Annotated in this window: 55 protein-coding genes, 3 rRNA genes and 1 pseudogene (2 of these 59 only partly in view); 19 read left to right on the top strand and 40 right to left on the bottom strand. The window is 66.4% G+C overall.

The annotated features are described in order from the left end of the window. The 10 genes from ACTWPB_RS06000 to ACTWPB_RS05955 all read right to left on the bottom strand — a co-directional run. Positions 1-133 carry the 5' portion of a hypothetical protein gene (locus tag ACTWPB_RS06000; protein ID WP_446224698.1) on the bottom strand. 509 nt of this gene lie to the left of the window's left edge, so the window shows 133 of its 642 coding nt (coding positions 1-133); it begins with the start codon at positions 131-133; its stop codon lies beyond the left edge, outside the window. Between the two features lie 125 nt (positions 134-258). Beyond that, the gene (locus ACTWPB_RS05995; RefSeq protein WP_446224697.1) at positions 259-1,218 is read right to left on the bottom strand and encodes an MlaD family protein; all 960 of its coding nucleotides are present in this window, start codon (positions 1,216-1,218) and stop codon (positions 259-261) included. Then, positions 1,215-2,270: an MlaD family protein gene (locus ACTWPB_RS05990; protein WP_446224696.1), complete on the bottom strand. Its 1,056-nt coding sequence runs from the start codon at positions 2,268-2,270 to the stop codon at positions 1,215-1,217. The genes ACTWPB_RS05995 and ACTWPB_RS05990 overlap by 4 nt, the downstream gene beginning before the upstream one ends. Beyond that, entirely contained in the window at positions 2,267-3,364 is a 1,098-nt protein-coding gene (locus tag ACTWPB_RS05985) for an MlaD family protein (RefSeq protein ID WP_446224695.1), read from the bottom strand. Before ACTWPB_RS05985 ends, ACTWPB_RS05990 begins: the two co-directional genes overlap by 4 nt. Beyond that, positions 3,364-4,380 (bottom strand): MlaD family protein, encoded by a 1,017-nt coding sequence (locus ACTWPB_RS05980; protein WP_446224694.1) that lies wholly within the window; start codon positions 4,378-4,380, stop codon positions 3,364-3,366. The genes ACTWPB_RS05985 and ACTWPB_RS05980 overlap by 1 nt, the downstream gene beginning before the upstream one ends. After that, on the bottom strand, positions 4,368-5,372 hold the full coding sequence (locus ACTWPB_RS05975) for an MlaD family protein (protein WP_446224693.1): 1,005 nt from the start codon (positions 5,370-5,372) through the stop codon (positions 4,368-4,370). The genes ACTWPB_RS05980 and ACTWPB_RS05975 overlap by 13 nt, the downstream gene beginning before the upstream one ends. Continuing rightward, positions 5,369-6,403 carry an MlaD family protein gene (locus tag ACTWPB_RS05970; RefSeq protein WP_446224692.1) on the bottom strand — a complete coding sequence of 345 codons (1,035 nt, stop codon included), beginning with the start codon at positions 6,401-6,403 and terminating at the stop codon, positions 5,369-5,371. The genes ACTWPB_RS05975 and ACTWPB_RS05970 overlap by 4 nt, the downstream gene beginning before the upstream one ends. Positions 6,404-6,407: 4 nt before the next feature. After that, positions 6,408-7,274, bottom strand: a complete 867-nt coding sequence (locus ACTWPB_RS05965) for an MlaE family ABC transporter permease (RefSeq protein ID WP_446224691.1) — start codon at positions 7,272-7,274, stop codon at positions 6,408-6,410. Then, entirely contained in the window at positions 7,274-8,119 is an 846-nt protein-coding gene (locus ACTWPB_RS05960; RefSeq protein WP_446224690.1) for an MlaE family ABC transporter permease, read from the bottom strand. The genes ACTWPB_RS05965 and ACTWPB_RS05960 overlap by 1 nt, the downstream gene beginning before the upstream one ends. A gap of 197 nt (positions 8,120-8,316) precedes the next feature. Further along, a complete protein-coding gene (locus ACTWPB_RS05955; RefSeq protein ID WP_446224689.1) occupies positions 8,317-9,402 on the bottom strand; it encodes a calcium:proton antiporter in 1,086 nt (361 codons plus the stop codon). A 104-nt stretch (positions 9,403-9,506) separates the two neighbouring features. On the opposite strand from ACTWPB_RS05955, the gene ACTWPB_RS05950 reads away from it, so the two are divergent. The 4 genes from ACTWPB_RS05950 (at position 9,507) to ACTWPB_RS05935 (ending at position 12,107) form a co-directional block, all read left to right on the top strand. Continuing rightward, the gene (locus ACTWPB_RS05950) at positions 9,507-10,157 is read left to right on the top strand and encodes a PhoU domain-containing protein (protein WP_446224688.1); all 651 of its coding nucleotides are present in this window, start codon (positions 9,507-9,509) and stop codon (positions 10,155-10,157) included. A gap of 198 nt (positions 10,158-10,355) precedes the next feature. Beyond that, positions 10,356-11,141 (top strand): HNH endonuclease family protein, encoded by a 786-nt coding sequence (locus ACTWPB_RS05945; RefSeq protein ID WP_446224687.1) that lies wholly within the window; start codon positions 10,356-10,358, stop codon positions 11,139-11,141. Positions 11,142-11,176: 35 nt separating this feature from the next. Beyond that, positions 11,177-11,401, top strand: a complete 225-nt coding sequence (locus ACTWPB_RS05940; protein ID WP_266296076.1) for a hypothetical protein — start codon at positions 11,177-11,179, stop codon at positions 11,399-11,401. Between the two features lie 25 nt (positions 11,402-11,426). Next, positions 11,427-12,107 (top strand): phosphatase PAP2 family protein, encoded by a 681-nt coding sequence (locus ACTWPB_RS05935; protein ID WP_446224686.1) that lies wholly within the window; start codon positions 11,427-11,429, stop codon positions 12,105-12,107. Between the two features lie 36 nt (positions 12,108-12,143). On the opposite strand, the gene ACTWPB_RS05930 is transcribed toward ACTWPB_RS05935, so the two are convergent. The 4 genes and pseudogenes from ACTWPB_RS05930 to ACTWPB_RS05915 form a co-directional block, all read right to left on the bottom strand. Then, positions 12,144-13,355 (bottom strand): FAD-dependent oxidoreductase, encoded by a 1,212-nt coding sequence (locus ACTWPB_RS05930; protein ID WP_446224685.1) that lies wholly within the window; start codon positions 13,353-13,355, stop codon positions 12,144-12,146. A gap of 142 nt (positions 13,356-13,497) precedes the next feature. Next, positions 13,498-14,133, bottom strand: a complete 636-nt coding sequence (locus tag ACTWPB_RS05925; RefSeq protein WP_446224684.1) for a PadR family transcriptional regulator — start codon at positions 14,131-14,133, stop codon at positions 13,498-13,500. Between the two features lie 117 nt (positions 14,134-14,250). Beyond that, positions 14,251-14,687 (bottom strand): annotated as a pseudogene (locus ACTWPB_RS05920) (MFS transporter); the annotation flags it as partial. Positions 14,688-14,751: 64 nt separating this feature from the next. Next, positions 14,752-14,886: a hypothetical protein gene (locus ACTWPB_RS05915; protein WP_446224683.1), complete on the bottom strand. Its 135-nt coding sequence runs from the start codon at positions 14,884-14,886 to the stop codon at positions 14,752-14,754. Between the two features lie 200 nt (positions 14,887-15,086). Here ACTWPB_RS05915 and ACTWPB_RS05910 point away from each other — a divergent pair, with 200 nt between their 5' ends. Next, positions 15,087-15,962 (top strand): oxidoreductase, encoded by an 876-nt coding sequence (locus ACTWPB_RS05910; RefSeq protein ID WP_446224682.1) that lies wholly within the window; start codon positions 15,087-15,089, stop codon positions 15,960-15,962. Between the two features lie 6 nt (positions 15,963-15,968). Here the strand turns inward: ACTWPB_RS05910 and ACTWPB_RS05905 are convergent, their stop codons facing one another. Beyond that, a complete protein-coding gene (locus tag ACTWPB_RS05905; protein WP_446224681.1) occupies positions 15,969-16,901 on the bottom strand; it encodes an NADP-dependent oxidoreductase in 933 nt (310 codons plus the stop codon). 121 nt (positions 16,902-17,022) lie between these two features. On the opposite strand from ACTWPB_RS05905, the gene ACTWPB_RS05900 reads away from it, so the two are divergent. The 3 genes from ACTWPB_RS05900 (at position 17,023) to ACTWPB_RS05890 (ending at position 19,074) form a co-directional block, all read left to right on the top strand. Then, positions 17,023-17,988: a GlxA family transcriptional regulator gene (locus ACTWPB_RS05900; RefSeq protein ID WP_446224680.1), complete on the top strand. Its 966-nt coding sequence runs from the start codon at positions 17,023-17,025 to the stop codon at positions 17,986-17,988. A gap of 274 nt (positions 17,989-18,262) precedes the next feature. Next, entirely contained in the window at positions 18,263-18,691 is a 429-nt protein-coding gene (locus ACTWPB_RS05895; protein ID WP_446224679.1) for a transcriptional regulator, read from the top strand. Then, a complete protein-coding gene (locus tag ACTWPB_RS05890) occupies positions 18,688-19,074 on the top strand; it encodes a DUF3817 domain-containing protein (RefSeq protein WP_446224678.1) in 387 nt (128 codons plus the stop codon). The genes ACTWPB_RS05895 and ACTWPB_RS05890 overlap by 4 nt, the downstream gene beginning before the upstream one ends. 153 nt (positions 19,075-19,227) lie before the next feature. Here the strand turns inward: ACTWPB_RS05890 and rdgB are convergent, their stop codons facing one another. From rdgB to clpS, 10 genes are all read right to left on the bottom strand, one after another. Continuing rightward, positions 19,228-19,833, bottom strand: coding sequence for an RdgB/HAM1 family non-canonical purine NTP pyrophosphatase (rdgB, locus tag ACTWPB_RS05885; protein ID WP_446224677.1), 606 nt, complete (start codon positions 19,831-19,833; stop codon positions 19,228-19,230). A gap of 2 nt (positions 19,834-19,835) precedes the next feature. Next, positions 19,836-20,600, bottom strand: coding sequence for a ribonuclease PH (gene rph, locus ACTWPB_RS05880; protein WP_378638916.1), 765 nt, complete (start codon positions 20,598-20,600; stop codon positions 19,836-19,838). A 278-nt stretch (positions 20,601-20,878) separates the two neighbouring features. Further along, a complete protein-coding gene (locus tag ACTWPB_RS05875) occupies positions 20,879-21,643 on the bottom strand; it encodes a cyclic nucleotide-degrading phosphodiesterase (protein ID WP_446224676.1) in 765 nt (254 codons plus the stop codon). Between the two features lie 69 nt (positions 21,644-21,712). After that, entirely contained in the window at positions 21,713-22,399 is a 687-nt protein-coding gene (locus tag ACTWPB_RS05870; RefSeq protein WP_446224675.1) for a rhomboid family intramembrane serine protease, read from the bottom strand. Positions 22,400-22,470: 71 nt separating this feature from the next. Next, complete coding sequence (locus ACTWPB_RS05865; protein WP_446224674.1) at positions 22,471-23,433, bottom strand: PLP-dependent cysteine synthase family protein; 963 nt, start codon at positions 23,431-23,433, stop codon at positions 22,471-22,473. Between the two features lie 4 nt (positions 23,434-23,437). Further along, on the bottom strand, positions 23,438-23,713 hold the full coding sequence (locus ACTWPB_RS05860) for a MoaD/ThiS family protein (RefSeq protein ID WP_101464168.1): 276 nt from the start codon (positions 23,711-23,713) through the stop codon (positions 23,438-23,440). A gap of 39 nt (positions 23,714-23,752) precedes the next feature. Further along, on the bottom strand, positions 23,753-24,166 hold the full coding sequence (locus ACTWPB_RS05855) for a Mov34/MPN/PAD-1 family protein (protein ID WP_446226246.1): 414 nt from the start codon (positions 24,164-24,166) through the stop codon (positions 23,753-23,755). A gap of 169 nt (positions 24,167-24,335) precedes the next feature. Then, entirely contained in the window at positions 24,336-25,394 is a 1,059-nt protein-coding gene (locus ACTWPB_RS05850) for a P1 family peptidase (protein WP_446224673.1), read from the bottom strand. Between the two features lie 71 nt (positions 25,395-25,465). Continuing rightward, entirely contained in the window at positions 25,466-26,035 is a 570-nt protein-coding gene (gene aosR / locus ACTWPB_RS05845) for an oxidative stress transcriptional regulator AosR (RefSeq protein WP_446224672.1), read from the bottom strand. Between the two features lie 21 nt (positions 26,036-26,056). After that, complete coding sequence (gene clpS, locus ACTWPB_RS05840) at positions 26,057-26,404, bottom strand: ATP-dependent Clp protease adapter ClpS (RefSeq protein WP_378921633.1); 348 nt, start codon at positions 26,402-26,404, stop codon at positions 26,057-26,059. A 61-nt stretch (positions 26,405-26,465) separates the two neighbouring features. Here clpS and ACTWPB_RS05835 point away from each other — a divergent pair, with 61 nt between their 5' ends. The 6 genes from ACTWPB_RS05835 to ACTWPB_RS05810 all read left to right on the top strand — a co-directional run bounded on the left by ACTWPB_RS05835 (position 26,466) and on the right by ACTWPB_RS05810 (position 33,730). Then, the gene (locus tag ACTWPB_RS05835; RefSeq protein ID WP_446224671.1) at positions 26,466-27,779 is read left to right on the top strand and encodes a nicotinate phosphoribosyltransferase; all 1,314 of its coding nucleotides are present in this window, start codon (positions 26,466-26,468) and stop codon (positions 27,777-27,779) included. 140 nt (positions 27,780-27,919) lie between these two features. After that, on the top strand, positions 27,920-28,474 hold the full coding sequence (locus ACTWPB_RS05830; protein WP_446224670.1) for an isochorismatase family protein: 555 nt from the start codon (positions 27,920-27,922) through the stop codon (positions 28,472-28,474). Positions 28,475-28,485: 11 nt separating this feature from the next. Continuing rightward, positions 28,486-29,022 carry a DMP19 family protein gene (locus ACTWPB_RS05825; RefSeq protein WP_446224669.1) on the top strand — a complete coding sequence of 179 codons (537 nt, stop codon included), beginning with the start codon at positions 28,486-28,488 and terminating at the stop codon, positions 29,020-29,022. Positions 29,023-29,344: 322 nt separating this feature from the next. Next, a complete protein-coding gene (locus ACTWPB_RS05820) occupies positions 29,345-31,390 on the top strand; it encodes an ATP-dependent DNA helicase (RefSeq protein ID WP_446224668.1) in 2,046 nt (681 codons plus the stop codon). 95 nt (positions 31,391-31,485) lie between these two features. Continuing rightward, positions 31,486-32,190, top strand: a complete 705-nt coding sequence (locus ACTWPB_RS05815) for a hypothetical protein (RefSeq protein WP_446224667.1) — start codon at positions 31,486-31,488, stop codon at positions 32,188-32,190. 244 nt (positions 32,191-32,434) lie between these two features. Further along, on the top strand, positions 32,435-33,730 hold the full coding sequence (locus tag ACTWPB_RS05810; RefSeq protein WP_446224666.1) for a glycosyltransferase 87 family protein: 1,296 nt from the start codon (positions 32,435-32,437) through the stop codon (positions 33,728-33,730). A 1-nt stretch (position 33,731) separates the two neighbouring features. Here the strand turns inward: ACTWPB_RS05810 and ACTWPB_RS05805 are convergent, their stop codons facing one another. The 6 genes from ACTWPB_RS05805 to ACTWPB_RS05780 all read right to left on the bottom strand — a co-directional run bounded on the left by ACTWPB_RS05805 (position 33,732) and on the right by ACTWPB_RS05780 (position 40,438). Next, positions 33,732-34,541 carry a hypothetical protein gene (locus ACTWPB_RS05805; protein WP_446224665.1) on the bottom strand — a complete coding sequence of 270 codons (810 nt, stop codon included), beginning with the start codon at positions 34,539-34,541 and terminating at the stop codon, positions 33,732-33,734. A 206-nt stretch (positions 34,542-34,747) separates the two neighbouring features. Then, the gene (locus tag ACTWPB_RS05800) at positions 34,748-35,296 is read right to left on the bottom strand and encodes a DoxX family protein (RefSeq protein ID WP_446224664.1); all 549 of its coding nucleotides are present in this window, start codon (positions 35,294-35,296) and stop codon (positions 34,748-34,750) included. Positions 35,297-35,484: 188 nt separating this feature from the next. Further along, positions 35,485-35,898 carry a hypothetical protein gene (locus tag ACTWPB_RS05795; protein ID WP_446224663.1) on the bottom strand — a complete coding sequence of 138 codons (414 nt, stop codon included), beginning with the start codon at positions 35,896-35,898 and terminating at the stop codon, positions 35,485-35,487. Between the two features lie 68 nt (positions 35,899-35,966). Continuing rightward, entirely contained in the window at positions 35,967-37,328 is a 1,362-nt protein-coding gene (locus ACTWPB_RS05790) for an NCS2 family permease (RefSeq protein ID WP_446224662.1), read from the bottom strand. Between the two features lie 83 nt (positions 37,329-37,411). Beyond that, positions 37,412-39,982 (bottom strand): alpha-glucan family phosphorylase, encoded by a 2,571-nt coding sequence (gene glgP / locus ACTWPB_RS05785; protein WP_446224661.1) that lies wholly within the window; start codon positions 39,980-39,982, stop codon positions 37,412-37,414. Between the two features lie 36 nt (positions 39,983-40,018). After that, positions 40,019-40,438, bottom strand: a complete 420-nt coding sequence (locus tag ACTWPB_RS05780) for a VOC family protein (protein ID WP_446224660.1) — start codon at positions 40,436-40,438, stop codon at positions 40,019-40,021. A gap of 79 nt (positions 40,439-40,517) precedes the next feature. Between ACTWPB_RS05780 and ACTWPB_RS05775 the strand changes: the two genes are divergently transcribed. The 3 genes from ACTWPB_RS05775 to glgB all read left to right on the top strand — a co-directional run bounded on the left by ACTWPB_RS05775 (position 40,518) and on the right by glgB (position 45,447). Further along, positions 40,518-41,135, top strand: coding sequence for a TetR/AcrR family transcriptional regulator (locus ACTWPB_RS05775; protein ID WP_446224659.1), 618 nt, complete (start codon positions 40,518-40,520; stop codon positions 41,133-41,135). 131 nt (positions 41,136-41,266) lie between these two features. Beyond that, on the top strand, positions 41,267-43,267 hold the full coding sequence (locus tag ACTWPB_RS05770) for a maltotransferase domain-containing protein (RefSeq protein WP_446224658.1): 2,001 nt from the start codon (positions 41,267-41,269) through the stop codon (positions 43,265-43,267). Further along, the gene (glgB, locus tag ACTWPB_RS05765) at positions 43,264-45,447 is read left to right on the top strand and encodes a 1,4-alpha-glucan branching protein GlgB (RefSeq protein ID WP_446224657.1); all 2,184 of its coding nucleotides are present in this window, start codon (positions 43,264-43,266) and stop codon (positions 45,445-45,447) included. Before ACTWPB_RS05770 ends, glgB begins: the two co-directional genes overlap by 4 nt. On the opposite strand, the gene ACTWPB_RS05760 is transcribed toward glgB, so the two are convergent. The 4 genes from ACTWPB_RS05760 to ACTWPB_RS05745 form a co-directional block, all read right to left on the bottom strand. Continuing rightward, entirely contained in the window at positions 45,444-45,836 is a 393-nt protein-coding gene (locus ACTWPB_RS05760) for a nitroreductase/quinone reductase family protein (protein ID WP_446224656.1), read from the bottom strand. The genes glgB and ACTWPB_RS05760 overlap by 4 nt on opposite strands. 77 nt (positions 45,837-45,913) lie before the next feature. Next, the gene (locus ACTWPB_RS05755; RefSeq protein ID WP_446226245.1) at positions 45,914-46,780 is read right to left on the bottom strand and encodes a tetratricopeptide repeat protein; all 867 of its coding nucleotides are present in this window, start codon (positions 46,778-46,780) and stop codon (positions 45,914-45,916) included. 61 nt (positions 46,781-46,841) lie between these two features. Beyond that, positions 46,842-47,219: a DUF3817 domain-containing protein gene (locus ACTWPB_RS05750; RefSeq protein ID WP_446224655.1), complete on the bottom strand. Its 378-nt coding sequence runs from the start codon at positions 47,217-47,219 to the stop codon at positions 46,842-46,844. A gap of 97 nt (positions 47,220-47,316) precedes the next feature. After that, positions 47,317-48,501 (bottom strand): acetyl-CoA C-acetyltransferase, encoded by a 1,185-nt coding sequence (locus ACTWPB_RS05745; RefSeq protein WP_446224654.1) that lies wholly within the window; start codon positions 48,499-48,501, stop codon positions 47,317-47,319. A gap of 196 nt (positions 48,502-48,697) precedes the next feature. Here ACTWPB_RS05745 and mce point away from each other — a divergent pair, with 196 nt between their 5' ends. Together mce and ACTWPB_RS05735 are read left to right on the top strand one after the other, a co-directional pair. Then, a complete protein-coding gene (mce, locus tag ACTWPB_RS05740) occupies positions 48,698-49,159 on the top strand; it encodes a methylmalonyl-CoA epimerase (RefSeq protein ID WP_446224653.1) in 462 nt (153 codons plus the stop codon). Between the two features lie 86 nt (positions 49,160-49,245). Beyond that, on the top strand, positions 49,246-50,244 hold the full coding sequence (locus ACTWPB_RS05735; protein ID WP_378921594.1) for a hypothetical protein: 999 nt from the start codon (positions 49,246-49,248) through the stop codon (positions 50,242-50,244). Between the two features lie 102 nt (positions 50,245-50,346). On the opposite strand, the gene ACTWPB_RS05730 is transcribed toward ACTWPB_RS05735, so the two are convergent. The 5 genes from ACTWPB_RS05730 to ACTWPB_RS05710 form a co-directional block, all read right to left on the bottom strand. Then, a complete protein-coding gene (locus ACTWPB_RS05730) occupies positions 50,347-50,637 on the bottom strand; it encodes an ATP/GTP-binding protein (protein ID WP_446224652.1) in 291 nt (96 codons plus the stop codon). 11 nt (positions 50,638-50,648) lie between these two features. Next, positions 50,649-51,392, bottom strand: coding sequence for an endonuclease NucS (gene nucS / locus ACTWPB_RS05725; protein WP_446224651.1), 744 nt, complete (start codon positions 51,390-51,392; stop codon positions 50,649-50,651). Between the two features lie 204 nt (positions 51,393-51,596). Then, a 5S ribosomal RNA gene (gene rrf, locus ACTWPB_RS05720) occupies positions 51,597-51,713 on the bottom strand. 123 nt (positions 51,714-51,836) lie between these two features. Next, positions 51,837-54,968: ribosomal RNA gene (locus tag ACTWPB_RS05715) — 23S ribosomal RNA — on the bottom strand. Positions 54,969-55,301: 333 nt separating this feature from the next. Then, a 16S ribosomal RNA gene (locus ACTWPB_RS05710) occupies positions 55,302-56,782 on the bottom strand (it continues 36 nt past the right edge of the window). The 16S, 23S and 5S rRNA genes sit together here, the layout of an rRNA operon.

Here is a 56,782-nt window from a genome sequence, read left to right as displayed (position 1 = left end):
CACCCTGGTCGGCGCGCAGCACCAAACCGAGCGCGACCACCAGCGCGAGTATCGCGGCGAGTACCGCCGCGATCGCGATCATCCGAGTACTGCTGCCGGTCCGTGTTTCGGGACCCTCGCTGCTCTCTGCCATCGCACCGCCTCCGCGGACCAGGTCCCCCGTCCAGCAGGCTACCGCACGGTTGCTCGCAGGCCACCCGGCTCGGACGAAAAACCACTGGCCAGGGCAGATACCTATATACGATGGTTGCCAGATATTTACTTGATCGCGACCCGTACCTTCACCGCGTCGGCGTCGGTGTTGTGCAGAGCCTGCGCGATCAGCGCGCTCAGATCGAGCTGTGGCGCGGTGGCGGTGACCGATTCGGTGAGCGGGCGCAGTCCGGGCAGCAGTTCGGAGAGCTCGGGGCCGAGCTCGGCGAGCTTGGCGGTGAGCTCGGCGAGAAACGGCACGAGTCCGCCGTCGCGCAGGTATCTCTCCGGATCACCGTCTGCCAAGGCGACCCGAGCTACCGATGCGATGAACTTGTCGAGCACCTCGCTCAGGCGCACGAAGCCGGGCGAGGCCGCCGTGGTGGCCGGTCCGGCCCAGTCGATGTCACCGGAGACGTACTCGAAATTGTTCTGCAGCTCGGCGATCTGGGGCGCACGGCTCATGATGGCGGCGGCGAGTAGGTCGCCCGCCCTGGCAAGTTCCGGGACGACGTTCTCGGTGCCCGACATGGATCGACCGAGGGTGTCGACCAGCGAGCCGACCACCGCCGGATCGAGCTGGTCGACGGTCTTGGTGACCAATCGCGCCACCTCGGGAATCGACATCGGGGTCCGCACGTTCTCCCCGCGCAGGCGCTGACCGTCGGTCAGATAGGGGCCGTCGGCGCTGCGCGGCACGAACTGCACATACGGCTCGCCGAGCGAGGACAGATGTTCGATCGTGACGACACTGCTCATCGGCACTTTGTTCGCCGCGCCGAACCGGAAACCGACCTGCACGCCTCCGGTGGCCGAGGTGTCGACGGAAGTCACCTTGCCGATCTCGATGCCGGTCAGCAGGATCGGTGAACCCACGCTGAGCCCGCCGGAGTTCTGCACCTCGATCGAGGCGGCGGTGTAGTCGGCGAAGGGATCGACTCGCACCACACCGAAGGTCAGATAGCTCGCGCCGAGCACGGTGATGGCGGCGATGCCGCCGAGCGAGGCCAGCGTACTGATTTTCATCGGACCGCTCCGATCATGCGCAGCGCGGTGACGATCTGCTCGAGCTGGTCATCTCCCGACGCCTGCACGCCGGTGACATTCACCTTCGGGCCGCGCTCAGCGAACGGGATGATCTTGTCGCGCAGCAGCGCGGTCAACATGGCCATGTTGGTCGGCGAACGCAGGTCGGCCGAGCTGCCGACCAGCAGTGGCAGGAAGGCGGTGACGGCCGCGTCGCCCGAGTTCACCAGCGGGGCGAGCCAGGTCAGCGAACTACCGACCGGGCCGAGCGCGCTGAAGATCACCATCGTCTTGGCGATCGAATCCTGGGTGCCGGTCAACGCCTGCACCGCCTCCGGGGACAGGATGTTGGTCAGCTCTTTCGGAAGCTTGAGCATGACTTCGGCATTGCTGTTGATGCCGTTGATCAGCAGGTCGATCTGGTCCTGGTTCGCGGCCAGGTCGGCGGCGTTCGCGCCCATGACCGCCGCGATCCGAGCGGTCTCCTCAGTATCTTGTGGCATCACCGAGTTCACCCGCGAGACCATCTCCTGCAGCTGGCCTATCGCACCGCCCTGCACGAACAGCGCCATCGTGGCCATCGTGTCTTCCAGCTGAACCGGCGGCTTCGTCCGTTCGATCGGGATCGTGCCGCCGTCGCGCAGCAACGACCCGAAGCCGTCCTTCGGGGTGGTCAGCGAAATGTGGATGTCGCCGAGGATGGTGTCCTGGCGCAATTCAGCGATGGTCTGCGTCGGCAGCCGCACCGAATCGGAGATCTCCGCGTCGACGATCACGTACCCGCCGCGACCGGCAGGCGCGTCGGCGGGCTGAACCACCCGCACCGCGTCGACGATGCCGATCTCGGCGCCGTTGGCGATCACCTTCGACTTCGCGGGCAGATTCAGCGCGCTGCTGAGCTCGATCTGCACGCGGTAGGTCGGACCGGCGACACCCACACCGGGCACCGGCACATCGGCCGGGTCGAAACCGCAACCGCTCACTGCGAGGCCGGCGGCGATCAGCAACGCGATCGCGCTGCGCCGCATCGTCTTTCGTCGCTGCGCGTTCATCGGGCACCTGCCATTCCCAGCACGACCTGGACAAGATTCATATCGTTCAATCCCTGCGCCGGGTCGAGGCAGGATTCGGGGGTCAGTGCGTTCAGCGCGGCGCATACCTGGTCGGCTTCGCCGCTGGGCAGCGCTACCTTCGGCGGCGCGTAAGTGATCGCGGTACCGCCGGCCGGATCTGTCGCGCTGCGCAACGCCGTGGCCAGCGCGGGCGTCTTCAGCACGATCTCGCGCAGCGATCCGACGTTGGCGCGCAACAGCTTCACCAGGGGCACCGCGTTGTCGAGCGCACCGATCAACGGGTCGCCGAGGATCGTGGTGAAGTCGTTGAGCATCGGCAGCAACTCGCCGAGACCATCGAACAGCAAGGCCGCGGGACCGAGCAGATCCTCGTTGGCTTGGTCCAGCAGCGGCGCCAAACGGACCAGCATCGTCTGCAGGTCGCCCCAGTTCGCGGCGACCCGAGTCGATACCGAGGCGAACGCATCGAAAAGACCGACGAGGTGACCGATGTCGGCGTCGGGCTTGTTCATCGCCGAGCCGAGCTGGTGGATCAGCTCATTGATCCGCGGGCCGGAACCGGTGGTCGCACGGTCCAGTGCGGACAGACCGTCGGCGAGCGCACCGGGCTGGCCTGCCGTGGTTCCCGACAGTTCATCGGACAGGCTCGCCAGCGCGGTCAACGTCTCGGTGATGCTCTTGGGCGTCAGCGTTTTGGTGATGCAGGCATCGCCGAAGGGCCGAGTTTCCTTGCCGCTGGAAAGGATCGCCAGATTGCGGTCGGCGGCCACCGAATACGCGACAGTGGTGGCCGAGGCGTCGGCGTAGACCGGATAGTCGGCGTCGACGTCGAATTCGACGCGCACCTGGGCACCCTCGTTGCGAATCGCGGTCACCTCGCCGACGTCGATGCCACGCATCGTGACGTGGTTGCCGGGGTAGAGGCCGATCGCGTCCGGCATCATCGCGCAGTAGGACTCGGTCTTCTTCAGTGGATCGAAGGCGAAGACATAGCCACCGGCGACCAGCGCCGCGAGCACCGCGACACCCGCGATCGACATGAACGCCTGAGATCCGAGCAATCGTTTCAGCATCAGCACGCCTTCCCCGGCAGCGGCACACACACCCGCACCGCGGACTGGTCGACTACGACCCCGGCCTCGGGCGTCACCAGCTGGGACAATCTGGTCTGCAGGTCGTGCACGGTCCCGATGATGGGCTCGAGGGCACCGCTGAGTTCTTGCATCCGCGGCAGCGCGTCGGCCAGTGCCTGCGCCTGTGGCTTCAGGGTGGATTCCCAGCTGGGGGCGAGTCCCGCCAGCCGGTTGACCACGGCCAACAGCAGCCGGATGGCCTCGGCCAGTTCGGCTTTCTTGCTCAGCAGCAGGTCTTCGAGCACGTTGACGTTGTCCATCAGCCTGCCCAGATCGGACTTGGCGCCGTCGTAGGCGGAGATGTACTCATCGACGATCGCGATCGACTTCGACACTTGGTCACGCTGGCGATCGAACAGATCGACATACTTACCGACCACGTCGAGTGTGGTCCGCAGACTGTCCGGCGATGACTCGATCGCACTATTCGCGGCGGCCAGATTCTTGCGGACGGTGTCGCCGTCGACTTCGGCCAACGGTTTCGTCGCGTCCTGGAAAGTCTCGATCAGACTGTAGGGCAGCCGAATCCGATCGGCCGGGATCGCTTTCTCGCCCAGCGGCGCCGAACCGGCCGGGAACAGCGCGACATAGTTGCCGCCGACCACCGTGAGCATGCGGATGTCGAGCGAGGTCTTGTCACCGACGAACACGTCGGATTTCACCGTGAACTCCATGATCACCTTGTCGGGCTTCAGCGCGAGCGAGGTGACGCTACCGACGGAGATGCCGGCCAGACGCACGTCGTCGCCCTCGCGCACCGACTGGGCCTCACTCAGTTCGGCGGTGTAGGTGTGCTTGCCGAGGGGCACCACATAGACGATGCCCGCCGTGACGATGAACAGCACGACCAGGGTCACACCGATGATGCCCAAGCGCAGTTCGCGGGCTCGGGTGGTGGCCTCGTCCATGATCGGTCGATCACCGGCGAAGAGCCGGGGCAGCTTCAGCCGTTGCATATCGTCACCTTCTGTCCGGCGATCAGCATCTGCAGCGGCTGAGGTACCTCGGCGGTGCCGTTGCTGCAGTGCGGCGTGAAGTCGGCGAAACCGCGCGACAGCGACGCGTCCGCGGTGGCCAGCAGGCCGGGCAGGCGCCCGAACACCGCGACCGCGTCCTGCGGATTCGGGAACAGGCCGCGGATCATCGCGTCGATATCGGGGTTACCGCCCTCGGCCAAACCCAGTGAGGCGAGTAACCGGTCCAGCGGCGCGAGCACCGACGGCGCGGTCATCGCGAACTCGGCGATCCCGGCGATATTGCGATGCATCGACTCGTAGACGTCGGTGAGCCTGGCCAGCAGCGGCAGCAGGTTGCCTACGGTGCCGCCGTGCCGCTCGGCCATCAGCGAGATATTGCTGATCAGCGTGCTGATCACCTGCTGGCGGTCCTCGGCGTATCCGGCCAGCTCGTCGATTGCCGCCAGGGCGGGCCCGAGACCGCTGCCGTCGCCCTCGATGACGGCGAGCATGCTCGCGGTGAACTGGTTGATCGCCTCCGGCGACAGTGTCGCCAGGACCGGCTTCAACCCGCTGAACAGGCTGGTCACATCGAACGACGGGACCGTCATGTCGGCGCCGATACGCTCGTCGGGGGTCAGCCTGGTGCCCGGGTTCGGCGCTTGCTGCAGATCGATGTAGCGCTGACCGGTGAGGTTCTGGTAGCGGATGGCGAGCTTGCTGTTGTCGTAGATCGGGGTGTCGGTCTTCACCGTGAGGTGGACCTTCGCCTTGTCACCTTCGAGGCTGATCTTCTCGATCTTGCCCACCTGTACACCGAACATGCGCACGTCGTTGCCGACCTTGAGGCCGTTGGCATCGGTGAACAGCGCGTCGTGCGCCTCGGTATCACCGGATACCGGCCGCTTGATCAGGGTGAACACGAGCCCGAGCACGGCGATCATCACCAGCGCGAACACGCTCAGTCGCAGCGCGACACCGCGAATCTTCATCGCACACCGGCCTTTCCGAACAGCGGAACCGCGAGGGCGGGGACGCCACTGAGCTCGACCTCGAAGTTGAGCACCGGACCGTCGGGGCCGTCGGGCATCGCACCGCGCAGGTTGGCGAGCAGGGCACGGAGCTCGGCACCGCTGCGCTGCGGGTTGGGCGACATCTGCGCCAGCGCGTACAGCATCGGCGCGAGCATGTCGGTGGTCTCGGCGAAGTGCCCGCCCGCGGTCGTCAGGGTGGTGGTGAGGGCGGGCAGGAGGCTCCCGCCGAGCACGCCGACGCCGATGTCGTAACGGTCCTTGTCGACCTGGGTGATCCGGATGTCGCGCAGGATATCGATCGTCTCCATGGTGGCGCCGGCGAAGTTGCCGCCACCCTCGAAGGCCGGACCGAGCTTGCCTGCCAGGACCGAGGGAGCCACGTCCTGGTTGTCCGCGATGGTCTTGGCGAGGGTGATCATCGCCTGGACCAGCGGGGTGAACGCCTTGAAGTCGGCGGCCAGCTGGGAAATGACGGTCGCCATCTGCGGGCTGGTCACGGTCATGCCAACCTGGGACATGCTGCGCAGGATCGCGCTCATCGTCGCGTCATAGACCCGGCCGGAGTTCGCGCCGGTCAGATCGAGCACCGAGTCGGCGCGCAGCGGGGCACCGCCGGAACCGCGGCGCAATTCCAGTTCGGCGATACCGAACAGGTTGGTCGGGGCGTAGTCGATGGCGAGGCTGTCGTCGATGCCGTACAGGCGACGCTCGTCGAGTACCAGCGCGATCTGCTGGGTGCCGCGTTCGCCGGGCGTCACCTCCGTGACCTCGCCGACGGTGACACCGTCGACACGCACCTGGCTGCCGGCACTGATGCCGTCACCTAGGTGTTCGGTGTGCAACGCGATACGCAGACCCTCTTCGCCACGCAGATTCGTATAGGTGACATAGGCGAGCGCGACCACCGCGATCACGGCCAAGATGACCGCACCGGTCAGGCGCGAGGTGCGCCGATCGGCCGCGACGCCGGGCATTCCGTAGTTAGGCACTAGCTCACCCCGTAAAACTGATCGCCGAGTTGAAGCCCCAGAGCATGATCGACAGCACCATGTCGATGGCGATGATGGCCACCGAGCTGGCGCGCACCGCGCGCCCCGAGGCGATGCCGACGCCCTCGGGGCCGCCGGTGGCGAAGAACCCGAAGTAGGCGTGCACCAGGATCACCACCGTGCCGAACACGGCCACCTTGATCACCGCGGCGATCATGTCGAAGCCCGTGATGAACTGGAAGAAGTAGTGGTCGTAGACGCCGGACGACTGCCCGTAAACCATCGTGAGCAGTCCGCGGCAGGCACCGTAGGCCAGGATCAGCGCGATCAGGAAGGTCGGCACGATGGCAATGGCGCCGGCGATCACGCGGGTGGTCACCACGAAGGGCACCGAGCGCAGACCCAGCGCCTCGATCGCGTCGATCTCCTCGGAGATCCGCATCGCGCCGATCTCGGCGGTGATCCGGCAACCGGCCTGGGCGGCGAAGCCGATGGCCGCGGCGATCGGGGCCAGCTCACGGGTGGTGGCGTAGGCCGAGATCACGCCGGTCACCGGGCCCATGCCGAGCATATCGAGCGAGGCGAACGATTCGACGCCGACGGAGGCGCCCATCACCAAGCCGAGCACGATCATCATCGGCACGGTGCCACCGCCGACGATGATCGACCCGCGACCCCAGGTCATGTCGGTGACCGCGCGCAGGGTTTCGTCGCGGTAGCGGCGCAGGGTCAGCGGCATCGACGAGAACACCTGCCACACGAACACCGCGACGAAGCCGAGCGATTCACCGGCGGCGCTGATCCGCTTGCCGATGCGGGCGGGCTTGCGCAGCCAGTGCAGCGAGGTGGGGATATACGAAGAGGCAGCCATCACGCCAGCTTCGTCGGTAGGAACATGGCGCTGATCTGGCTGGACAGTAGGTTCACGATCGCGATCGAGACCACCGAGAGCACCACCGCCGCGTTCACCGCGTCGGCGACACCGCGCGGTCCGCCCTTGGCCTCGAGTCCGCGCTGGCAGGAGATGATCACGACCAGGAAGCCGAAGATCAGCGCCTTGAGCAGCGACACCCACACGTCGGCGGTGGTCGCGAACGAGCCGAAGGTCGACCAGTAGCTGCCCGGCGTCACACCCTGACCACCGACGGCGACCGCGTAACCGGCCAGCACGCCGACGAAGATGATCAGCACGTTGAGCATCGGGGCCACGATCAGCATCGCGACCATGCGCGGGATGACGAGCCGGTGCACCGGGTTGATGCCCATGGTGTTGAGCGCGTCGATCTCCTCGCGGATGGTGCGCGCGCCGAGGTCGGCCGCGATGGCCGCCGCCCCCGCGCCACCGAGCAGGAAGCCGGTGGCGATGGGCGCGCCCTGCTTGATCACCCCGAGGCCGCCGGTGGCGCCGAGCATGGAGTCGGCGCCGAGGCTGTGGATCAGGTTGCCGACCTGGACCGAGACGATCACGCCGAACGGGATAGCCATCAGGACCGCGGGAATGGCGGTGACCGTGATCAGGCGCCAGGCCTGCACGAGGGTCTCCCGCCACTGGAACTGCCTGCGGGCGATGTCGGAGAACGAGCCGCCGACCGATTGCTGTGCGAGATCGACCGCACGCCCGAAGGTCCGCAGCGACGACACGACGGTGTCGGTGAAGTTCTTGCGGACGATCTGGGTAGCGGAATCCGGCTTCGCGGAGTGCAGATCGGTAGGCATCAGGGATGCCTCCGGGCCGCTCGTGAAGCACGGGGCTTGGTGATTTTCATACCGCACTCTCTGGCTTCGGCGTTGTGCCAACTCCAGCAAGCTAACCGGTACTCTGCGTCACAACAAAATTTCGAGTGGGTGACCCTCGTCTCTTTTCCGCGGTTTCCATGACATGTCCACGCATCGTGTGATGCGCAACACCCCAGCTACGGACTTGCGGCGAGGAACACAAATGCCGCGAACAACGCCAGGTGAACGCCACTATGCAGCAGGGTCGCGCGGCCGGGAACGATCGTCAGCGTGCCGACCACGACGGTCAGTGCGAGCAACACCATCTGGGTGGCGCCGAGACCGAGCACCAGCGGCCCACTGAGCCAGATGGTCGCGATCGCGATCACCGGAATGGTCAGGCCGATACTGGCCATCGCCGAACCGAGCGCCAGGTTCAGCCCGATCTGCACCTGATTGCGGCGCGCCGAGTTCACCGCCGCGATGGTCTCGGGCAGCAGCACCAGCATCGCGATCACCACACCCACCGCCGACGGCGGCAATCCGGCCGAGGCAATCGCCGACTCGAGCGCGGGCGAGACCACCTTGGCCAGGCCGACCACGCAGACCAGAGCCAGCACCAGCATGCCGAGACTGATCAGCGCGGCCCGGGTGGACGGTGCGTGGCTGTCGCTGTCGTCGACCGCGCCACCGTCCTCCACCGGGAGGAAATCGTCGGGGTGACGCACCGTCTGCACCATCACGAACAGCCCGTAGAGCGCCAGCGAGGCGACCGCGGCGAAGGCGAGCTGCGCGGGCGAGAACTCCGGGCCCGGCGCGCTGGTGGTGAACGTCGGCAGCACCAGACTCAACGTGGCAAGGGTCGCGACGGTGGCCAGGGCGGCACCGGTGCCTTCCGCGTTGAACACCGCGACCCGCCTGCGCAGCGCACCGACCAGCAGGACCAATCCGAAGATGCCGTTGCAGGTGATCATCACCGCGGCGAACACGGTGTCGCGGGCCAGCGACGCCGCCTTGTCGCCGCCGGAGATCATCATCGTGACGATCAGCGCCACCTCGATCACGGTCACCGCGACCGCGAGCACCAGCGAACCGTAGGGTTCGCCGACCCGGTGCGCCACGACCTCGGCGTGATAGACCGCCGCCAGCACCGCGCCGACCAGTGCGACACTCACCAGCGCGAGGATCAATCCCGGTACCGAACGACCCCAGCCGAGGACGAGTACGAGCGCGGCGAGGATGGGCACGTACATGTTCCATTTAGTCGTCAACGCGGCAATCATGACCCCCATCCTTCCAGCTACGACCGGGCACACCTGGATCCCTCGACGCATGGATCTCGGCGATGGATTCACTCACACCCACTCGATGGGGAACAATTCAGCGCGTGCGGACCCAGTTCACCCTCGAGCTCGTCGCTTTGGCCAACGATCTCACCCTGATGTCGCGCGTCGCCCATGACGCGACCGAGCGGGTCACCGCTGCGCTGGCCGGCGCCGACCTCGCCGCAACCTACGAGGTATTCGCGCTCGACGAGCAGCTACAGCTCATGTTCGCCGCCTGCGAATCCCGCACCATGGCACTGCTCGCGTTGCAGGCGCCGGTCGCGCGCGATCTGCGTCATGTGGTGACCGCGATTCAGGTCGCCGGTGAGCTGTCGCGGATCGGCCGGCGCACCGAAACCGCTGGGCAGTACGTATATCGGGCGCATCCGGGTGTGGTCGCGCCCGCATCGGTGATCACCGAACTCGTGTCGATGGGCACGCTCGCGGCCGACTGCGTCGCCCGGGTGAGCGCGTCGGTGGCCAGCGGCCGGTTCGCCGCCGATGACGGTAGCGACAACGAGGCGATGGAGACGCTGTGCAAGCAATTGCGCACCGCGCTCACCGAGGCCGACGTGAGCACCGAGGCCGCGATCGATATGGCGTTGCTCGGCAGTCAGTTTCAGCGTTGCGTCGACCATGCCGCCCGCATCGCACGGCTGATCCGGTTCCTGGACACCGGGATTCCGCCGGAATCGGGATCGCTGCCCGACTGATCGATTGTGATGTCTGTCACCATGACGTTTTCCCGCCCGAGCCACCGGTCACCTCCGTCGATAGATGAACGCTATTGAGCCGCAACCGGTTCGCGCCGCGGAGTGCGGAACCTCATAGCGGACAATCACTGACGACACCCGGTGCGGCCGTTAGGTTGTGCCGGTTCATTTTCGACGAAGCATCTGGGTGGTACGGGCATGAAGTGGTCTTCGATCAGCGGTTCTCCCCTGGGTCGGGCCCTGCTCGCCCTCGCCGCGGCGATGTGTCTGGCCGTGGTGGTCACCGTCGCGAACTCGTTGCTGGACACAGTGAGTCCGACCGCGCCGGGCCCTGGTCCAGCGGGCGCGGCGACCGTGTCGGGCAAGGAGATCGGTGATCTGGTCGCCACCCTCGTCGTCGCGAAGGAAGGCCCGATGACGGGTTACACGCGCGAGAAGTTCCCGCACTGGGACACCAACAAGCCCGAGCACGGCTTCACCGGCGACCTCGCCAAGTACGCGAAATGCACCAGCCGCGAGGTGATGATGCTGCGCGACGCCACCGGCAAGGTCAGCCTCGACGCCAAGACCTGCGATCTGCTGGTGGAGTCCGGCGGCGGCTGGCAGGACCACTACGGCTTCATCGACAAGAAGACCGGCGAACTCGGGCCCTACAAGTTCATCACCGATCCGTCCAAGGTCGACGCCGAACACATTGTCGCCCTTGCCGAAGCGTGGCGATCCGGTGCCGCCGACCGCGACGAGGACACCCGCCGCCGCATCGCCAACGACTCGATGAACCTGGTCGCCGCCGACCCGTCGGCCAACCGATCCAAGGGTGATCAGGATCCCGCGAACTACTTGCCGCCCGGCAACTTCCGGTGCGCCTATGTCGAGCGCTACGTCAAGGTGAAGGTAAAATACGCCTTGACCGTTGATACCGCCGAGCACACCGCGTTGCGCACCGCAGTCGATGACTGCCTCCGCCGAGGAGAGTTCACATAAGCGAGCCCATCGAGATCACCGCCGAGAGCGCCATCATGACCGAAGAGGAAGGGACGGTGTCCGGCGAGCTCGATGTCATGCTCGACGATGCGGGCAAGGGCCTCGTCCGCTATCGCGGCACCGATACCTGGTACACGATCGGCAACATCGACTGCGAACCTCCCCGCACCTGGGACTGCGTCGCCGACCTGGTGAAGGCGATCAAGAAGGACGCGGGCACCCGCGACGTCGCCGGAAACACGGTCGTCTTCGAAGCCTGAGGCTCGAGCTGGCAATCTGGTAGCTATGCCGACTGCCTATCGACAGCCTCCGCCCCCTGACGTCGCCTGGACCTCGCTGTGCCGCCGGACGCCGATCGTGGCAGCTCTGATCGCGACCGCGGCGGTGCTGATCACCGCCCTCACCTGGCAGGTCACCAGCGGCGTCAGCCCGATGGATATCGCCGTGCTCGACTGGATGATCGCGCACCGCGGCGAAGCGCTCACCGACATCGCCACGGTGATCACCGACCTGGGCGACACGCTGTCGATGACGATTCTGGCGGTACTCGCCGTCGGCTGGTTCGTGCTGCGGCGCGATCTGCCGGTGGCCACCCTGGTCGCGATCACGTCGCTGGGGGCGGGTGTGCTGGTGTGGGTGATCAAACGTCTCGTCGGGCGCCATCGGCCGCCGGAGACCTCGCGGCTGGTGTTCGAGCCCAGCCTGTCGTATCCGTCGGGGCACACGCTGGGCTCCACGGTGGTCGTCGGCATCGTGGCGATCGTTCTGGTTCCCCAGATCACCAAGCACTGGCTCCGGTCGGCCGCGAACGTGCTCGCGGCCGCCTTCCCCCTCGCCGTCGGGTGCTCGCGCGTCTACCTCGGCGTGCACTGGACCACCGATGTGCTCGCGGGCTGGATCATCGGGCTGGTGTGGCTCGTCCTGTGTGTCACCGCCTTCACCCGCGGGTGGCGGGCACCGGAGTAGCCCTCGGTCGCCGGCCTCGACCGAGGGCCGCGCGGGTCAGCTCGCGGTAATGGCCGATTCCGCCTGCACGGGCGCGTTCCAATCGATGCGGTAACGCCGTTCGGCGCCCATGGTCTTCTCCGGGTTCATCACCGTTTTGACCATGAGCGGCATCATCGCGTTCATCATCTTGCGGGCGAACGGGCCAGGGGTCTTGCTGTGGTTGATCTTGGCCGCGCGAGCCGCGATGCCTTCCACGCGGGCCCGGCGCAACTGCTCGTAAGCCGCGAAAGCCTCGGTGGGCGAGGCGATATCGCGCAGGCATCGCGCCAGCTGCACGGCGCTCTCGATCGCCAGTGACGCACCCTGTCCCGAGCTGTTCGACGGCGCGTGCACCGAGTCACCCACCAGCACCATACGGTCGCGATACCAGTGCGGCACCGGCGGCATGATGTGCAGGGCGCCGGTGATCTCGAGATTCTGTGCCGTGGTGCGGCGGGCGAATTCGGCGCCGGGTGAGTCGGGGGCGTAGGTCTTGCGCAGTACCTGCAGCCAGTGCTGCGCGGGCACGGCGCGCGCCTCGGTGAGCGAAAGGTATTGCTTGCTGGGCAGATTCGCACCCCACGCCACGCGACCGTCGGCCAGCTTCCAGTACAGGTAGTAGGCCTTGGCGCCGAAGGCGAACACCATGGTGTCGTCGGGCAGGTCCAGGTCGGATTCGACCAGGGCACCGAAGCCCAGCATGCCGGTGTAGTCGGGTCCCGGCGCGGCCGGGTCGATCAAACTTCGTACGGTGGAACGGATTCCGTCGGCTCCGACGAGAACGTCGGCGGTCGCGGTGGAGCCGTCGGCGAAGTGCGCGGTGACCCCGTCGGGGTGTTCGTCGACCCTCGTCAGCCGCTTGTCGTAGCTGAACGGCACGCCCGCGGCGACCGCGTGATCGTGCAGGGCGCGGTGCAATTCGCCGCGATCGAGGGCCTGGAGCGGCGGCTGGTCGGCCAGCACCGGCAGGACGTGTTCGCGACCGTTGACGCGCAGTCGCATCTGCGCGACCGGTTGGGCGATCTCGCGCACCGCGTCGCCTGCGCCGATTATGTCGAGCGCCGCGACGCCGTTGGGCGCCAGCGCGAGCCCGGAGCCGATGCCCTCGGACGGACCGGAATAGGCCTCGTAGACGTGGGCGTCGAGGCCTGCCATACGCAGGGCGGTGGCGGCGACGGGTCCGGCGATGCCGCCGCCGATGATCAATGCGGAACGGGTGGTGGACATGGGTGATCTCCAGATCTGTGTCAGCGCCACCCAGCTATCCTGTGGTTGCCAACCTCGTGGCCGGGTGCGCCTGGTTTCGGGACGGTTTCTCGGGCTCGGTGGGGTGTTGCCGCACACCACCGGGTCCGGAGTCTTGGCGGGGCTAGTCGTTCCCCCTCTCGCCGAGTTCGGGAATCCGCTCGGCGGGCATGCCGTCGACATGCCACTGCCGCCAGCGCTCGAGGCCCTCGAAGGTGCCCGCGACGAGTTCGTCGCGCAGGGACCGCGCCCAGTTCGCCTCGGCTTCCAGCATCGCCAGGCCGAATTCGGATTCGACCAGGAACAGGCGGGGCAGCGTCAGTTCGGCCAGCTCGGCCCTGGTGGTCGCGATGGTCTGCGCCAATGCCGCGATCCGTGTGCCGAGCAGGACCACCACCTCGTCCGGTGGCAGCACCGCCAGAATCGACAGGCCCGCGGTGAACCGGTGATGTTCGGGCTCGGGTGCGGCGAGCAGTTCGCGGGTCCAGTCCGCCATCTCGGCGCGGCCCGCGTCGGTGATCCGGTAGATCACCCGCTCGGGGCGCGCACCGTCGCGTTCGCTGCCGATCACCTCGAGGAAGCCAGCTTTCGCCATGTTCTGCACGACGGTGTAGAGCGAGCCCCACTTGATGTCCATGTCGCGGTCTTTGCCGTGGGCGCGCAGGGTGGCGGCGATCTCGTAGCGGTGCATCGGACGCTGCACGATCACCGAGAGCACGGCGAGCGCCAGCAGGTTGTTCACTGCGCGCTTCGTAGCCATCACTGCCTCCTTACTCGTCTACGAATATACGTCTACGAGTATTCGCCGGACAAGGTTTGTCCAGCGGAGTGGACAGCCGAATTCAGACCTTCGATACCTCGCCGCTATCAGCGCCCACCAGCGCCAGCTGGCGTGGTCGGTGAACAGCCCGCCGAGGGTGGGCCCGACGACGGTGGTCACGCCGAACACCGCGCCGAGCGCACCCTGATATTTGCCGCGTTCACGCAGCGGAATGGTGTCGGCGATCAGGGCCATCGAGGTGACCATCAACCCGCCCGCGCCGACGCCCTGGATCCCGCCCGCCACGATCAGCATGACCATGCCGCCCGCGACGCCGGCCAGTGCCGAGCCCGCGATGAAGATGATGCCGCTGATCTGGAACAGCAGCGTGCGACCGAACAGGTCACCGAGTTTGCCGCGAGCACGGTCGCGACGGCCTCGGCGAGCAGATAAGCGGTCACCACCCAGGCCATGTGCCCGGCACTGCCGAGGTCGGCGACGATGGAGGGCAGTGCCGCCGACACGATGGTCTGGTCGAGTGCGGCCATGAGCATGCCGAGCACGACTGTCGCGAAGACGATGTTGATCTTTGCCTTGGCGGCAATCGCCACCGATCGCTCAGCGCACGGCGTAGCTTCCCAGGCCCGGTTCGAGCGCGTCGAAGGCGATTCTGGCATCGCGGGTCAGCGCGGCGGCGATCTCGGCGGCGGATTCACCGTCGAGCGTGCGGCGCGTGATCTCGTCGAACAGCACCCGCCCGACACCGGCGAGTTGGGCCGCGGCGACGCTCGGGGTGATATCGCCCGGGTCGGCGCCTGTCTCCGTAGCGAGCGGGCGCGCCAGATCGAGGCGAAAGCCATAGCTACACTGCGCAAACCCGCCTGCGCCCGTACGCTGACCGGATTGCTGGGCTGACCCTTCCCCCCGATCTTACTCCGGAGTAAGATCGGCGCATGGCATGGAAACCAACTGACATCGCGGACCAGTCCGGGCGCACGTTCGTGATCACCGGGGCCAACGGCGGCCTCGGTGCCGAAACCACCAAGGTGCTGGCAGGCAAGGGCGCCACCGTGATCATGGCCTGCCGCAATGCGAGCAAGGCGCAGCCGATCGCCGATGCCATCCCCGGCGACGTGCGGGTGGCCGCGCTCGATCTGGCCGATCTGGCTTCCGTGCGCGAATTCGCCGCCCAACAGGGCGAATTCGATGTGCTGATCAATAACGCGGGCCTGATGAACGTCCCGTTCTCGCGCACCGCCGACGGGTTCGAAACCCAGTTCGGCGTCAACCACCTCGGCCATTTCGCACTCACGGGACTGCTGCTCGACCGGGTCCGCGACCGGGTGGTGTCGATCGCCAGCATCGCGCACAAGCAGACACCGAAGCTGTGGATCGACGACCTCAACTACGAGAACCGCCGCTACCAGCGCAATCTCGCCTACGCCCAGGCCAAGCTCGCCAATCTGATGTTCGGCCGTGAACTGCAGCGCAGGCTCACCGAGGCCGGGTCGGCGAAGAAGTCCTATGCCGTGCACCCCGGAGTCTCGGCGACGGATCTGTTCGCCCGCACCGAGACCCCGCTGGATCTGGTCAGCAAACCGTTCATCAAGCTCATCGGCCACGCGCCCGCCAAGGCCGCGCACTCCACACTGTTCGCGGCCACCGAACCCGATGCCGATCCCACCACCTATTGGGGTCCGAACCGGTTGATGCAGTCCCAAGGGCCGGTCGAGGCATGCCCGTCGAGCAAGATCTCGCGCGATCCGGAACTGCTGCGCAGGCTGTGGGAGGAATCCGAGCGGATGACCGGGATCAGCTACAAGTTCTGATAATTCTCACGCCACGACCGCGAGCACGATCTTGCCGCGGGTGCGCTGATTGTCGCTGATCTCGTGGGCTTTGCTCACGAGATCCAACGGCAGGACCGTCGCCACGTGGGGTCGCAGCGCACCTGTTTCGACCAGGTCCGCGATGGCCCGCATACCCGCACCGTCGGGTTCGACGATCATGAACCCGGCACGCAGGCCCAGCGGGTGGGCCACCTGCACCAAGGCGGCTTCCGCCGGGGAGGCCAGCGAGACGACGATGCCGCCGGGGCGCAAGGTGCGCAGCGAGCGCGGGCCGTACTCGCCGCCGATGGTGTCGATGACGATGTCGACATCTTGGGCCGCGTCGACGAAATCTGTTGTGGTGTAGTCGATCACCTCGTCCGCGCCGAGATCACGGACGAAGTCGTGATTGTCGGCGCGCGCCGTGGCGATGACATACGCGCCGCGCGCTGTGGCAATCTGCACCGCGACGTGGCCGACCCCGCCCGCGCCGGCGTGGATCAGCACGCGCTGCCCTGGCTGTACGTCGGCGGTGTCGACGAGTGCCTGCCATGCGGTGAGCGCGACGAGCGACAGCGCGGCGGCTTCAGTGTGGGTGAGGTTCACCGGCTTGTGCGCGAGGTGGCGGGTCGGCGAAGTGACGTACTCGGCGTAGGTGCCCGCGGGGTGCGGCAGGCGCGGCATGCCGAACACCTCGTCACCGGGGGCGAACAGCGTCACACCGAGGCCGACCGCCTCGACCACGCCGGACACGTCCCAGCCCAGCGGGATGATCTCCCCGGCCAATCCACCGCTGGTGCGGTGCCAAGAATCGGTCGGGTTCACCCCGGCCGCGTGTACACGGATCAACACTTCCGAAGGGCCGGGGGTGGGCTTGTCCGCCTCGATCACCCGCAGTACCTCCGGTCCGCCGAAGGTGTCCTGAGCGATTGCCCGCATAGCTTGTCTCCCTGTGTATCTCAGGCCGATTCGGAGCGATCCGACCGCATGGAGACCACGATGCCGCGTCGGCGATCCGACGACGAGTGGCAAGAAAGCCAAGATGTGCAAGGATCTTGCCATGCATCGCGTGGTGGTTCTGGCCGTAGACGGGGTGTATCCGTTCGAACTCGGCATTCCCGCCAGAATCTTCGGCACCGCGGCCGCGCCCGATGGCGCGCCGCTCTACGAAATCCGCACGTGCAGCTTCGACGGTGCACCGGTGCAGACCAACGCCGACTACCTGATCTCGGTGTCCGGTGACAGCAGCGCGCTCGACGAGGCCGACACCGTGGTAATTCCCCCGTTCTCCGGCTGCGACGGCGCCGAAACAGACTGGATGCCACCGCAATTGCCGGATGCACTGGCCAGGCTGCGACCCGGGGCCCGCATCGTCAGCTTCTGCACGGCGGCCTTCGCCCTAGCCAACCTCGGCCTCCTCGATGACCGGCAGGCAACCACCCACTGGGCACAGGCCGACCGTTTCCGCGCGCTGTTTCCGCAGGTGCGCATGGATGCCGACGTGCTGTTCGTCGATGACGACCGCATCCTCACGGCGGCGGGCAGTGCCGCGGGCATCGACCTGTGCCTGCACCTGGTGCGGCGCGATCACGGCAGCGCCGTCGCCAACCGGGTCGCCCGCTTGTGTATCGTGCCGCCGTGGCGCGACGGCGGGCAGGCCCAGTTCATCGCTCGCCCGATCCCGGAAACGACCGCCGAGAGCACCGCCGAGACTCGCGCATGGGCGACGACCCACCTGGACCGTCCGCTCCCGCTCACCGAACTCGCCGCCCACGCCCGCATGAGTGTGCGGACCTTCTGCCGCCGCTTCCGCGAGGAAACCGGGCTGTCACCCGGCCGGTGGTTGATCCGCCAGCGCATCGATCATGCTCGTCACCTGCTCGAGGTCACCGAGCTGCCGATCGACCGCGTCGCCGCCGAAGCGGGCCTCGGCACCGCCGCCTCCCTGCGCCAGCACTTCGCCACCACCATCGGCGTCTCCCCCACTGCCTACCGACAGACCTTCCGTACGAGGGCATCGCACTAACTGCTCGACCGAACGCCGCCGCCATCGGACCACCCGACGCATCGGCACCGGAGCCACAGGTCACACGGCCGCGTCGACCCCCGGCGTACCTGTTCGCTCGACGCCGACCCGTAGTGCTCAGACATCGAGGCCTCGAATCGTGGCGAGCATTGCCAGGGACAGCACCGGCCGGAAGGCCGACAGTGGCGACCAGGCTGTGACGCCCGCCGCTGGCACTTGCCCCGGCGGCGACCGGGTCCTACGTGCCGTGTAGTAGGCGGGTACCGTGGAGCGCGTGTCCGTTCCACCTCCTCGCCCGGCGTACAACCGTCCGGCCCTGATCGCGCTGGTCTGTGTCGTCGCGCTCGGCTGTCTGGCGCTGGCCTGGTGGCAGTGGGAGCGGTTCGAATCGGCGTCGGGGACCGGCCAGAATCTCGGCTACGCACTGCAGTGGCCGCTGTTCGCCGCGTTCGCGGTGTTCGCCTACGTCCGGTTCGTGCGCCTGGAACGCGAGGCCGACGACCCCGCGCCGCCGCGTACGGGCAACGCCGAGGCGCCGCGCGAGATCCCCGCGGGCATTCTGCCGGAACGGCCCAAAGCCGCCGTGTCCGACGACCCGGAAACGGCCGCCTACAACCAGTACCTGGCGCAACTGCACGCCAGCGACATCGATGCGCAGGTCCGCACCGCCGGCTTGCACTCCCCCGAGAGGAATGCCGGGTGACCGACAACAACACCACCGCACCGTCGCTGGACAAAGACACCGCGGGCAGCGCCCCGACCGCGGGCAGCGCCCCCACCGCCAAGATCGCCTCCGCCCTGCAGCGCTACCGCGTGCTCGCCTGGGTCACCGGCCTGTGGCTGCTGCTGCTCACCATCGAGATGATCGCCAAGTACGGCTTCGGCGCCGACACCCCCAGCTGGATCGCGGTCGTGCACGGCTGGGTGTACTTCGCCTATCTGCTGGTCACCGCCGACCTCGCCGTCAAGGTCCGCTGGCCTATCGGGCGCACCGTCGGCACCCTCATCGCAGGCACCATCCCCCTGCTGTCGTTCTTCGTCGAGCACCGCAACGCGAAAGACGTCAAGCAGCAATACAGCCTCTGACCTCAACGAAAAGCGCCGCCGCCCCGGGTAATCCGACAGCGGCGGCGCTGTCGTTGTACGGCCATCTCCCTGGACGGGTGATCACCAGGCCTTCACGTAAGCAACGCCCGAGAGGGATTCTGCGCCAGCGCCTGTTGATCTTGGTTCGAGACTTCAGGCCAGGGCGGCCAGGGCGGGGATGAGCTGGGTGAGGGCGCGGCCTCGGTGCGAGATCGCGTCCTTGTCGGCGGGGGTGAGTTCGGCGGCACTGCCGGTGCCGCCTTCGGGGAGGAACAGCGGGTCGTAGCCGAAACCACCGTCGCCGTTGGGTTCGCGGGCGATCGTGCCCGGCCATTCGCCACGCACCACCGTGGTGGTGCCGTCGGGCAGGACCAGCGCGCAGGTGGAGACGAAGCGGGCGCCGCGGCGGTCGTCGGGGACGTCGCCGAGCTGGGCGAGCAGCAGGGTGTTGTTGGCGGCATCGTCGCCGTGGCCGCCTGCCCAACGGGCCGACAGCACCCCGGGCATCCCGTTCAGCGCGTCCACTTCGATGCCGGAATCGTCTGCCACGCACGGCAATCCGGTCGCGACGGCACCGTCACGTGCCTTCGCGATCGCGTTCTCCTCGAAGGTGGCGCCGGTTTCGGGTGCCTCCTCGTAGGGCGGCACCTCGTTCAGGCTCACCAATTCGACTCCGGCAACACCGGCTTCATCGAGAATTCGGCGAAGCTCCTTCAGCTTCTTGGCATTTCGGCTGGCGACCAGCACACGCGCGGCCACGACTACTTCTTCGCGGACGGCTCGGGCAGGGTGCCCGGGTACGGCAGCGCCAGCGCCGCTTTCTGGATCGCGAACAGCTGCTCGGCGCCGGCGAAGGCCGAGTCCAGCATCTTGTCCAGGGTCGACCGCGGGAAGGTCGCGCCCTCGCCGGTGCCCTGGATCTCGACCAGAGTTCCGGTGTCGGTGGCGACCACGTTCATGTCGACCTCGGCGCGCGAGTCTTCCTCGTAGGGCAGGTCGAGGCGAACGCGCCCATCGACCACGCCCACGCTGACCGCGGCGATCATGCACGAAATCGGCTGCGGGTCAGCCAGTTTGCCCGCGGCGGCCAGATAGGTCACCGCATCCGAGAGCGCCACGTACGCGCCGGTGATCGCGGCGGTGCGGGTGCCACCGTCGGCCTGCAGCACATCGCAGTCGAGCGCGATCGTGTTCTCGCCGAGCGCGGCCAGGTCGATGCAGGCCCGCAGCGACCGCCCGATCAGCCTGCTGATCTCCTGCGTCCGCCCACCGACCTTGCCCTTCACCGACTCCCGCCCACTCCGGGTGTGCGTGGCCGCGGGCAGCATCGCGTACTCCGCGGTCAGCCAGCCCAGGCCCGAATCCCGGCGCCACGGCGGCACCCCCTCGGTGACGCTCGCGGTACACATCACCCGCGTCTGCCCGAATTCCACCAGCACCGACCCCGCCGGGTGCGTGGTGAAACCCCGAGTGATCTTCACGTCGCGGAGTTCGTCATCCGCCCTACCATCAGCTCGTCTAGACACGCTGGACAGACTAACCCGCATTCCCCCACCCACACCGCACACCCCAAATCCGCCATGACCGCACCCCCAACCACCGCACTCCCGACCCCTAGGGAGGGACGGCCACGAAGTGGCCGGTCCGCGGCCGGGTCGCCGGTTAGCGCTCGAAGCGCATGCGCCGCAGGCGCGAGTCTCGAGCGCTAACCGGCGGCCCCTTGGGGCCGCGGACACGCGCGCGCCAGCGCGCCAATAAATACAGCGTCAAACCTGCCTGGGACTACTGAACCCAGATCCCCCGCCTACAGGTCGAAGGTCTCCCCCGGCGAAACCGCGTGCACCGGTCCCGAGAACGCAGCCTTTGCCTCCGCGATCACATCCTCGCGCGAAGTCCATGGCGGGATATGGGTCAGCAACAGCTCCTTGGCCCCGGCACGGGTGGCGATCTCGCCCGCCTCGGTGCCCGAAAGATGAATCCCCGCAGGACGATTGGCCGGATCGTGGGTCCACGACGCCTCAGCCATGAGCACGTCGGCACCCTGCGACAACTCGACAACGGCATCGCACATCGCGGTGTCGCCGGTGTAGACGAAGACCCGACCGTCGGCTGCGGTGATCCGCAGCCCGTAGGACTCCGGCGGGTGGAACATCCGCCGAGCTTCCACCGTATGACCGGGCCCGAACGGGATCGGCGTGTTCTCGACCCACGCCTGCGAGTCGATCACATCGGACCAATCGTCGGTCTCGCCCCCGATCTCCGCGGACGCGTTTCCGATCCGCAGCGGCGCGTCGGACGGCCCGCGCACCAGCGCCTTGCCGGTCGGCGGATTCGGGTGGTAGCGACGCCACACCAGCAGTGCGGGCAGATCAAGGCAGTGATCCGCGTGCAGGTGGGTGAGGAAGATGTCGACATCGGCGGGGTTCATCTGCTTCTGCAGCGCGCCGAAGATCCCGGGACCGAAGTCGATGACAATCGGTCGCATATCGGGGCCCGTCAGCAGGTAGCCCGACGCTGGAGAGTCCGGGCCGGACACGCTGCCCGAGCACCCGAGGACGGTAAGGCGCATGCCCCCATGCTGCCATGACGTGCTGGTACTCACTGCAGGATCCCCCCAATTTCCAGACCGGATCCCCGGCTACCGCGTTGGTACTGCGCGGCCGACCGATGCTCCACGGCGGCGTCGACGTTCATCTGACGAGAGTACCCAGCCCGCGAGCACTCCACCCACCGCCCCGAAAAGATGCCCCTGCCAAGAAATTCGAGGATCGCTCGGCAGCACGCCCCACAGCATCGAGCCGTAGAACACGAGGATCACCAGCCCCACCACGATCTGCCCCACATTGCGCGCGAACCACCCACGGCAGATCAGATACGTCAGCCAGCCGAACACGATCGACGACGCTCCGACGTGCACGCTCCCCGCCGAGCCGGTGAGCCAGGTGCCTACGCCGGCGATCACCCAGATGATGGCCGTCGCCGCGATCCCCCGCCCGATCCCGGAGAGCAACACGAGGAACCCGAGCACCAGCAACGGCAGCGTGTTGGCGAACAGATGTTCCCACCCGCCGTGCAACAGCGGCGCCCACAGAATGCCGTCGAGCCCCGCTACCGCACGCGGCTCGATGCCTGCCGCGTCGAGTTCGCCGGGCGCCCCGGGCGGCCGATCGTGGGAGAGCACCATGTCGACGCCCTCGATCACATACAGGGCTCCTACGAACCCCAGAATCGCCACCGCCGCCCTGACCCACGACCCGCCGCCCGACGCACCGGTTCCCGGACTCGCGTTACCGAACGAGGCACCCGCCCCACCGCTCACCGACATCGCCTCCACTCCGGCAAGGGACCGTGGAACAGCCCATTGATCTGAGCGTACCGAAGCCGGGTGACATCGGGTCAGGCCCAGAGTTGCCCGTCCAGCTTCTCCTCCGCTTCGTCCAGCGTGCCGTCGTATGCCCCGGTAGACAAGTATTTCCAGCCACCATCGGCGACCACGAACGCGATATCGGCCCGCTTTCCGGCCTCGAGCGCCTTCTTGGCGACACCGAGCGCGGCGTGCAGGATCGCCCCGGTGGAAATCCCGGCGAAGATTCCCTCCTCGCCGACCAGCTCACGTGTCCGCTTCACCGCGTCGTAGGGCCCCACCGAGAATCGGGTGGTGAGTACTTTCTCGTCGTAGAGCTCGGGAATGAACCCCTCGTCGATATTGCGCAGGCCATAGACCAGCTCGCCGTAGCGGGGTTCAGCGGCCACGATCTCGATCCCCGGCACCTGTTCGCGCAGGTAGCGCCCGGTGCCCATCAGGGTCCCTGTAGTACCGAGCCCCGCGACGAAATGCGTGATCTCGGGCAGATCGGCCAGCAATTCCGGCCCGGTCCCCTCATAGTGCGCGAGCGCGTTGGCCGGATTGCCGTACTGATACAGCATCACCCAATCCGGATTCTGCGCCGCGATCTGCTTGGCCTTGGCCACCGCCTGATTCGACCCACCCGCCGCGGGCGAGTCGATGATTTCGGCGCCGAACATCGTGAGCAACTGCCGCCGCTCCACCGAGGTGTTCTCCGGCATCACGCAAACGATCCGGTAACCCTTGAGCTTGGCCGCCATGGCGAGCGAAATTCCGGTATTGCCACTGGTCGGCTCGAGAATCGTGCACCCGGGTGTGAGCCGCCCGTCGGCCTCGGCCTGTTCGATCATCCGCAGTGCGGGACGGTCCTTGATCGACCCCGTGGGATTGCGGTCCTCCAGCTTGGCCCACAGCCGCACATGATCGTCGCCGTCCCATTGCGGTGACAGTTTCTGCAATCCGACGAGCGGGGTATTGCCGAGCGTCGCGATCAGCGATTCGTAGCGGGCCACGGTGTCAGGCGCCGCCGGCCACGGCGGGCAGGATGGTCACCGACGCGCCCGCGGGCACCTCGGCTTCCAGCCCTCCGGAGAAGCGCACGTCCTCGTCGTCGACGTAGATGTTGACGTAGCGGTTGAGCTTGCCGTCGGAGAGCAGCTTCTCGGCCAGCCCTGGGTGATTGGCGTCGAGGTCGGCGATGAGCGCGGACAGGGTCGAGCCCTCGCCCTGCACTCGCTTCTCACCTCCGGTGATACCACGCATGATGGTCGGAATGGACACGGTTACCGGCATGAGGGACTCCTCGGGGGTGGTGGCTTCTTGCGGACGGGTTCAGTAGGAATCGACGATGCGCACCGGTTCTTCGGTGACCTCGCCGTCGACGATGCGGTAGCTGCGCAGTTCGTGGGACTGCGGATCGCGCGTGGAGACCAGCACGTAATGCGCGTCCGGTTCAGCGGCGAAGGAGATGTCGGTGCGGCTCGGGTAGGCCTCGGTGGCGGTGTGCGAGTGGTAGATGACGACCGGCACTTCGTCGGCGTCGTCCATCGCGCGCCACACGCGCAGTTGTTCACCGGAATCGAACCGGTAGAAGGTGGGCGAACGTTCGGCGTTGACCATCGCGACGAAGCGTTCGGGCCGGTCGCTGCCCTCGGGCCCGGCGATGATGCCGCAGGCCTCGTCCGGGTGGTCGGCGCGGGCGTGTGCCACCATCGCGTCAACGAGATCGGCCCTGATCACCAGCACTTCATCGACCCTTTCCACATCCTGCATGCGTGCTGTCGAGCACCTTCCTCGACAACGACTCACCCTATTCGGGTATTCCGCGGGGCACACACTCCGGTCCCGGCCAGGCCGTCACCGCAGGCGCGACGAGTCGTCGCGGGGCTGGTCAGCAGGGTTCTCCGGGTGACGATCAGCGCGGAAACAGGTCGCTGTAAGCAGTGATACCGGCGATCGAGGTCGCGCTGAGTACCGCGTCGACGATGGCGCGTTCGACCACCACGGCGGCGGCCGTACACAGCTGATCGAGCAGGAGCAGGTCGGCGGGGAAAGCGGCGGGTAACACAGTGGGCGCGACCTCTCTCGTCCCGGTCGCCATGGCGAAGATCGTGTCACCGTCGAGCGGGGAGTGCACCGGCCGGATCGCACGGGCGAGTCCGTCGTGCGCGGTCGCGGCCATCCGCCGGCAGCCCGCCGGATCGAGGGCGGCATCCGTCGCCACCACACCGATCGTGGTGTTGAGGACCATGCTCTTGACCGGCAGAGCGACGAGCGCCGCGATCTCCTCGGGGGTACCCGGCCGCAGCCCGAAGAAGTCGGGCCCGTCGGTGCCCGCACCCCACGGCAACCCGGTGCGTGGATCGACCACGGAACCGACCGGATTCGCGACGATCACCGCACCGACGGTCACCCCCGCACCGGGACCATCCGCGAGAACCACACTCGCCGAACCGATTCCGCCCTTGAGCGCACCCGCCCGCGCCCCCACACCGGCACCCGAGGTCCCCCTGGCGAACTCCGTCGACGCCGCTGCGGCCGCGCGATATCCGAAATCGGCGTCGGGCCGGATGGTCCAGTCACCGACCGGCAGATCGAAGATCACCGCGCCCGGCACGATCGGCACCACCCGGCTCGCGTCGGCCGGGTCCATCGGAATACCCTCGCCGTGTTCCTCCGACCAGCGCATCACTCCGTCGGCGGCGGCAAGGCCGTACGCGCTGCCGCCGGTGAGGAGCACGGCGTTGAGCCGGCGGACGGTGTTGGCGGGGTCGAGCAGGTCGGTTTCCCTGGTTCCTGGACCGCCGCCGCGGACGTCGACCGAGGCCGTCGCGCCGCCGGGGACCCGCACCACGGTGCAGCCCGTCGCGGCGCCGGTACCGAGGGTGACCTCGGCGTCGAGGGCCTGGCAGTGGCCTACCAGCACGCCCGCGACATCAGTGATCGAGTTGCGTACCCCGGGGCTGCTGCGCATTGTCTCGTCCTTGTCTGATCAACGAATCCGGCCATCGCGCCTCGGGTCGGATCACGCGACCCTCGACAGGGTCAGGGCGCGAGCGCCTGAAGCAGCGAATCCTGCATCCAGGTCAGCCAGTGGTAGACGTCCAGATGCGGGGCACGCGGATCTTCCGGATCGAAATGGTCGGGCGTGTCGTCGTCGATGTCGAGCAGCGTGCCCAGCGCGAGCCGAACGTCGGTGAGCGCGGCCAGCCACGCGTCGGCCTGCTCGGGCGAGAGCACGATCTTGCCGCCCACTTCCGGGCAACTGTCGAGCACAGCCTGCCCAGCGGCCAGTTTCGCGTCGATGATCTCCGGCTCGTGCAGGCTGCGCAGCGCACTGTTGAGATCGGCGCGCTTTGCATCGGGGGAACCGGGTTCGGCACGGTGGAAATCGGGCAGCAGGCGCAGCAGTTGTGGATCGTCGGGCGGGGTGTTGTTGCCGGTCCGCAAACCGGTGAGCGCGGCGAGTTCGTCCTCGGGGGCGTCGGCGGCGCGGTCACTGAGCAGCCCGGACACCGCGCCGATCAGGGAGCGAAGGACGGTGGCCTCGTGCTCGTCCATTTCGGATCGAAGCTTCAGGCCACTCAGTGAGTTCTTCCTGCTCCACTTGCGCACAGGGCCAGGTTAGTCGAGTCGTCAGTCGCGCTGCATGGTTGCCCAGAGCCCCGCGGCGTGCAGTCGGCGCACGTCTTGCTCCATCTTGTCGCGCGAACCCGAGGACACCACCGCTTTGCCCTCGTTGTGCACCTGCATCATCAACTCGGTCGCCTTGGCTTTGCTGTAGCCGAACAGCTTCTGGAAGATGTAGGTGACGTAGTGCATGAGGTTCACCGGATCGTCCCAGACGACGGTGACCCAGGGCCTGTCCTCAGCCTCCAGGATCTCGGTGTATTCGGTGGTCTCCGGCGTCGCCTGCGGTGCCGACAGTGCGGCGTTCACAGCGTCGGTGACGGCGCCGGCCCGAACGGAATTGCACACGGCCATGAAAACCAGGGTACGACGCAGCCCGCAGGAAACAACACCCGCGGTGACTAGAGTTTCTGGTGTGCAGATCCGTGACGAGTTCGCCAGCACCGCGCTGCTGACCGACCAGTACGAGCTGACCATGCTGGCCGCGGCACTGGCCGACGGTTCGGCCGGTAGACAGTGCACCTTCGAGGTGTTCGCCCGGCGGTTGCCGAACGGTCGCCGCTACGGCATCGTCGCGGGCACCGCTCGCCTGCTCGACGCGCTGGCCCGTTTCCGTTTCGGCCCCGACGAGCTGGCCGTGGTCGCGAAGTTCCTCGACCAGACCACCGTCGAATGGTTGCGCGAATATCGCTTCGCCGGCGATATCGACGGCTACGCCGAAGGTGAGCTGTATTTCCCCGGCTCGCCGATCCTGACCGTACGCGGCAGTTTCGCCGAATGCGTGCTCCTCGAGACCCTCGCACTGTCGATCTTCAATTACGACAGCGCGATCGCCTCGTCGGCCGCGCGCATGGTGAGCGCGGCGGCCGGTCGGCGGATGATCGAAATGGGCTCGCGGCGCACCCACGAACTCGCCGCGCCGTCGAGCTCGCGCGCCGCCTACCTGGCCGGATTCGACGCCACCTCCAACCTCGAGGCCGTGCGCGGCTTCGGCGTGCCCGGCGCGGGTACCAGCGCCCACGCGTTCACCCTGCTGCACAGCGGCGCCGACGGCGAACACGAGGCAGCGGCGTTCCGCAGCCAGATCGACGCGCTCGGTATCGGCACCACGCTGCTGGTCGACACCTTCGACATCACCAGGGGCGTCGCCACCGCCATCGAGGTGGCCGGTCCCGAACTGGGCGGTGTGCGCATCGACTCCGGCGACCTCGGCGTGCTGGCCAGACAGGTCCGCGACCAGCTCGACGAACTCGGCGCCACCGGCACCCGCATCGTGGTCTCCGGCGATCTGGACGAGTACGCGATCGCGGCGCTGCGTGCCGAACCGGTTGACGTGTACGGCGTCGGCACGGCGGTGGTCACCGGTTCGGGTGCCCCGACCGCGGGCATGGTCTACAAGCTGGTCGAGGTCGACGGCATCCCGGTCGCCAAACGGTCGAGTCACAAACAGTCGCGCGGCGGGACGAAGAAGGCGGTGCGATTGGCCCGCGCCACCGGCACGATCGTCGAGGAGATCGTCTACTCCGAAGGCGGAGAAGCACCGGCTACCAACGGTTTTCGGGTGCGGAAATTGCAGGTTCCGCTGGTTCGTGGCGGCAAGGTGGTCGACAATGTCGCGACGCTGGCGCAGAGTCGCGAACTGGTCGCGCGCGGCCTGGTCAGCCTGCCGTGGGAAGGGCTGAAACTCTCCGCGGGCGAACCCGCCGTGCCGACGACGTTCCTCGGCTGAGCACCGCGACGCTGTTCGCCGAGCAGTCGCGACCCCTCGGCCCAACGGCCATTCGGCGATATCGGCCATCCTCCGAGCCCGGTGGCCGCTCGGCGTTTCGCGGCGGAGAATGGTCGGAGTCGAACGAGGTGGAGGATGACATGGCACGCGGCCTGATAATCGTCGATGTTCAGAACGACTTCTGCGAGGGCGGCTCCCTCGCGGTAGCAGGCGGCGCGGCAGTGGCCGCCGCGATCACCGGCTTCGTCGCAAGCGAGCACTACGAAGCCGTGGTGGCCACCCGCGACTGGCACATCGATCCCGGCGCCCACTTCTCCACCGACCCCGACTACATCGACTCGTGGCCACCCCACTGCCGAGTGGGCACCCCCGGCGCCGATTTCCACCCGGCTCTCGACACGTCGACCATCCAGGAAACCTTCTCCAAGGGCGAATACACCGCCGCGTACTCCGGCTTCGAAGGCGCGTCAGCGGACGGCACCACCCTCACGGCCTGGCTCCGAGCCCGCGACATCGACGCCGTGGACGTGGTCGGCATAGCCACCGACCACTGTGTCCGAGCCACCGCTCTCGACGCCGCCGAAGCCGGATTCGACACCACCGTCCTGCTCGACCTCACCGCGGGCGTCGCCCCCGACACGACCGAATCCGCCCTGGCCACCCTCCGCGATGCGGGCGTCCGGCTGCGTCCCTGAATACTTGCCACATGGACTATCGATTCCCGGCGCACACCCGATCCGCCCTGACGAAGGCACTCGCCGAGACCGACAGCATCCACGACGCCGCCGACACCGTCTTCTGGTCGAACCCGGCCACCGACGATCTCCAGCGCCTCGGCATCGGCGCGTTCGGCAAGCTCCCCCCGGCCTTCTCGCATCTGCTGGCACTGTCGAGCCTGCACACCAGCGTCCTGGATGCGGGTTTCTCGAGCTACCTGAAAACCCGCCGCAGCGAACTCCCCTGGGCCACAAGAGGTTTACGCGCTGCGGGCATGCCGCAACTGGCCGCAGCGGCCATCATCGCCGCCCGCGACGCCTCCATCAGCTCCCCCAACGACGACCTCGACCGCTTCTGGGAAGACGAACACCACACCCTCGCCACCCCCGACCAGATCCGCCGCCCCACCGGTGACCGCGCCGAGGATCCCGACGAGATCTACGACGTCAACGAGCCCGAGGACTTCGAACAGCGCGTCCTCGACTACGTCCGCGACCACATCGACGACTTCGTCCGCGAGTCCTGACCACGCCCCTCCTCCCCAGCAACACCGCACCCTCCAAGACCGCCATGACCGCACCACCAACCCCCACCCGCGACCCCTGGGGAGCGGCGGCCACGCAGTGGCCGGTCCGCGGCCGGGTCGCCGGTTAGCGCTCGAAAGCGCTGCGCCGAAGGCGCTAGTCTCGAGCGCTAACCGGCGGCCCCTCAGGGCCGCGGACACGCGCGCGCCAGCGCGCCAATAAACACAGCGTCAAACCTTCTGGGACTACCGACCCCCGATTACCCAGCGGCCCGACAAATCCAGCTCGGGCAAACGTGTCCGAGGGTGCGGATAAGCTGCCAGCGTGCCCGAACTTCCTCCCGTCGCCGACCTGCTCGTCACCGCCGTGCATGCCCTCGGCGGCAAGGAACGCACCGGGCAGACCACCATGGCTACCGCGGTGGACCACGCGATCGACACCAAGGAACACCTCGCCGTCCAGGCGGGTACCGGCACCGGCAAATCGCTGGCCTACCTCATCCCGAGCCTGCGCCACGCGGTCCGCACCGGCCGCACCGTGGTGGTCTCCACCGCCACGATCGCGCTGCAACGCCAACTCGTCGACCGCGACCTCCCACGCCTGGCGGAGGCGCTCACCAAACCACTCGGCCGAGTGCCCAAGTTCGCGATCCTCAAGGGCCGCAACAACTATCTCTGCCTGAACAAGATCAACAGCGTCATCCCGGAGGACACCGGCGGCGAGGCCGAACTGTTCGACGCCTTCGCCATCTCCCGCCTGGGCCGCGAAGTCCAGCGCCTCAACGAATGGGCCTCCGACACCGAAACCGGCGACCGCGACGAACTCGCCCCCGGCGTCACCGACCGCGCCTGGCGCCAGGTGAGCGTCGGCTCGCGCGAATGCCTCGGCAAGTCGCGCTGCCAGTTCGGCCAGGACTGCTTCGCCGAGAAAGCGCGCGCGGAATCGGCTCAGTCCGACGTGGTGGTGACCAACCACGCACTGCTGGCCATCGACGCCATCAGCGGCATCCAGATCCTGCCCGACCACGACGTGGTGGTGATCGACGAAGCGCACGAATTGGTCGACCGCGTCACCGGTGTCGCCACCGCCGAATTGGCCGCGACCGCGATCAGCGCCGCGGCCCGCCGCTGCACCAAGCTGATCGACGACCGCGAGGTCGACCGGCTCGAAGGCGCCGCGGAAGCCTTCCACCAGGCTCTCGAAGACCTGCCGCCAGGCCGCTGGGACCAACTGCCCGACGGCATCGCACCCGTGCTCGCCCTGGTTCGCGACGCGTCCTGGAACGCGCGCACCGCCATCGCTCCGACCGGCAGCGTCAAAACCCAGGACGACCCCGACAACGCCGCCGCCCGCACCATGGCCGTGGCCGCCATCGACGACGTGCACGACGCCGCGGTCCGCGCGCTCACCGCCTTCGAGGAGGCCGATCCCGCCGCCCGCCGCGATGTCATCTGGTTGTCGGCCGACGAGATGCGCGGCGTCGCCCGCCGCACCTTGCGGATGGCACCGCTGTCGGTCGGTGGCCTGCTGCGCAGCAGGCTGTTCGGCACCGCGACGGTCGTGCTCACCTCGGCCACCCTGCAGATCGGCGGCTCGTTCGACGGACTCGCGATCACCTGGGGCCTGCCGTCGCAGTCGGGTGGCAAGGTGGATCCGGCCATGGCCAACGGCGCCACCGCACCCGCCGACCTGGAATCGGTCCGCTGGAACGCCCTCGACGTCGGTTCCCCCTTCGACCACGCCAAGTCCGGCATTCTCTACGTCGCCAAACACCTGCCCGCGCCCGGCCGCGACGGGCTCTCGCCCGCCTATCTCGACGAGATCGAACAGCTCATCACCGCCGCCGGTGGCCGCACGCTCGGCCTGTTCTCCTCGATGCGCGCCGCCAAGGCCGCCACCGAGGCGCTGCGCGAACGGCTCGTCACCCCGGTGCTGTGCCAGGGTGACGATTCGATGGGCGCGCTGGTGCGCAAATTCGCCGACGACCCGGCCACCTCACTGTTCGGCACCCTCACCCTCTGGCAGGGCGTCGATGTGCCCGGCCCGTCGCTGAGTCTCGTTATCCTGGACCGCATTCCGTTCCCGCGGCCCGACGATCCGCTGCTCACCGCGCGTCAGCGGGCGGTGGAGTCGCGCGGCGGCAACGGTTTCATGACCGTGGCCGCCAATCACGCCGCGCTACTGCTGGCCCAGGGCACCGGCCGGTTGCTGCGCAGTGTCGACGACCGCGGCGTGGTCGCGATCCTCGATTCCCGGCTCGCCACCGCCCGTTACGGCAGCTACCTGCGCGCTTCGCTGCCGCCGTACTGGGAGACCAGCGATCCCGAAGTGGTCGCCAAGGCATTGCGTCGGCTCACCGACACCGCCTGAGCGGCGGCGACATCTGCAAGGCGGGTCTTGCAATCGCGATGACCACACTCGTGAATCCGCGAGCGTGCGAACGCAACTCGTGAGAACGTGTGGTGATGATGCACCACGCCGATGGCGAGGTACTCGGCGAATTTCTGGTCAGTGCAAGATCTTTGGCCGAGTACCGCGCGATGTTCCAGCTCTCCGACGATGATCTTTCCGGTCGTCGCGTCCTCGATTGTCCCGGTGGCGCAGCGAGTTTCGCGGCCGAGGCGAGCGCGTTGGGCGCCGAGGTCACCGCGATCGATCCCATCTACGCCACCCCACCGATCGAGCTGGCCGCCCGCGCGACCCCCGAAACCGAACGCGCCGTCGCCTGGGCGCACTCCCATGCCGATCGCTACCGCTGGGACTGGTACGGCTCCACCACCGAGCACGCCGCGATCCGACGCGGCGCCGCCGCCCGCTTCGCCGACGACGTGCGCGCCGCACCCCACCGCTACCTGGCCGGCTCCCTACCCTCACTCCCCTGCCCCGACGACGCGTTCGATCTGGCCCTGAGCTCGCACCTGCTGTTCAGCTACGCCGACCGGCTCGACGCCGACTTCCACCTGGCCGCCCTGCTCGAATTGGCCCGCGTCGCCACCACCGAAACCCGCGTCTACCCGCTACTCGACTACACCGGCGCCCCGCTCGACGACCTCATCGACCACCTGCGCACCGAGCTCAACGACAAGGGCATCACCACCTCCCTGCAAAAGACCGGCTATGAGTTCCACCACGGCGCCGACACCATGCTCACGTTGCGTCCGGCCGCCTGATGGCCAAGGGCACAGAGCGCTTCGCGGTAGTTCGGGCCTGCCCGACGCGACCGCGAAGGTAGGCCTGACCGTGGGGCGCCCGGCCGCCGAGAACGGTTCGCCGACAGCCGTAACCGCTGTCATGTCGTTTTCCTACCGAAGTCGGTCCGCCACCGAGCGCCGTCGACCCGGCGCGGTAAGTTCTTAGTCGTGCATACGATATGGGCCGGCCGGTAGTACTGCCGTGGCGGAGAGATCTCGAGGCGTGGCACTACCGCGCACGACCCTGACGCTGCTTCTGCTACTCGGCACCGCTGTCGCAGGCGTGACGCTGCTGTTCACGACCATGGATCCGTGGATGGACCGCGGCGGCATTCTCGTCGGCGGTCTCGACGTGCACATCTACCGCGACGGCGGCTGGCGGGTGGTGCACGAACGGGCCCTCTACATCGACCCGACGCACTACGGCTTGCTCTACACCTACACACCGTTCTCGGCCCTGGTGTTCCTGCCGCTGCTGCTGGTTCCGTGGGCGCACGTCACCACGACGTGGTTGGTGCTCAACCTGCTGGTGCTGTTCGGGGTTGTGCTGCAGAGCTTCCGGATGCTCGGCTATCGCGCCACCACCGAGCTGGCCGCCGTCAGCGCGCTATTGACCCTGGCCTGCACGTTCGCCGAACCGGTGCGCACCACGCTCTACTACGGGCAGATCAATCTGGTGCTGATGCTGGTGGTGCTGTGGGACTTCTCGCGCGCCGGGAACAGCACGTTGCGCGGTCTCGGCGTCGGCGTCGCCGCGGGCATCAAGCTGACCCCGCTGTATTTCATCGCCCAGTACCTCGCCCAACGGCAGTGGCGCGCGGCCGCGACGGGCGCGCTCACCTTCATCGCGTCGATCGGCCTGACCGCGCTGATACTGCCGAGCGACTCCTATCAATACTGGACCTCGGCGTTCTTCCATTCCGGCCGCATCGCCCCCGATGTCCACCCCGCCAACCAGTCCCTGCGCGGCGCCATCGCCCACCTCACCCACGGCCCCGCGCCGGTGTGGTTGTGGCTGTTGATCGCGATACCGATCGCGCTGGTAGCCCTGTGGCTCTCGGCCGTGCTGGTCCGCCGCGGTGAACCCCTGCTCTCGATCACCCTCGGCGGTCTCACCGCCTGCGCCATCTCCCCGTATTCCTGGGGCCACCACTGGGTCTGGTTCGTCCCGCTCCTCGTTTACCTCATCCACCGCGCCCAAACCCGCGCCCCCTGGTGGCTCGCCGCAGCCGCCCTCTACGTGGCCATCGCCGCCTGGACCTACACCTACACCCCCACCTGGGTGAGCGTGGGAACCTTCCTGCTTCCCCCGTGGTGGCCGCTGCCCCAGGTCCTGATGAACATCTACGTGATCATCTACCTGATCACCCTGGCAGGGATGGCCCTGCACCTGCGCACGCTACCCCCGGCCCCCATCGAGCCGGCTATCACTCTCCCTGCCCCTGAACAGCTTTCACCCGAAACCCGGGCCGCCGCCGCCCCGCACCCCGACGACGACCGCCCGGCGATGATGAACTGAACTACCCGCAGGACCAATCGAAAACGCCCGACTCCAAGTCGAGTTGGGCATTGCCGCCGCCGAAGTTCATGCCGGAGATCTCTTCGATCTCCAGGTAGTACGGGGTCAACCCCTCGGGCAGAGCCTGGACGGGGAACGCGGTGCCGCCCAGGTGGGAGCGGCCGAAGAGTGGCTCGGCCCACGTGGTCCAGCCGGAATCCTCGGTGAGCGGGTCCTGGTACTTGGTGTCGGGCTCGTATTCGACCGGGGGGATGCCGACATTGGGGTCGGCGGTGCGCTCGGCGAGCCAGACACCGACGGTGGGGTGGACATCGTCCCAGGCATTGCGGCCTTCATCGCTCGCGGTCGCAGATCCGGGCCGGCGAATATCGGCGGGCGGAGCGACCGGGCCGCCGGCGAATTCCTTTTCGGTGAGCCAGATCAGGGCGAAAGCGCCGCCGATCTCGTCGTGCATGATCTGCGATTTCGGGTGCGGGCGGGTGGCGACCACATCGCGGGCAAGGGGATCGTCCGACGACGCGTCGGCCTCGACCGCGTCGGTACCGGCGAACTGTCCCTCGCCCTGAAAGAGCGCGATGGCGGGAAACCCGGGGCCGCGGCGCTGGAAATCGGTGGGCAGACGCAGAGTGAGCGCGTGCATCATCGGCAAGCCGGTAACGGGTCCGCGCGGCCAGGTGGCCGGATCGATCGCCGGGCCTTCGCTGCCGATCCAGCCGGAGCGCACCGGCGCGTCCAGCGCCAGCCGATCACCATCGGGCGTCTCGGCCAGTTTGTCCGCCGAGTCCCCGAAACCCAGGTCGTAAGCCTTCATCGCAGCTCTCCTCTTCCATCCGCGGACAATCGTGGCGCCGCTGACAACAAGCGCCGCCACGAGGTTAATCGCTGCTACCGACTCCCCGCGCGTGCCCGGTGGAACCACGGGCATACGACCGATGACGAATCGACTCGGCATCGAACGAAAGAGGCGGCGCGGCAACCGAATTCCGGTCACCGCGCCGCCTCGTGACAACGATCGGATCAGAGTACAGCCTTGAAGATCAACGTCACCACCGCGGCCACGACGGCGAGCGCGACGGCCCCGCCGCCCCACACCACGCCCTGGCGCTGCCACGGTCGCCCGGCATCGAGCGAAAACCGGCCCGGCCCGGTGAACGCCAACGCCGTCGCGGCCAGCGCGAACAGCAGCGGCGTCGAGAACCCCGGCACCTTCGGATCGGCGGGGAACAGCCCACCGCTCCACAGCACGTTGATGGCATTGATCATCGTCCCGAGCACGATGGCCGCGGCCAGCGGCGTGAACAGCCCGAACACCAGCAACAGCCCGCCGACCAGTTCGGCGAGCCCGGCCAGCGTGCCGAAGAGCTCGCCCGGGTTGTAGCCCATGGCGGTGAAGCCGTCGGCATTGGCGCGCCAGCCGCGTCCGTTGAACCAGCCGAACAGCTTCTGGGTTCCGTAGGCGGCCATCAGGCCACCGAAGCCGACGCGCAACACCAGCAGGCCGATACCTGCGGCGTTGGTCTCGTCGGCGGTGGGGGTAGGAGTGGTGCGGGTAGCGGTGTCGGTCATCGTGTCCTCATCTGCGATTCGAAAACATGCCCTCAACCGGACCGTGGTCCGATTGCCTTCTTCGGTCACAACCCTGGGTCCGTTGCTACTATTTCACGCCATTCCCGGTAATTCTGTGATCCCCGTCACAATCTATCGATCAGGGCCGCCCCCATCCGGGACGGCCCTGATCGGAAAAACTTCTCAGATCACCACGCCATGGTGGCGTAACTGACCAGAGTCTGCTCGGACTCCTGCGACAGCTTCCAGGTGCCGTCGATGTCCTTCCAGGTCAGCGGGATCGGGAAGGCGTAGCTACCGAGGCGGCTGTTCAGGGTGGCCGAGAGGGTGTCGCCATCGACAGTGACCGGGCCGGAGACATCCCAGCTGTAACCGGGGATCCGGTTCACGGTGTCGCGCACGACCACGAGGCCGCCGGCGTTGCCCGACTCGAGCTCGGCCGCCGAGCCGTTCATGGCCGCCTGCAGCTTGCCGTACAGCTGACCAGCCGAGGGCGTGGCCGGCGCGGCGATCGCGGCGGGGGCGGTGGCGACGACGGCCGCGGTGACCGGCGCGAAGATGGTGGCAAACGCCATCGACGCGGCAACAAGCGAGCGCTTCATAGGTAGATCTCCTCTAGTTAGGCAAGCCTAGGCTAGCCTGAGTATAGACATACCTATGGCCGGAACGTCTACTCGACCAGGAAGACGAAGTACGCGAGGAACAGCACCATCAGCGCCCACATGACCGGGTGCACGTCCTTGATGCGACCCTTGGCGACCATCACGATCGGGTAGAAGATCATGCCCATCGCCAGCCCGTTGGCGATCGAATACGTCAGCGGCATCATGATGACGGTGATGAACGCGGGCACCGAGTACTCGAGATTCTGCCAATCGATATCACCGAGCGAACGCGCCATCAGCACGCCGACCACGATCAGCGCCGCCGAGGTCACCTCGGCCGATCCGGCGATCACCGAGAAGACCGGATAGCAGAACATCGCGATCAGGAACCAGCCCGCTGTGGTCACCGCCGTGAATCCCGTTCGGCCACCCGCCGACACACCCGCCGTCGATTCGACATAGGCGGTGGTGGTGGACGTACCGATGATCGCACCCGCGGTGGTACCGACCGAGTCCGCCGCCATCGCGCTCGCCGCGCGGGGCAGGGTGCCGTCCTTGTTCAGCAGACCGGCCTGGTTGGCGACGCCGATCAGGGTGCCCGAGGCATCGAAGAAGTCGACGAACAGCATGGTGAGAACGACCACGATCATCTGCCCGGTGAAGGCATCCGGCAGGTGGATGATCGCCTGGCCGAACGTCTGATCCAGGCCCTTCGGCATCTCGGCGATGCCGTCCGGCACGCCGACCAGACCGGTCACCATGCCGAGGACGGTGGTCGCGACGATGCCGTAGAGCACGGCACCGTGCCAGCCGATCACCAGGAAGATCACGGTCACGATGAGGCCGAACATGGCCAGCAGGGTGGTGCCCTCGGTGAAATCGCCGAGAGTCACCAGCGTGGCGTCGCTGTTGACGACAATGCCCGCGTTCTTCAGACCGAGGAACGCCACGAACAAACCGATACCCGCGCCGACCGCGAACTTCATCTGCAACGGAATCGCGTTGAGGATCCGTTCCCTGACCTTCGTGATCGCCAAGATGAAGAAGATGATGCCCGACAGCAAGGTGCCCGACAGCGCCACCTGCCATGGGATACCCATGCTGAGCACCACCGTGTAAGCGAAGAACGCGTTGAGCCCCATACCCGGTGCGAGCGCGATCGGGTACTTCGCCCAGATGCCCATGACGAGCGTGCCGAAGACCGCGGCGACGGCGGTGGCCGTGAAGACCGCCTGCATCGGGATGCCCTTGTCGCCGAGGGCGCCCTCGTCACCGAGGATCGACGGATTCACCGCCAGCACATACGACATCGCCAGGAACGTGACCGTGCCCGCCATCGCCTCGCGCTTGAAGGTGGACCCGCTCGACGAGATACCGAAATATCCGTCGATGCGCCCGCCGGCACGGGTGACGACATCGCTGGCCATGACACTCCTCTATGTTCGACCCAGGAACGGTAGCGGAAAGTTCGCTGAATCGAATAACCCAGCACTCGAGTCACCGTGTACGGTTACGCGCCCGCGACGGCCACCAAGCCCAGTTCGGCGTCGGAGGCGAGCAACGCGTTGTGGGCAAGCACACGAACGGTGTACCCGACCGCGCCCGACAGCGGGACCGGAGCCTGGATCGCATACAGCTCGCTGCCGTCGTCGGTGCCGGTGTGGTGCATCTCGACGGTGGTCGTGTCGGAGAGGTCGTCGGTCGGCGAGACCCGGCCGAGCACCGCCTGCACCACCACATCCGAGGGTGCGAGCCCGCCGAGTTCGATGCGCGCGTGCAGCGACAGTTCCGCGCCGATCACCGGGGTGTCGGGCAGGCCCGAGCTGTCCACCTGCGCGATCCGTACCGACGGCCACGCGGCGTCGACCCGCCTGCGGTACTCGGCGACCTCGACGGCACCCGCGAATTTGTCGGCGGCTGCTCGCGCGAACGCGGCGGCCGCGGGCCCGTAGTACTGCTCGGCGTAATCGCGCACCATCCGCGATGCCAGGACCTTCGGGCTGGTGGTCTGCAAGGTGTGGCGCACCATCTCGGTCCAGCGAACCGGCACATCGCTGCCGTCACGGTCGTAGAAGCGCGGCGCGACAGTGCGTTCGACGAGTTCGTAGAGTGCCGAGGCCTCGAGGTCGTCGCGGCGGGCCTCGTCGCGGATGCCATCGGCGGTGGGGATGGCCCAGCCGTTCTCACCGTCGAACATCTCGTCCCACCAGCCGTCGCGGATGGACAGATTGAGACCGCCGTTGAGCGCGGATTTCATGCCCGAGGTCCCGCAGGCCTCGAGCGGGCGCAGCGGATTGTTCAGCCACACATCGCAACCCCAGTACAGGTAGCGGGCCATCGACATGTCGTAATCGGGCAGGAAGACGATGCGCCTGCGCACCTGCGGGTCGTCGGCGAACCGCACGACCTGCTGGATCAGCGCCTTGCCGCCGTCGTCGGCGGGGTGGCTCTTGCCCGCGACCACCAGTTGCACCGGACGTTCGGGGTCGAGCAGCAGCGCGCGCAGACGGTCGGGGTCGCGCAGCATGAGGGTCAGCCGCTTGTACGTGGGTACGCGACGGGCGAAACCGATGGTGAGCACGGTCGGATCGAAGACGTCGTCGATCCAGCCGAGTTCGGCGTCGGCGGCCCCGCGCTGTCGCCACGACTCGCGCAGCCTGCGCCGAACTTCGTCGATCAGCACGCCGCGCAACGTGTTTCGCGTCGACCACAGCTGACCGAGGTCGACATCGCTGAGCTTCTCCCAGCCCCGCGCCTCCTCGACCAGTTCGGGGCCGACGAGTTCGCGTGCCTTGTCGATCCACTCGCGCGCGGCCCAGGTCGGGGCGTGCACACCATTGGTGACCGAGCCGATCGGCACCTCGGCCGCGTCGAATCCCGGCCACAACGCCGCGAACATCTCCCGGCTGACTTCACCGTGCAGTTTCGATACGCCGTTGGCGCGCTGAGCCATTCGCAGACCCATGTGCGCCATATTGAACACCGAGGGATCGCCCTCCCGGCCGAAGGCGAGGATTCGGTCAACGGAAAGCCCTGGCAGCAAAGCAGATTCGGACTCACCGTGCGAGCCACCGAAGTACCTGCGCACCAACGGCATCGGGAACCGGTCGATGCCCGCGGGAACCGGGGTGTGCGTGGTGAACACGGTGCCCGCTCGCACCGCGGCGAGTGCGGTCTCGAAATCCAGTCCGCCCGCGATGAATTCACGCATGCGCTCGACGCCGAGGAAACCGGCGTGTCCCTCGTTCATGTGAAAGACATCGGGATCGGGGAGTCCGTTGGCGCGGGTGTAGGCGCGCACCGCGCGGACACCACCGATACCGGCCAGGATCTCCTGTTTGATGCGGTGGTCCTGGTCGCCGCCGTAGAGCCGGTCGGTGACGGCGCGCAGTTCGGGATCGTTCTCGGCGATATCGGAATCGAGCAGCAGCAACGGAATCCGGCCCACCTGCGCGATCCATACCCTGGCCCGCAGCACCCGGCCCTCCGACATGCCGACGTGGATGAGCACCGGCGAGCCGTCGCTGGTGAGCAGCCGCAGCGGCAGACCCTGCGGGTCGAGCGCCGGGTAGTGCTCCATCTGCCAGCCGTCCGCCGACAGCGACTGCCGGAAATACCCCGAGCGATACAGCAGCCCGACGCCGATCAGCGGCAGACCGAGATCCGACGCGGCCTTGAGATGATCACCGGCGAGAATGCCCAGACCACCGGAGTAGTTCGGCAGCACCTCGGTGACGCCGAACTCCATCGAGAAGTAGGCGATCCCCGCGACATCGGTGCCGGTCTGCTCCTGGAACCAACGCGGCCGGGTCAGGTAGTCCTGCAAACCCGCGGCGGCCGCGTCGACCCGCCCGGTGTACCCCGGATCGGCGGCGAGCTCGTCGAGCCGCTCGGCGGGCACCTCGCCGAGCATCCGCACCGGGTCCTGGCCGACTGTTCGCCACAACCGCGGGTCGAGCTCGGCGAACAGATCCTGCGTCGGGCCGTGCCACGACCACCGCAGGTTCGTCGACAACTCACCCAGCGCGGCGAGCCGCTCCGGCAAATGGGCACGGACAGTGAACCGACGGTGTGCCTTCACCCCGGAAGAATAAACGATCGTGCCCGCCCGGGGGGCCTAGGTGAACAGGGCGGCGAACTCGGGGCTCGGCGGGACCTCGGTGATCACGTCGATCAGGACGCCGGCGGGGTCGGCGATGATGAAGTGGCGCTGGCCGAAGTCTTCGGTGCGCAGGTCGAGTTCGGGGTGCAGGCCGCCGGTCTTCACCAGCCGGTCCCACTCGGCGTCGACGTCGTCGACCTCGAAGTTGAGCAGTATCCCCTGGACCGGCTTGCCGAAGCCCGCCGGGATCGTGGGGTGGGTGGGGTCGAGCAAGGCCAGTTCGCAGGTCGGCTCGTCGTCGGTGCCCGGCCGCCGCAGGCTGATGTACCAGTCCGCCTCGAAGACGATCTCGAAGCCGAACCAGGTCGTGTAGAAGTCGCGCGATTCCGCGATCCGGGGTGTGGCGAGAACGGGGTAGTAGCCGCTGAGTTTCATGGGATCACCTTTCACATACCGATGGTATGTATCGTACGATAGTTCACATACCACCGGTAGGTCAATGGGAGGACGGTCGATGACATCGACGGCACGGACGCGGCAGCGCGAGCAGACACGGCGCGTCCTGCTGGCTGAGACAAGGGCGTTGTTCGCCGCGAAAGGCTATGCCGCCGTGGGGTTGTCGGAGATCGTGACCTCCGCCGGGGTCACCAAGGGCGCGCTGTATCACCACTTCGACAGCAAGGCCGACCTGTTCCGCGCGGTCCTCACGCAGGTGCAGGAGGAGGTCGGCACACAGGTGGCCGCCGCCGCGGACACCGAGGCCGACCCATGGACCCAGCTGACCACCGGCTGCGCCGCGTTCCTGCGAGCCTGCGCCGACCCCCTGGTCCAGCGGATCCTGCTGATCGACGGCCCGGCCGTCCTCGGCTGGCACGAATGGCGCGCCATGGACGAAGCCAATTCGGCCCGCCACCTCCGCGAAGCCCTGCAATCGCTCGTCGATGCCGGTGTCCTTGCTCGGCAACCGATCGCCCCGCTGACCCAACTGCTCTCCGGCGCGATGAACGAGGCCGCGCTGTGGTTGGCCACCACCACCGACCCCGACGCGCTGACCGACACCATCGCCGCCCTCGACCGGCTCCTCGCGGGCCTGCGTTGCGCCTCTCCGCGTATTCAGCGTGCCGTCCGGTAGCTCGACCGTTGACAGTCGGGCTCATGTCGTGTGAGTAGTGGTTGGGGAGTTACCCATGTTCTCGGCAGATCAGTGGGTTGCGGAGCCGCCTTCGCGCGCTCCCCGCCGGCAAAATGCAGTACGTTGGGCAGGTGACCGGCCGGATTGCCATCGATGACATCGCCCCGTCCATCCCCGGCGGCCGCCCGGCCAAAGCCGCAGTCGGCGAGGTGTTTCCCGTCCGCGCCGTCGTCTGGCGCGAAGGTCACGACGCGGTAGCCGCCACCCTGGCAGTCCGGGCCCCCGGCTCCTCCCGGATCACCCGCATCCGGATGTCCCCCGACTACCAACCCGACGTCTTCAACGCCCTGTTCACCCCCAACACCCCGGGCGTGTGGACCTACCGCATCGAAGGCTGGAGCGACCCCATCGCCACCTGGCGCTCGGCCGTCGAAGCGAAATTGTCCGTCGGCCAGACCGCCGCCGACCTGGCCAACGACCTCGAGACCGGCGCCATCCTCTTCGAACGCGCCGCCCAGGCCGTGCCGAAGAAGCAGTTCGAACGCCTGCGCGCCGCCGCCACCGCCCTGCGCGGCGACGAGCAGCTCCCATCCCGGGTCGCCCCCGCGTTCTCCGAGGAGGTCGCCGAGATCCTGCGCGCCACCCCGCTGCGCGAGATGGTCACCCGCGGCAGCCAGTTCTCCGTCCTGGTCGAACGCCGCCGCGCGCTGGTCGGCTCCTGGTACGAATTCTTCCCCCGCTCCACCGGCGGCCGCGACGGCGACGGCAACCCGATCCACGGCACCTTCGCCACGGCGGCCCGCGAACTCCCCCGGATCGCGAGCATGGGCTTCGATGTCGTCTACCTCCCCCCGATCCACCCGGTCGGCGAGATCAATCGCAAGGGCCGCAACAACACCCTCACCACCGAGCCCGGCGACGTGGGCTCGCCCTGGGCCATCGGCTCGGCGGACGGCGGACACGATGCCGTGAACCCACTACTGGGCACCGAAGCGGACTTCGCCGAATTCGTCTCCGAGGCCACAGCTCTCGGCCTCGATGTCGCCATCGACCTGGCCCTGCAATGCGCCCCCGACCATCCCTGGGTCGCCGCCCACCCGGAGTGGTTCACCACCCTCCCCGACGGCACCATCGCCTACGCCGAGAACCCTCCGAAGAAGTACCAGGACATCTACCCGGTCAACTTCGACAACGACCCCGACGGTCTCTACGCCGAGATCCTGCGCGTGGTCCGGCACTGGATCTCCTTGGGCGTCACCATCTTCCGCGTGGACAACCCGCACACCAAGCCCGCCGATTTCTGGGAGTGGCTGATCACGGAGCTGCGCCGCACCGACCCCGACGTGATCTTGCTGTCCGAAGCGTTCACCCGCCCGGCCCGCCTCTACGGCCTGGCCCGCCGCGGCTTCAGCCAGTCGTACACGTATTTCACCTGGCGCGTGCACAAGTGGGAACTCACCGAGTTCGGCTGCGAGATCGCCGCCAAGGCCGACGAGGCCCGACCGAATCTGTTCGTGAACACCCCCGATATCCTGCATGAAAGCCTGCAATACGGCGGCCCTGGCATGTTCGCCATCCGCGCTGCCCTCGCGGCCACCCTGTCTCCCACCTGGGGCGTGTACTCCGGTTTCGAACTGTTCGAACACGAGGCCGTCCGCGAGGGCAGCGAGGAATACCTCGACTCGGAGAAGTACGAACTGCGTCCTCGCGATTTCGCCGGCGCCCTCGAACGCGGCGAATCGCTGGAACCATGGATCACCCGCCTCAACGAGATCCGCCGCAATCACCCCGCGCTGCAACAGTTGCGCTGCATCCACTTCCATCACGTCGACAACGACGCGCTGATCGCCTACTCCAAGATCGATCCGGTCACCGGCGACGCCGTCCTGGTCATCGTGAACCTGAATCCCTATGCCGCTGAGCAGGGCCACATTTCGCTCGATCTCCCCGCGATCGGCCGCGAATGGCACGACCACCCGGTGGTCTTCGACGAGGTCAGCGGCGAGGAATACCACTGGGGCCAGCGCAATTTCGTGCGCCTCGACCCCACGCGCGCGGTCGCGCACATGCTGTCGCTGCCTGCAGTCCCCGCCGCCGCCCGCGCACCGCTGGCCTACCGCGAGACGCTGTGAAACGCCGCGATCTCCTGCTGCTGGCCGCGGGCACCCACCCCGACCCGCACACCGTCCTCGGCGCGCATTCTCATGCCGACGGCACCGCGGTCCGGGTCCTGCGCCCCCACGCCGACACGGTGACGGTGCACGTCGGCGAGTCCGAACATCGGCTGAAGTCGTTGGGCCACGGTGTTTTCGACGCCGTTCTGCCGTATCCACAGATCGACGACTACCGGATCCGCGCCGAGTACCCGGGCGGCCAGACCGTGATCTCCGCCGACGGCTACCGCTTCCTGCCCACCGTCGGCGAGTTCGATCTGCACCTCATCGGCGAAGGCCGGCACACCCGGCTCTGGGAAGTACTCGGCGCCCACCCACGCCACTACACCACCCTCGACGGCGAAGTCGAGGGCACCTCCTTCGCGGTCTGGGCACCGAATGCCCGCGGTGTCACCGTCTTCGGCGATTTCGACCACTGGAGCGGCACCTCGGCGCCGATGCGCGCGCTGGGCAGATCCGGGGTGTGGGAGGTGTTCGTGCCGGGCGTCGGACCCGGTACGCGCTACAAGTACCGGATCCACGGCGCCGACGGCCGCATCGTGGATCACGCGGATCCCCTTGCCTTTTCGACCGAGATACCGCCCGCGACCGCCTCGGTGGTCACCCGCGCCGACCACGTGTGGACCGACAGCGCCTGGCTCGACCAGCGCGCGAGAACCGACGCGGTCCGCTCCCCCATGAGCGCTTACGAGATCCACCTCGGTTCCTGGCGACCCGGCCTCGACTACCGCGAATTGGCCCACCAGCTGGCCGATTACCTGCGCGCGACCGGGTTCACCCACGTCGAACTGCTGCCGGTCGCCGAGCACCCGTTCGGCGGTTCGTGGGGCTACCAGGTCACCTCGTATTACGCCCCGACTTCGCGTTTCGGCAGCCCCGACGACTTCCGCTACTTCGTCGACCACCTACACAACGCGGGCATCGGGGTGCTGCTGGACTGGGTCCCCGCGCACTTCCCCCGCGACGAATGGGCACTGGCCCGCTTCGACGGCACCCCGCTCTACGAACACCCCGACCCGCGCCGCGGCGAGCAACTCGACTGGGGCACCTACGTTTTCGACTTCGGTCGCAACGAGGTGCGCAACTTCCTGGTCGCCAATGCCGCTTTCTGGATCGAGGAGTTCCACATCGACGGCCTGCGCGTGGACGCCGTCGCCTCGATGCTGTACCTGGACTACTCCCGCCCCGAGGGCGGCTGGGAGCCGAACATCTACGGCGGCCGCGAGAATCTGGAAGCGGTCGAGTTCCTGCAGGAGCTCAACGACACCGTGCACGGTGCCCATCCCGGCGTGGTGACCATCGCCGAGGAGTCGACCACCTGGCCCGGCGTCACCCGCGGCACCGATGTCGGCGGCCTCGGTTTCAGCATGAAGTGGAACATGGGCTGGATGCACGACACCCTCGGCTACCTGGGCCGCGACCCGATCCACCGCTCCTGGCACCACAACGAGATGACGTTCTCGCTGGTCTACGCGTGGAGCGAGAACTACGTGCTGCCGATCAGCCACGACGAGGTCGTGCACGGCAAGGGCACGCTGTGGACCCGCATGCCCGGCGACGACTTCGCCAAGGCAAGCGGCGTGCGCGCCCTACTCGCCTACATGTGGGCCCACCCCGGCAAGCAACTGCTGTTCATGGGCCAGGAATTCGGTCAGTTCCGCGAATGGGACAACGACCGCGGCCTGGACTGGCAGGAGCTGGAAAACCCACTCCACCAGGGTATTTCAACCATGGTCGCGGACCTGAACCGCACCTACACCGCCCACCCGGCCTTGTGGACCCAAGACGCCACCCCCGGCGGCCACTCCTGGATCGAAGCCGACGACAGCACCGCCAACGTCTTCGCCTTCCTCCGCTGGGGTACCGACGGCAGCGCGGTGGCGGCCGTCTTCAACTTCTCCGGCTCCACCCGCGAGAACTACCGCATCGGGCTGCCCCACGCCGGTTCCTGGCACGAGATCCTCAATACCGACGCCCATGAATACGCGGGCTCCGGCATCGGCAATCTCGGCATCGTCACCGCCGGCAACACCCCCAGCCACGACCACCCCGCCTCGGCCACCATCACCATGGCTCCCCACAGCGCCCTCTGGCTGTCCTCGAAACCTGATCCGCGCGGCCGCGGCGAAGAGGACTAACGCTCCAGGTCGACCCGAATCGTCAGCAGGTCGGTACCGAACGCCCGTACCGCGGCGCTGTTGTAGCGCGGCAACTGCCGCAGCCTGGCCCGCGCATCGTCATCGGGCAGCAGCACCGCTGTCCCCTGGTACCAGCGTCCGCGCAGGCGCACCCGGACCTTGTTGTCGGCCTTGATATTGCGCACGTACTGCGAACGATCCCCGAACTCGGAGACCAGCCAGAACTCGTCGCCGGCGCGCCGGCCCCCGATCGGCGTGACCCGCGGCTGCCCGCTCACCCGCCCGACCGTCTCGAGCAGCTGCTGACCTGGCCGCCTGCCGAGGATCGGATTCAGCCGCCGCTGCAACGCGGTGACAATCCGATGCTGAATATCGTTCTTGGACGCCATATTTCGACCGTAGCACCCGTGCCACACAACGAAGCCGCCCCAGCCGTGTTCGGCAGGGGCGGCTTCGAACTCGGATGTCAGTACAGGGCGGCGGCGAGCTTGCGACGGGCGGCGATCACGAAGGGCTCGGCGGGGTCGAACAGCTCGAACAGTTCGAGCAGGCGGGTGCGGGCCGTGGTGCGGTCCTCGCCCGCGGTGCGCTTGATGATCGCGATGATCCGCGCGAAGGCCGCCTCTGCGCGCTGCTCGAACATTTCGATGTCGGCGGCGTCGAGTGCGGCGGCCAAGTTCGTCGGGTCGGCGTCGGCGGTGGCGACCACGGCCGGGTCGAGCTGCTGGGCCCTGGTCAGGAAGCGCAACTGACGCAAGGCACCCTTGGCTTCCTCGTTGCCGGGCTCCTCGGCGATGATCGCCTCGTAGGCCGCCTCGGCGCCGGCGAAGTCACCTTCGGACAGTTTGTCCTCCGCGTCGACGAAGCGCGGGTCCTCGACCTCGGGTTCGGCGGGGGCCGCGTCGGGGTCGCCCTCGAGCTTGCCCGCAGTCGCGTCCATCACCGCGTCGAGCCACTGCCGCACCTGCGGGTCCGGCTGCGCGCCTTCGAAATCGGCCAGCGGCTGCCCGCCCGCCACCGCGATCACCGTCGGAATGCCCTGCACGCGCAGCGCCTGAACGATGTTCATATTGGGTTCGGCCTCGATGACGGCCAGATCCCAGGCACCGCGGTCCTCGGCGTTGAACCGTTCCAGCGTGCCGACCAGCTCGACGCTGCCCGCGCTGCGCTGCGAGAACAGCACGACCACCACGGGCACCTGCGTCGAGCGCCGGATCACCTTGGCTTCGAAATCCGCCTCGGTGACCGTGTGGTTCCCCGAGGCCGGAGCAGCGGCACCGCCGGGTGCGGCGGGCGGCTGCTTCAGCGCGGACAGATCCACCGCGCCGGACATGGCGGCGGCAGCGGCGGGCGAAGGACGGCGGGCAGCGGGTCGAGTCACGGTTTCCAGTTTGTCACGAAGCCGTCGGGGTGGCAGCCGCGGAGCCCTTGCTCGCGTCGGCGCTCAGCTCGCCCAGCTGACCGGTGCGCACTGCCCAGACCTCGAAGATCACGGTGAACAGCGGCGGAATGCTCGACGCCAGCGCCAGCACCGTGGTCTTCCAGTTCCAGTTCAGTTCACGCGAGGCCAGCAGCGCCGAGAGCACGAACAGCACGAAGATCCCGCCGTGTACCGGGCCGAAGATCTTCACGCCGATCTCGTTGCCCTCCGCGGGCAGGTACTTGAACGCCATACCGGTCAGCAGACCGATCCAGGACAGTGCCTCGAGCACCGCGAAGAACCGGAACCGGCTGGCCGTTGACCGCAAATCGAAGAAACCCATGCCCACCATTGTGCCGCATGATCTACGACAGCACGTAGTTGCACCGGTCACAGCAAAAGCCCTGGTACTCGCGAGGAATACCAGGGCTTTCGTGGTCGTACTCCGATCAGGCGGGCACGCGGATGATCAGCGCGTCGCCCTGACCGCCGCCACCACACAGCGCGGCGGCACCGACGCCACCGCCGCGACGCTTCAGCTCCAGCGCCAGGTGCAGCAGGATGCGCGCGCCCGACATGCCGAGCGGGTGCCCGATGGCGATGGCGCCGCCGTTGACGTTGACCTTCTCCGGGTCGAAGCCGAGCTTGCGGGTCGAGGACACCCCGACGGCCGCGAACGCCTCGTTGATCTCGATCAGGTCCAGCTCGGCGGGCGTGATGCCCTCCTTCGCGCACGCGGCGAGGATGGCGTTGGCCGGCTGGTCCTGCAGGGTCGAATCCGGACCGGCGACCTGGCCCGCGGCGCCGATCTCGGCGATCCACTCCAGACCCAGCTCTTCGGCCTTGGCCTTGCTCATCACGATCACCGCGGCCGCGCCGTCGGAGATCTGCGAGGCGGTCCCCGCGGTGACGGTGCCGTCCTTGCGGAAGGCCGGACGCAGCTTGCCCAGCGACTCGACGGTGGTGTCGGCGCGAATGCCCTCGTCCTCGGTCACGTAGACCGGCTCACCCTTGCGTTGCGGCACGGCAACCGGCACGACCTCGTCTTCGAACAGACCGTTCTTCCACGCGGCGGCAGCGCGCTGGTGCGAGGCCGCGGCCAGCGCGTCCTGCTCCTCGCGGCTCACCTTGTCCAGGTCGTTGCGATCCTCGGTGAGCAGGCCCATGGCCTGGTCGGTGATCACGTCGTGCAGGCCGTCGTAGGCCATGTGGTCGACAAGGGTGGTGTCGCCGTACTTGAAGCCCTCACGGCTCTTGGGCAGCAGGTGCGGGGTCTGGCTCATCGACTCCATGCCACCGGCGACCACGATCTCGTGCTCACCCGCGCGGATCAGCTGATCGGCCAACGCGATCGCGTTGATGCCCGACAGGCAGACCTTGTTGATCAGGATCGACGGCACATCCATCGGGATGCCCGCGGCGACGGTGGCCTGACGCGCGGGCAGCTGCCCCGCGCCGGCCTGCAGTACCTGGCCCAGGATCACGTAGTCGACCTGCTCGGGCGCGACGCCGCCCTTCTCGAGCGCGGCCTTGATCGCGACACCGGCCAGATCCGAGGCCTTGAAGCCCTTCAGACCGCCGAGCAGCCGACCGACCGGGGTACGCGCACCGGACACGATGACAGAAGTGGTCACGAAAGCCTCGCATTCATTGAGTCGAACCTCGCCGGACGCAGGCGGCATCGCCGCACGGGTTCAGGAGTTGACCTCCACGGTAACCGGTATCGACCGGCGCCCGGCACGCAGGTCGGCGTACCTGCGCCTACGGTGCGGCTGTGCGCAACGCGCAGGCCGGCTCCACACTCGCGCGCGCAAGCGCTAGCTTCGTGGGGTGACCAACGAGAAGTTCATCCCCGCCGACTACGTCATCGCCATCGACCACGTGGGCATCGCCGTGCCCGATCTCGACACCGCGGTGGCCTGGTACACCGACAATCTCGGCATGGTCGAGACCCACCGCGAGGTGAACGAGGCCCAGGGCGTCGTCGAGGCCATGCTGTCGTGCCCAGCCGCCGCCGACCGCGCGACCGCCCTGCAGTTGCTGGCCCCGCTCACAGCTGAGTCGACCATCGCCAAGTTCATCGACCGCAGCGGCCCCGGACTGCAGCAACTGGCCTACCGGGTCACCGATATCGAGGCGGTTTCGGACTTCCTGCGCGGGCGCGGCGTGCGTTTGCTGTACGAAGCCCCTCGCCACGGAACCGCGGATTCCCGCATCAATTTCATCCATCCGAAGGATGCTGGCGGTGTGCTGGTCGAGCTCGTGGAGCCGAACCCGGATGTTACGCACTAGTACGCCGGTACTGTCGGTAAATCTCGGCGAGATCACAATCACGGTCGAGTCTCCATAGCCTCGCTCGAGGCTGTATTTTGTGTGCCATGTCGTCACCTGAGTCCGATCGCAATCGCTTCGTTGCACTGCCCTTCACCGTTGTGCGCAAGGGTTATGCGCAAGACGAGGTGCGCAACTACTTCGACCGCTTCGACGCTGAGCTCCGCGTCACCGCCACCGACCGGGACGCTGCCGCCGCGCAGGCCCGCAATCTCGCCAGCCAGCTGGAAGATGCACGTGACGAGATCGACGAGCTCCGCAAGGAGGTCGACCGGCTTTCCGTGCCGCCGACCACCGCCGAAGGCATGTCCGACCGCATCTCGCGCATGCTGCGCCTGGCCTCGGACGAAGCGTCCGAGGTTCGCGCGCTGGCGCAGGCCGAAGCCGCCGAGATGGTGTCGATCGCCGAGCAGCAGGCCACCGAGATGCGTGGCAAGTACGAGTCGCTGCTCGCGGAGACCAAGGAGAAGCGCGAGGCGCTCGAGATCGAGTTCGAGCAGACCCTCGCGAACGCGCGCACCGAGTCCGCCAAGATCATCGAGGCCGCCCAGGCCGATGTGGAACGTCTCGGCAAGGAGGCCGAGGCCAAGCGCAAGGCCACCCAGCAGGACTTCGAGGCCACCATGAACGATCGGCGCACCAAGCTGACCCGTGCCATGGAGGAGCTCGAGGCCACCAGTCGCGCCGAGGCCGCTCAGCGGATCAAGGACGCGACCGATGAGTCGAACCGCCTGATCAGCTCCGCCACCCAGACCTCCGAGCGCAAGATCGCGCACGCGAAGGAACTGGCCGAGGAGATGCGCGTGCTGCGCGGCCGGGTCCTGGCCCAGCTGCTCGGTATCCGTGGTCAGCTCGACTCGGTGCCCGCCATGCTCGCCGCGGTCAACCGCGAGAGCGAGCTGCTCGACGGCACCCCCGAGCGCAAGTCGATCAGCAACGGCAACAGCAACAAGTCGGTGTCGAGCTCGCGCCAGAACAAGGCCATCCCGGAGGTCGCCGACGAGGACATCGTCGACGAGGACCGCGAGAGCGCCGACGTCAACTGATCAGTCTGTCGGACTCGGCACGACATTTACCTGGAAAACCGAAGGCCGCCTCGAATCATCGAGGCGGCCTTCGGTTTTCTTCGTCTGCTGGTCGGTTACGGGTCAGGACCAGCGGCGGGTGATACCGCGGGTGCGCCTGCCGTTCCAGCAACCCTGGTGCCAGTGCCTACGGTCGTCCTCGCCGCCCTCGGCGGCCCAGGCGACGATATGGGCGACACCGACCGCGATCTCGTGGTCGCAGCCGGGACACCGATAGGTCTTCACCGCGCGGGCACCGGGAACCGTTCGCACGATATAGGTTTCATCGCCCGGGCCGTCCTCGGTGCGGCCATAGACGTCGCCGATCGGCGCGGGCCCCGTAGGACGTCCCGTGTGTGGTTTACGTCGCGGCATCCCACTTCCTCCTAGAACAGGCGGAAAACGTTGCTCTTCGTGCCACGCAGCTCGTCGTAATCGAGCGTGAGGCAGCGGATTCCGCGATACTCGGCCAGTGTCTTCGCCTGCGGCTTGATCTGCTGCGCCGCGAATACACCGGACACCGGCGCCAGCAGCGGGTCACGGTTGAGCAGTTCGAGGTAGCGGGTGAGCTGCTCGACGCCGTCGATGTCACCGCGTCGCTTGATCTCCACCGCCACCGTGGCGCCGTCGGCATCGCGGCACAGCAGGTCCACCGGGCCGATCGCGGTCATGTACTCGCGTCGCACCAGGGTGTACCCCTCCCCGAGCTTCGTCACGTGCTCGGCGAGCAGCTCCTGCAGATGCGCTTCGACGCCATCCTTCACCAGGCCGGGGTCGACGCCGAGTTCGTGCGAGGAATCGTGCTCGATCTCCTCGATGGTGATCCGCAATTCCTCGCCGGCCTTGTTGGTCACCACCCACAGCGCCTTCGCGATCACCGGCTCCGGTGTCTGCCCCTCCCGCAGTGGTCTGACACCGTCGGGCAGCTCGGCGAGCATCGCGTCCGGCACGTCCTGTTCCACCAGCCAGCACGGCGGACTCATCCAGTTCAGCGGCTTGTAGGAGCCGCCGTCGGAGTGCACGAGCACCGATCCGTCGGCCTTGATCAGCAACAGCCGACGAGCCATCGGAAGGTGGGCGGTCAGTCGACCGACATAGTCGACCTGGCAACGAGCAATAACGAGGCGCACCCAAGCACTGTAGCTGTCTGTTCCGCCTCTCCGAGACTTCTGCCGGCCGTGGGGCGCGGTAGGGCTTTGTCGGCGGGCCGGCGGCATGATGGTGGAACTGGGCCGGGCGTTCCCGGTGAGTTACCCATGTGCTCACGAAATCAGTTGTTACGGAAACGCAAAAAGGCCCCCAAACCAATGGTTTGGGGGCCTTTCGCAATGATGTTCCGGCAGTGTCCTACTCTCCCACACCCTGTCGAGTGCAGTACCATCGGCGCAGGTGGCCTTAGCTTCCGGGTTCGGAATGGGACCGGGCGTTTCCCCACCGCTATAACTACCGTAACTCTATGAAACAAGACAGCGCGACAATCTCGGAAACACACCCTCCGAAGAGAGCAGAGTTTCCTCATGTCTGCTGCAGTGTCTGTTGTTTCAGAAACCGCACAGTGGACGCGTAACACCTTCGTTAATAAGCCCTCGGCCTATTAGTACCAGTCACCTACACCAGTTACCTGGCTTCCAATTCTGGCCTATCAACCCCATGGTCTGTAGGGGGCCTTAACCCATCAAGTGGGAGAGAAACCTCATCTTGGAACAGGCTTCCCGCTTAGATGCTTTCAGCGGTTATCCCTTCCGAACGTAGCCAACCAGCAGTGCTCCTGGCGGAACAACTGGCACACCAGAGGTTCGTCCGTCCCGGTCCTCTCGTACTAGGGACAGCCTTCCTCAAGTTTCTTACGCGCGCGGCGGATAGAGACCGAACTGTCTCACGACGTTCTAAACCCAGCTCGCGTGCCGCTTTAATGGGCGAACAGCCCAACCCTTGGGACCTACTCCAGCCCCAGGATGCGACGAGCCGACATCGAGGTGCCAAACCATCCCGTCGATATGGACTCTTGGGGAAGATCAGCCTGTTATCCCCGGGGTACCTTTTATCCGTTGAGCGACACCGCTTCCACTTGCCGGTGCCGGATCACTAGTCCCGACTTTCGTCCCTGCTCGACCTGTCAGTCTCACAGTCAAGCTCCCTTGTGCACTTGCACTCAACACCTGATTGCCAACCAGGCTGAGGGAACCTTTGGGCGCCTCCGTTACATTTTGGGAGGCAACCGCCCCAGTTAAACTACCCACCAGGCACTGTCCCTGAACCAGATCATGGTCCGAGGTTAGAAGTCCAATACGATCAGAGTGGTATTTCAACGACGACTCCACCCGAACTAGCGTCCGAGCTTCACAGTCTCCCACCTATCCTACACAAACCGTACCGAACACCAATACCAAGCTATAGTGAAGGTCCCGGGGTCTTTTCGTCCTGCCGCGCGTAACGAGCATCTTTACTCGTAATGCAATTTCGCCGAGTCTGTGGTTGAGACAGCAGAGAAGTCGTTACGCCATTCGTGCAGGTCGGAACTTACCCGACAAGGAATTTCGCTACCTTAGGATGGTTATAGTTACCACCGCCGTTTACCGGGGCTTAAATTCTCAGCTTCGCCCTTACAGGCTAACCGGTCCTCTTAACCTTCCGGCACCGGGCAGGCGTCAGTCCGTATACATCGTCTTACGACTTCGCACGGACCTGTGTTTTTAGTAAACAGTCGCTTCTCTCTGGTCTCTGCGACCCCACCCAGCTCAAGAAGTAAATTCCGTCACCAGATGTGGTCCCCCTTCTCCCGAAGTTACGGGGGCATTTTGCCGAGTTCCTTAACCACAGTTCTCTCGATCGCCTTAGTATTCTCTACCTGACCACCTGTGTCGGTTTGGGGTACGGGCCGTGTACCAGCTCGCTAGAGGCTTTTCTCGGCAGCATAGGATCACTGAATTCCCCTCAACGGGTACGCATCACGTCTCAGGATATGTGTGTGACGGATTTGCCTATCACACTCCCTACACGCTTACACCAGGTATTCCATCACCTGGCCCAGCTACCTTCCTGCGTCACCCCATCGCTTACCTACTACAGCCGGGGCCGTATGCAGCAATCCTCCCTCTCACCCGAAGGCTCGATAAGAAAACATTTGGATACTTAGCACAACTGATTCAGCACTGGGCGCGGATACACGGGTACGGGAATATCAACCCGTTGTCCATCGACTACGCCTGTCGGCCTCGCCTTAGGTCCCGACTCACCCTGGGCGGATTAACCTGGCCCAGGAACCCTTGGTCATTCGGCGGACGAGTTTCTCACTCGTCTTTCGCTACTCATGCCTGCATTCTCACTCCCGTGGCCTCCACAGCTAGTTCACACTGCTGCTTCCACGGCCACAGGACGCTCCCCTACCCATCCACACACCTGGCCCTGCACGAATGCAGGACGGGTTATTGTGTGAATGCCGCGGCTTCGGCGGTGTACTTGAGCCCCGCTACATTGTCGGCGCAGGATCACTTGACCAGTGAGCTATTACGCACTCTTTCAAGGGTGGCTGCTTCTAAGCCAACCTCCTGGTTGTCTAAGCGACCCCACATCCTTTTCCACTTAGTACACGCTTAGGGGCCTTAGCCGGCGATCTGGGCTGTTTCCCTCTCGACTACGAAGCTTATCCCCCGCAGTCTCACTGCCACGCTCTCACACACCGGCATTCGGAGTTTGGCTGACTTCGGTAAGCTTGTAGGCCCCCTAGGCCATCCAGTAGCTCTACCTCCGATGTGAAACACGTGACGCTGCACCTAAATGCATTTCGGGGAGAACCAGCTATCACGGAGTTTGATTGGCCTTTCACCCCTACCCACAGCTCATCCCCTCAGTTTTCAACCTAAGTGGGTTCGGGCCTCCACGACGTCTTACCGTCGCTTCACCCTGGCCATGGGTAGATCACTCCGCTTCGGGTCCATAATGTGCGACTAGAGTTCGCCCTATTCAGACTCGCTTTCGCTACGGCTACCCCTCGACGGGTTAACCTCGCCACACACCGATGACTCGCAGGCTCATTCTTCAAAAGGCACGCCATCACCCCACACAAACAAGTTGCGAAGGCTTTGACGGATTGTAAGCGCACGGTTTCAGGTACTATTTCACTCCCCTCCCGGGGTACTTTTCACCTTTCCCTCACGGTACTAGTCCGCTATCGGTCACCAGGGAGTATTCAGGCTTACCGGGTGGTCCCGGCAGATTCACAGCAGATTTCACGGGCCCGCTGCTACTCGGGAGACATCCACAACAGCCGTTGAGTTTTCATTTACCGGGCTATCACCGTCTATGGCAGGCCGTTCCAGACCACTTCAACTAACACAACGGTTTCTGACTGTTGCTCAACTCGGCAGAGTCGAGAAGAATGTTCCCACTACCCCAGCTAGACAACGACTGCCGTCTATCACATCTAACTGGTTTAGCCTCATCCGCTTTCGCTCGCCACTACTCACGGAATCACTGTTGTTTTCTCTTCCTGTGGGTACTGAGATGTTTCACTTCCCCACGTTCCCTCCACACACCCTATATATTCAGATGCGGGTAACACGACATCACTCGTGCTGGGTTTCCCCATTCGGAAATCCTCGGATCTCAGCTCGGTTGACAGCTCCCCGAGGCTTATCGCAGCCTCCTACGTCCTTCATCGGCTCCTGGTGCCAAGGCATCCACCGTACGCTCTTAAACACTTACTAACAAAGATGCTCGCGTCCACTGTGCAGTTCTCAAACAACACACCCGAAGTGACCTCGTACCCGGACCAACTCGACCTTTACGGCCGGCGGTATCTAGGAAGATCTCTCCAGATCGTTTGTTTTGCCATGAAAAAACACATTCGCGTGTTCTTTCAGGACCCAATAGTGTGTCGGTATACCCATCGCGACCCCGGACTGAGCCGGTGCCGTATGCGATGAAAGCTGTCAGTGTTCCACCCATGAGCTCCAGCCGGACCACGAATGGGTCCGAAACTGTCTCTGCCAACCACTCACCAACCTGTGTTGGGAATGCGCTGGAGAATTGCTCCTTAGAAAGGAGGTGATCCAGCCGCACCTTCCGGTACGGCTACCTTGTTACGACTTCGTCCCAATCGCCGATCCCACCTTCGACGGCTCCCTCCACAAGGGTTAGGCCACCGGCTTCGGGTGTTACCGACTTTCATGACGTGACGGGCGGTGTGTACAAGGCCCGGGAACGTATTCACCGCAGCGTTGCTGATCTGCGATTACTAGCGACTCCAACTTCACGGGGTCGAGTTGCAGACCCCGATCCGAACTGAGACCGGCTTTAAGGGATTCGCTCCACCTCGCGGTATCGCAGCCCTCTGTACCGGCCATTGTAGCATGTGTGAAGCCCTGGACATAAGGGGCATGATGACTTGACGTCGTCCCCACCTTCCTCCGAGTTGACCCCGGCAGTCTCTCACGAGTCCCCGCCATTACGCGCTGGCAACATAAGATAAGGGTTGCGCTCGTTGCGGGACTTAACCCAACATCTCACGACACGAGCTGACGACAGCCATGCACCACCTGTACACCGACCACAAGGGGGCCTACATCTCTGCAGGTTTCCGGTGTATGTCAAACCCAGGTAAGGTTCTTCGCGTTGCATCGAATTAATCCACATGCTCCGCCGCTTGTGCGGGCCCCCGTCAATTTCTTTGAGTTTTAGCCTTGCGGCCGTACTCCCCAGGCGGGGTACTTAATGCGTTAGCTACGGCACGGAGTCCGTGGAAGGAGCCCCACACCTAGTACCCACCGTTTACGGCATGGACTACCAGGGTATCTAATCCTGTTTGCTACCCATGCTTTCGCTTCTCAGCGTCAGTTACTTCCCAGAGACCCGCCTTCGCCACCGGTGTTCCTCCTGATATCTGCGCATTTCACCGCTACACCAGGAATTCCAGTCTCCCCTGAAGCACTCTAGTCCGCCCGTATCGCCTGCAAGCTTAAGGTTGAGCCCCAAGTTTTCACAAACGACGCGACGAACCGCCTACAAGCTCTTTACGCCCAGTAATTCCGGACAACGCTCGGACCCTACGTATTACCGCGGCTGCTGGCACGTAGTTGGCCGGTCCTTATTCTACAGGTACAGTCACTTGCGCTTCGTCCCTGTCAAAAGCGGTTTACAACCCGAAGGCCGTCATCCCGCACGCGGCGTCGCTGCATCAGGCTTTCGCCCATTGTGCAATATTCCCCACTGCTGCCTCCCGTAGGAGTCTGGGCCGTGTCTCAGTCCCAGTGTGGCCGGTCACCCTCTCAGGTCGGCTACCCGTCGTCGCCTTGGTGAGCCGTTACCTCACCAACAAGCTGATAGGCCGCGGGCCCATCTCGCACCGATAAATCTTTCCACCCCGGAACATGCATTCCAAGGTCATATCCGGTATTAGACCCAGTTTCCCAGGCTTATCCCGAAGTGCAAGGCAGATCACCCACGTGTTACTCACCCGTTCGCCGCTCGTGTACCCCGAAGGGCCTTACCGCTCGACTTGCATGTGTTAAGCACGCCGCTA

The sequence above is a fragment of the Nocardia sp. IBHARD005 genome (assembly GCF_052814245.1).
The sequence above is the reverse complement of the archived record's forward strand: the minus strand, read 5'-3'. Positions and strand labels throughout refer to the sequence as shown.

Excerpts from the sequence above, each read along its gene's own strand:
- ACTWPB_RS05900 (WP_446224680.1), top strand. The coding sequence starts at position 17,023 with ATGCATCGCGTGGTGGTTCTGGCCGTAGACGGGGTGTATCCGTTCGAA.
- ACTWPB_RS05795 (WP_446224663.1), bottom strand. The coding sequence starts at position 35,898 with ATGAAGCGCTCGCTTGTTGCCGCGTCGATGGCGTTTGCCACCATCTTC.
- ACTWPB_RS05750 (WP_446224655.1), bottom strand. The coding sequence starts at position 47,219 with ATGGTGGGCATGGGTTTCTTCGATTTGCGGTCAACGGCCAGCCGGTTC.
- ACTWPB_RS05760 (WP_446224656.1), bottom strand. The coding sequence starts at position 45,836 with ATGGCGTCCAAGAACGATATTCAGCATCGGATTGTCACCGCGTTGCAG.
- ACTWPB_RS05800 (WP_446224664.1), bottom strand. The coding sequence starts at position 35,296 with ATGACCGACACCGCTACCCGCACCACTCCTACCCCCACCGCCGACGAG.
- ACTWPB_RS05910 (WP_446224682.1), top strand. The coding sequence starts at position 15,087 with ATGGCATGGAAACCAACTGACATCGCGGACCAGTCCGGGCGCACGTTC.
- ACTWPB_RS05930 (WP_446224685.1), bottom strand. The coding sequence starts at position 13,355 with ATGTCCACCACCCGTTCCGCATTGATCATCGGCGGCGGCATCGCCGGA.
- clpS (WP_378921633.1), bottom strand. The coding sequence starts at position 26,404 with ATGGCCGTGTGCAATTCCGTTCGGGCCGGCGCCGTCACCGACGCTGTG.
- ACTWPB_RS05730 (WP_446224652.1), bottom strand. The coding sequence starts at position 50,637 with ATGCCGCGACGTAAACCACACACGGGACGTCCTACGGGGCCCGCGCCG.
- ACTWPB_RS05790 (WP_446224662.1), bottom strand. The coding sequence starts at position 37,328 with ATGGCCAGCGATGTCGTCACCCGTGCCGGCGGGCGCATCGACGGATAT.
- ACTWPB_RS05945 (WP_446224687.1), top strand. The coding sequence starts at position 10,356 with ATGAAGTGGTCTTCGATCAGCGGTTCTCCCCTGGGTCGGGCCCTGCTC.
- ACTWPB_RS05955 (WP_446224689.1), bottom strand. The coding sequence starts at position 9,402 with ATGATTGCCGCGTTGACGACTAAATGGAACATGTACGTGCCCATCCTC.
- ACTWPB_RS05995 (WP_446224697.1), bottom strand. The coding sequence starts at position 1,218 with ATGAAAATCAGTACGCTGGCCTCGCTCGGCGGCATCGCCGCCATCACC.
- ACTWPB_RS05870 (WP_446224675.1), bottom strand. The coding sequence starts at position 22,399 with ATGTCGGTGAGCGGTGGGGCGGGTGCCTCGTTCGGTAACGCGAGTCCG.
- ACTWPB_RS05825 (WP_446224669.1), top strand. The coding sequence starts at position 28,486 with ATGGACTATCGATTCCCGGCGCACACCCGATCCGCCCTGACGAAGGCA.
- ACTWPB_RS05975 (WP_446224693.1), bottom strand. The coding sequence starts at position 5,372 with ATGAAGATTCGCGGTGTCGCGCTGCGACTGAGCGTGTTCGCGCTGGTG.
- ACTWPB_RS05935 (WP_446224686.1), top strand. The coding sequence starts at position 11,427 with ATGCCGACTGCCTATCGACAGCCTCCGCCCCCTGACGTCGCCTGGACC.
- ACTWPB_RS05990 (WP_446224696.1), bottom strand. The coding sequence starts at position 2,270 with ATGAACGCGCAGCGACGAAAGACGATGCGGCGCAGCGCGATCGCGTTG.
- ACTWPB_RS05875 (WP_446224676.1), bottom strand. The coding sequence starts at position 21,643 with ATGCGCCTTACCGTCCTCGGGTGCTCGGGCAGCGTGTCCGGCCCGGAC.
- ACTWPB_RS05755 (WP_446226245.1), bottom strand. The coding sequence starts at position 46,780 with ATGTCCGGCGCGGTGGATCTGTCCGCGCTGAAGCAGCCGCCCGCCGCA.
- ACTWPB_RS05960 (WP_446224690.1), bottom strand. The coding sequence starts at position 8,119 with ATGCCTACCGATCTGCACTCCGCGAAGCCGGATTCCGCTACCCAGATC.
- ACTWPB_RS05905 (WP_446224681.1), bottom strand. The coding sequence starts at position 16,901 with ATGCGGGCAATCGCTCAGGACACCTTCGGCGGACCGGAGGTACTGCGG.
- ACTWPB_RS05980 (WP_446224694.1), bottom strand. The coding sequence starts at position 4,380 with ATGCAACGGCTGAAGCTGCCCCGGCTCTTCGCCGGTGATCGACCGATC.
- ACTWPB_RS05985 (WP_446224695.1), bottom strand. The coding sequence starts at position 3,364 with ATGCTGAAACGATTGCTCGGATCTCAGGCGTTCATGTCGATCGCGGGT.
- ACTWPB_RS05815 (WP_446224667.1), top strand. The coding sequence starts at position 31,486 with ATGATGCACCACGCCGATGGCGAGGTACTCGGCGAATTTCTGGTCAGT.
- ACTWPB_RS05925 (WP_446224684.1), bottom strand. The coding sequence starts at position 14,133 with ATGGCTACGAAGCGCGCAGTGAACAACCTGCTGGCGCTCGCCGTGCTC.
- ACTWPB_RS05735 (WP_378921594.1), top strand. The coding sequence starts at position 49,246 with ATGTCGTCACCTGAGTCCGATCGCAATCGCTTCGTTGCACTGCCCTTC.
- ACTWPB_RS05965 (WP_446224691.1), bottom strand. The coding sequence starts at position 7,274 with ATGGCTGCCTCTTCGTATATCCCCACCTCGCTGCACTGGCTGCGCAAG.
- ACTWPB_RS05850 (WP_446224673.1), bottom strand. The coding sequence starts at position 25,394 with ATGCGCAGCAGCCCCGGGGTACGCAACTCGATCACTGATGTCGCGGGC.
- ACTWPB_RS05805 (WP_446224665.1), bottom strand. The coding sequence starts at position 34,541 with ATGAAGGCTTACGACCTGGGTTTCGGGGACTCGGCGGACAAACTGGCC.
- ACTWPB_RS05940 (WP_266296076.1), top strand. The coding sequence starts at position 11,177 with ATGACCGAAGAGGAAGGGACGGTGTCCGGCGAGCTCGATGTCATGCTC.
- ACTWPB_RS05860 (WP_101464168.1), bottom strand. The coding sequence starts at position 23,713 with ATGCCGGTAACCGTGTCCATTCCGACCATCATGCGTGGTATCACCGGA.
- ACTWPB_RS05830 (WP_446224670.1), top strand. The coding sequence starts at position 27,920 with ATGGCACGCGGCCTGATAATCGTCGATGTTCAGAACGACTTCTGCGAG.
- ACTWPB_RS05775 (WP_446224659.1), top strand. The coding sequence starts at position 40,518 with ATGACATCGACGGCACGGACGCGGCAGCGCGAGCAGACACGGCGCGTC.
- ACTWPB_RS05780 (WP_446224660.1), bottom strand. The coding sequence starts at position 40,438 with ATGAAACTCAGCGGCTACTACCCCGTTCTCGCCACACCCCGGATCGCG.